The 56,779-nt window shown below is 67.9% G+C and carries 49 protein-coding genes and 1 riboswitch (2 of these 50 running past the window's edge); of the genes, 32 read left to right on the plus strand and 17 right to left on the minus strand.

Features of this window, described 5'->3' with window-relative positions; translation table 11 throughout:
* Nucleotides 1-475, minus strand: the beginning of a protein-coding gene (locus QNO00_RS08095) for an acetyl/propionyl/methylcrotonyl-CoA carboxylase subunit alpha (protein WP_284024193.1). 1,364 nt of this gene lie to the left of the window's left edge; only the first 475 of its 1,839 coding nucleotides appear in the window; its start codon is at nt 473-475; its stop codon lies beyond the left edge, outside the window.
* 413 nt (nt 476-888) lie between these two features.
* Here QNO00_RS08095 and QNO00_RS08100 point away from each other — a divergent pair, with 413 nt between their 5' ends.
* Nucleotides 889-1,689: an endonuclease domain-containing protein gene (locus QNO00_RS08100; RefSeq protein WP_284024194.1), complete on the plus strand. Its 801-nt coding sequence runs from the start codon at nt 889-891 to the stop codon at nt 1,687-1,689.
* A gap of 482 nt (nt 1,690-2,171) precedes the next feature.
* Here QNO00_RS08100 and QNO00_RS08105 read toward each other — a convergent pair whose 3' ends face one another.
* The 5 genes from QNO00_RS08105 to QNO00_RS08125 form a co-directional block, all read right to left on the minus strand.
* On the minus strand, nt 2,172-2,807 hold the full coding sequence (locus tag QNO00_RS08105) for a Maf family protein (protein WP_284024195.1): 636 nt from the start codon (nt 2,805-2,807) through the stop codon (nt 2,172-2,174).
* 139 nt (nt 2,808-2,946) lie between these two features.
* Nucleotides 2,947-4,488 carry a dicarboxylate/amino acid:cation symporter gene (locus tag QNO00_RS08110; RefSeq protein ID WP_284024196.1) on the minus strand — a complete coding sequence of 514 codons (1,542 nt, stop codon included), beginning with the start codon at nt 4,486-4,488 and terminating at the stop codon, nt 2,947-2,949.
* A 180-nt stretch (nt 4,489-4,668) separates the two neighbouring features.
* Nucleotides 4,669-6,363 (minus strand): DUF885 domain-containing protein, encoded by a 1,695-nt coding sequence (locus QNO00_RS08115; RefSeq protein WP_284024328.1) that lies wholly within the window; start codon nt 6,361-6,363, stop codon nt 4,669-4,671.
* Between the two features lie 165 nt (nt 6,364-6,528).
* Nucleotides 6,529-6,789: an acyl-CoA carboxylase subunit epsilon gene (locus QNO00_RS08120; RefSeq protein WP_229967322.1), complete on the minus strand. Its 261-nt coding sequence runs from the start codon at nt 6,787-6,789 to the stop codon at nt 6,529-6,531.
* The gene (locus QNO00_RS08125) at nt 6,786-8,381 is read right to left on the minus strand and encodes an acyl-CoA carboxylase subunit beta (protein WP_284024197.1); all 1,596 of its coding nucleotides are present in this window, start codon (nt 8,379-8,381) and stop codon (nt 6,786-6,788) included. The genes QNO00_RS08120 and QNO00_RS08125 overlap by 4 nt, the downstream gene beginning before the upstream one ends.
* Before the next feature lie 415 nt (nt 8,382-8,796).
* On the opposite strand from QNO00_RS08125, the gene QNO00_RS08130 reads away from it, so the two are divergent.
* From QNO00_RS08130 to QNO00_RS08155, 6 genes are all read left to right on the plus strand, one after another.
* Nucleotides 8,797-9,645, plus strand: coding sequence for an SDR family oxidoreductase (locus QNO00_RS08130; RefSeq protein WP_284024198.1), 849 nt, complete (start codon nt 8,797-8,799; stop codon nt 9,643-9,645).
* Nucleotides 9,646-9,733: 88 nt separating this feature from the next.
* Nucleotides 9,734-10,618: a biotin--[acetyl-CoA-carboxylase] ligase gene (locus QNO00_RS08135; RefSeq protein WP_284024199.1), complete on the plus strand. Its 885-nt coding sequence runs from the start codon at nt 9,734-9,736 to the stop codon at nt 10,616-10,618.
* On the plus strand, nt 10,615-11,190 hold the full coding sequence (locus QNO00_RS08140; protein WP_284024200.1) for a PH domain-containing protein: 576 nt from the start codon (nt 10,615-10,617) through the stop codon (nt 11,188-11,190). Before QNO00_RS08135 ends, QNO00_RS08140 begins: the two co-directional genes overlap by 4 nt.
* A 40-nt stretch (nt 11,191-11,230) precedes the next feature.
* Nucleotides 11,231-12,415 (plus strand): adenylate/guanylate cyclase domain-containing protein, encoded by a 1,185-nt coding sequence (locus tag QNO00_RS08145; protein ID WP_502863274.1) that lies wholly within the window; start codon nt 11,231-11,233, stop codon nt 12,413-12,415.
* Between the two features lie 158 nt (nt 12,416-12,573).
* The gene (locus QNO00_RS08150) at nt 12,574-13,407 is read left to right on the plus strand and encodes a PP2C family protein-serine/threonine phosphatase (RefSeq protein WP_229967334.1); all 834 of its coding nucleotides are present in this window, start codon (nt 12,574-12,576) and stop codon (nt 13,405-13,407) included.
* 61 nt (nt 13,408-13,468) lie between these two features.
* Entirely contained in the window at nt 13,469-13,951 is a 483-nt protein-coding gene (locus QNO00_RS08155) for an RDD family protein (protein WP_284024202.1), read from the plus strand.
* Between the two features lie 68 nt (nt 13,952-14,019).
* On the opposite strand, the gene eccCa is transcribed toward QNO00_RS08155, so the two are convergent.
* From eccCa to QNO00_RS08175, 4 genes are read right to left on the minus strand one after another with little or no spacing between them, the layout of a single operon-like run.
* Nucleotides 14,020-18,057 carry a type VII secretion protein EccCa gene (eccCa, locus tag QNO00_RS08160; RefSeq protein WP_284024203.1) on the minus strand — a complete coding sequence of 1,346 codons (4,038 nt, stop codon included), beginning with the start codon at nt 18,055-18,057 and terminating at the stop codon, nt 14,020-14,022.
* Nucleotides 18,054-19,214 (minus strand): CpaE/TadZ family protein, encoded by a 1,161-nt coding sequence (locus QNO00_RS08165; protein WP_284024204.1) that lies wholly within the window; start codon nt 19,212-19,214, stop codon nt 18,054-18,056. Before QNO00_RS08165 ends, eccCa begins: the two co-directional genes overlap by 4 nt.
* On the minus strand, nt 19,214-20,551 hold the full coding sequence (eccD, locus tag QNO00_RS08170) for a type VII secretion integral membrane protein EccD (protein WP_284024205.1): 1,338 nt from the start codon (nt 20,549-20,551) through the stop codon (nt 19,214-19,216). Before eccD ends, QNO00_RS08165 begins: the two co-directional genes overlap by 1 nt.
* 3 nt (nt 20,552-20,554) lie before the next feature.
* Complete coding sequence (locus QNO00_RS08175; protein WP_284024206.1) at nt 20,555-20,923, minus strand: hypothetical protein; 369 nt, start codon at nt 20,921-20,923, stop codon at nt 20,555-20,557.
* Between the two features lie 187 nt (nt 20,924-21,110).
* Between QNO00_RS08175 and QNO00_RS08180 the strand changes: the two genes are divergently transcribed.
* Nucleotides 21,111-21,428 (plus strand): DUF6457 domain-containing protein, encoded by a 318-nt coding sequence (locus QNO00_RS08180; protein WP_284024207.1) that lies wholly within the window; start codon nt 21,111-21,113, stop codon nt 21,426-21,428.
* Between the two features lie 48 nt (nt 21,429-21,476).
* Here the strand turns inward: QNO00_RS08180 and QNO00_RS08185 are convergent, their stop codons facing one another.
* Nucleotides 21,477-23,819, minus strand: a complete 2,343-nt coding sequence (locus QNO00_RS08185) for an FdhF/YdeP family oxidoreductase (RefSeq protein ID WP_284024208.1) — start codon at nt 23,817-23,819, stop codon at nt 21,477-21,479.
* A gap of 367 nt (nt 23,820-24,186) precedes the next feature.
* Here QNO00_RS08185 and QNO00_RS08190 point away from each other — a divergent pair, with 367 nt between their 5' ends.
* The 5 genes from QNO00_RS08190 to QNO00_RS08210 all read left to right on the plus strand — a co-directional run bounded on the left by QNO00_RS08190 (nt 24,187) and on the right by QNO00_RS08210 (nt 29,193).
* The gene (locus QNO00_RS08190) at nt 24,187-24,522 is read left to right on the plus strand and encodes a hypothetical protein (protein ID WP_229967570.1); all 336 of its coding nucleotides are present in this window, start codon (nt 24,187-24,189) and stop codon (nt 24,520-24,522) included.
* An 86-nt stretch (nt 24,523-24,608) separates the two neighbouring features.
* Nucleotides 24,609-24,914, plus strand: a complete 306-nt coding sequence (locus QNO00_RS08195) for a pore-forming ESAT-6 family protein (RefSeq protein WP_229967349.1) — start codon at nt 24,609-24,611, stop codon at nt 24,912-24,914.
* Between the two features lie 177 nt (nt 24,915-25,091).
* Nucleotides 25,092-25,976 (plus strand): hypothetical protein, encoded by an 885-nt coding sequence (locus QNO00_RS08200; RefSeq protein WP_284024209.1) that lies wholly within the window; start codon nt 25,092-25,094, stop codon nt 25,974-25,976.
* Nucleotides 25,977-26,224: 248 nt separating this feature from the next.
* A complete protein-coding gene (gene ligA / locus QNO00_RS08205) occupies nt 26,225-28,387 on the plus strand; it encodes an NAD-dependent DNA ligase LigA (RefSeq protein ID WP_502863276.1) in 2,163 nt (720 codons plus the stop codon).
* Nucleotides 28,384-29,193, plus strand: a complete 810-nt coding sequence (locus tag QNO00_RS08210; RefSeq protein ID WP_284024210.1) for an inositol monophosphatase family protein — start codon at nt 28,384-28,386, stop codon at nt 29,191-29,193. The genes ligA and QNO00_RS08210 overlap by 4 nt, the downstream gene beginning before the upstream one ends.
* A gap of 34 nt (nt 29,194-29,227) precedes the next feature.
* Here QNO00_RS08210 and QNO00_RS08215 read toward each other — a convergent pair whose 3' ends face one another.
* A complete protein-coding gene (locus tag QNO00_RS08215; protein WP_284024211.1) occupies nt 29,228-29,989 on the minus strand; it encodes a class I SAM-dependent methyltransferase in 762 nt (253 codons plus the stop codon).
* A gap of 199 nt (nt 29,990-30,188) precedes the next feature.
* Between QNO00_RS08215 and QNO00_RS08220 the strand changes: the two genes are divergently transcribed.
* Both QNO00_RS08220 and QNO00_RS08225 read left to right on the plus strand, forming a co-directional pair.
* The gene (locus QNO00_RS08220) at nt 30,189-30,635 is read left to right on the plus strand and encodes a TraR/DksA family transcriptional regulator (RefSeq protein ID WP_284024212.1); all 447 of its coding nucleotides are present in this window, start codon (nt 30,189-30,191) and stop codon (nt 30,633-30,635) included.
* A 161-nt stretch (nt 30,636-30,796) separates the two neighbouring features.
* Nucleotides 30,797-31,291, plus strand: coding sequence for a GNAT family N-acetyltransferase (locus tag QNO00_RS08225; protein ID WP_284024213.1), 495 nt, complete (start codon nt 30,797-30,799; stop codon nt 31,289-31,291).
* On the opposite strand, the gene QNO00_RS08230 is transcribed toward QNO00_RS08225, so the two are convergent.
* Nucleotides 31,288-31,914, minus strand: a complete 627-nt coding sequence (locus tag QNO00_RS08230; RefSeq protein ID WP_284024214.1) for a chloramphenicol phosphotransferase CPT family protein — start codon at nt 31,912-31,914, stop codon at nt 31,288-31,290. The genes QNO00_RS08225 and QNO00_RS08230 overlap by 4 nt on opposite strands.
* Before the next feature lie 591 nt (nt 31,915-32,505).
* Between QNO00_RS08230 and gatC the strand changes: the two genes are divergently transcribed.
* The 8 genes from gatC to QNO00_RS08270 all read left to right on the plus strand — a co-directional run bounded on the left by gatC (nt 32,506) and on the right by QNO00_RS08270 (nt 41,391).
* Entirely contained in the window at nt 32,506-32,802 is a 297-nt protein-coding gene (gene gatC, locus QNO00_RS08235; protein ID WP_152221910.1) for an Asp-tRNA(Asn)/Glu-tRNA(Gln) amidotransferase subunit GatC, read from the plus strand.
* A gap of 8 nt (nt 32,803-32,810) precedes the next feature.
* Entirely contained in the window at nt 32,811-34,313 is a 1,503-nt protein-coding gene (gene gatA / locus QNO00_RS08240; RefSeq protein WP_229967373.1) for an Asp-tRNA(Asn)/Glu-tRNA(Gln) amidotransferase subunit GatA, read from the plus strand.
* Nucleotides 34,313-35,830, plus strand: a complete 1,518-nt coding sequence (gene gatB, locus QNO00_RS08245; RefSeq protein WP_284024215.1) for an Asp-tRNA(Asn)/Glu-tRNA(Gln) amidotransferase subunit GatB — start codon at nt 34,313-34,315, stop codon at nt 35,828-35,830. Before gatA ends, gatB begins: the two co-directional genes overlap by 1 nt.
* A gap of 132 nt (nt 35,831-35,962) precedes the next feature.
* Nucleotides 35,963-36,865: an aminoglycoside phosphotransferase family protein gene (locus tag QNO00_RS08250; protein WP_284024216.1), complete on the plus strand. Its 903-nt coding sequence runs from the start codon at nt 35,963-35,965 to the stop codon at nt 36,863-36,865.
* Between the two features lie 19 nt (nt 36,866-36,884).
* Entirely contained in the window at nt 36,885-38,045 is a 1,161-nt protein-coding gene (locus tag QNO00_RS08255; RefSeq protein WP_284024217.1) for an NAD(P)/FAD-dependent oxidoreductase, read from the plus strand.
* Between the two features lie 252 nt (nt 38,046-38,297).
* Nucleotides 38,298-39,041, plus strand: a complete 744-nt coding sequence (locus QNO00_RS08260) for a hypothetical protein (protein ID WP_284024218.1) — start codon at nt 38,298-38,300, stop codon at nt 39,039-39,041.
* Between the two features lie 423 nt (nt 39,042-39,464).
* Complete coding sequence (locus QNO00_RS08265; RefSeq protein ID WP_284024219.1) at nt 39,465-40,787, plus strand: alpha-amylase family protein; 1,323 nt, start codon at nt 39,465-39,467, stop codon at nt 40,785-40,787.
* A 70-nt stretch (nt 40,788-40,857) separates the two neighbouring features.
* Nucleotides 40,858-41,391, plus strand: coding sequence for a GNAT family N-acetyltransferase (locus QNO00_RS08270; protein WP_284024220.1), 534 nt, complete (start codon nt 40,858-40,860; stop codon nt 41,389-41,391).
* Nucleotides 41,392-41,430: 39 nt separating this feature from the next.
* On the opposite strand, the gene QNO00_RS08275 is transcribed toward QNO00_RS08270, so the two are convergent.
* Nucleotides 41,431-41,760: an acylphosphatase gene (locus tag QNO00_RS08275; protein WP_284024221.1), complete on the minus strand. Its 330-nt coding sequence runs from the start codon at nt 41,758-41,760 to the stop codon at nt 41,431-41,433.
* 4 nt (nt 41,761-41,764) lie between these two features.
* On the minus strand, nt 41,765-43,339 hold the full coding sequence (gene hutH, locus QNO00_RS08280; protein WP_502863245.1) for a histidine ammonia-lyase: 1,575 nt from the start codon (nt 43,337-43,339) through the stop codon (nt 41,765-41,767).
* Nucleotides 43,340-43,500: 161 nt separating this feature from the next.
* Between hutH and hutU the strand changes: the two genes are divergently transcribed.
* From hutU to QNO00_RS08320, 8 genes are all read left to right on the plus strand, one after another.
* Nucleotides 43,501-45,189: a urocanate hydratase gene (gene hutU, locus QNO00_RS08285; RefSeq protein ID WP_284024223.1), complete on the plus strand. Its 1,689-nt coding sequence runs from the start codon at nt 43,501-43,503 to the stop codon at nt 45,187-45,189.
* A 27-nt stretch (nt 45,190-45,216) separates the two neighbouring features.
* Complete coding sequence (locus QNO00_RS08290) at nt 45,217-46,497, plus strand: allantoate amidohydrolase (protein WP_284024224.1); 1,281 nt, start codon at nt 45,217-45,219, stop codon at nt 46,495-46,497.
* A complete protein-coding gene (locus QNO00_RS08295) occupies nt 46,494-47,882 on the plus strand; it encodes a formimidoylglutamate deiminase (protein ID WP_284024225.1) in 1,389 nt (462 codons plus the stop codon). The genes QNO00_RS08290 and QNO00_RS08295 overlap by 4 nt, the downstream gene beginning before the upstream one ends.
* A complete protein-coding gene (locus tag QNO00_RS08300; RefSeq protein WP_284024226.1) occupies nt 47,879-49,144 on the plus strand; it encodes an amidohydrolase family protein in 1,266 nt (421 codons plus the stop codon). Before QNO00_RS08295 ends, QNO00_RS08300 begins: the two co-directional genes overlap by 4 nt.
* 107 nt (nt 49,145-49,251) lie before the next feature.
* Nucleotides 49,252-49,818 carry a dihydrofolate reductase family protein gene (locus QNO00_RS08305; RefSeq protein WP_284024228.1) on the plus strand — a complete coding sequence of 189 codons (567 nt, stop codon included), beginning with the start codon at nt 49,252-49,254 and terminating at the stop codon, nt 49,816-49,818.
* Between the two features lie 33 nt (nt 49,819-49,851).
* Nucleotides 49,852-50,640 (plus strand): CPBP family intramembrane glutamic endopeptidase, encoded by a 789-nt coding sequence (locus QNO00_RS08310; protein WP_284024229.1) that lies wholly within the window; start codon nt 49,852-49,854, stop codon nt 50,638-50,640.
* 49 nt (nt 50,641-50,689) lie between these two features.
* Nucleotides 50,690-51,331, plus strand: a complete 642-nt coding sequence (locus tag QNO00_RS08315) for a GNAT family N-acetyltransferase (RefSeq protein WP_284024230.1) — start codon at nt 50,690-50,692, stop codon at nt 51,329-51,331.
* Complete coding sequence (locus tag QNO00_RS08320; protein WP_284024231.1) at nt 51,328-53,322, plus strand: glycoside hydrolase family 2 protein; 1,995 nt, start codon at nt 51,328-51,330, stop codon at nt 53,320-53,322. The genes QNO00_RS08315 and QNO00_RS08320 overlap by 4 nt, the downstream gene beginning before the upstream one ends.
* A gap of 105 nt (nt 53,323-53,427) precedes the next feature.
* Here the strand turns inward: QNO00_RS08320 and QNO00_RS08325 are convergent, their stop codons facing one another.
* Both QNO00_RS08325 and QNO00_RS08330 read right to left on the minus strand, forming a co-directional pair.
* Nucleotides 53,428-54,123, minus strand: a complete 696-nt coding sequence (locus tag QNO00_RS08325; RefSeq protein WP_284024232.1) for a putative endonuclease domain-containing protein — start codon at nt 54,121-54,123, stop codon at nt 53,428-53,430.
* 358 nt (nt 54,124-54,481) lie between these two features.
* On the minus strand, nt 54,482-55,132 hold the full coding sequence (locus QNO00_RS08330; RefSeq protein ID WP_284024329.1) for a VOC family protein: 651 nt from the start codon (nt 55,130-55,132) through the stop codon (nt 54,482-54,484).
* A gap of 249 nt (nt 55,133-55,381) precedes the next feature.
* Nucleotides 55,382-55,497: riboswitch (SAM riboswitch) on the plus strand.
* Between the two features lie 67 nt (nt 55,498-55,564).
* On the opposite strand from QNO00_RS08330, the gene QNO00_RS08335 reads away from it, so the two are divergent.
* A protein-coding gene (locus QNO00_RS08335; protein WP_284024233.1) for a bifunctional o-acetylhomoserine/o-acetylserine sulfhydrylase crosses the window boundary here: on the plus strand, nt 55,565-56,779 show its 5' portion. It continues 102 nt past the right edge of the window; only the first 1,215 of its 1,317 coding nucleotides appear in the window; the start codon lies at nt 55,565-55,567; its stop codon lies beyond the right edge, outside the window.

The following is a 56,779-nucleotide window of genomic DNA, read 5'->3' on the forward strand; positions in this document are numbered from 1 at the left end:
CCTGGGCGTTCTTCACCGGATCGGCGGTGCCGGGAACCAGCGGGGCGCCGACCTTGGCCGCGATGTGGCGGGCCTGGACCTTGTCGCCGAGCTGGGAAATGGCGTGCGGGGAGGGGCCGATCCAGGTGAGGCCGGCGTCGATGACGCGCTGGGCAAACTCGGCGTTCTCGGAGAGGAAGCCGTAGCCGGGGTGGATGGCGTCGGCGCCGGACTTGCGGGCGGCGTCGAGGATCTTGCCCATGTCCAGGTAGGACTCCGCAGCGGTGCTGCCGCCCAGCGAGTAGGCCTCGTCGGCGAGGCGGACATGCAGGGCGTCCCGGTCCGGATCGGCGTAGACGGCGACGGAGGCCAGGCCTTCGTCGCGGGCGGCCCGGATGACGCGGACGGCGATTTCGCCGCGGTTGGCGATCAGGACTTTCGTGATGCTCTTGGTGTTCTGTGGATCGCCGGCGGGCGCGGGGTTGAACTGGCTCATTGAATGCACTGGCTCCTTTTGATCTCTTCGGAGCCTAGCGCGGTTTTGTGGTTTCCGGCCATAATGCGTGCTGTTTCTGCGTGGTACGGGGCGTTTCGTTGTGGGGACCCTACAAGGGTGGCGTGTGTGAGGGTGGCGTGGCGTCAGGCGGGGCCCGCGTTCAAGCGAGGCCGCCGTCGTCGTCCGCGCTGGCTGTGCAAGGCGGAAGCGTCGTCTGTGGAGAAAAGCCGCTGTTGTGGATAACAGGGACGAGGGACGGCAGGACTGTTAAGTAATGGAGTATGCGCCGTCCTCTGCCGCTTCCCGAAGACCTGACGGATCAGTCCTTCACAATCGCGCAGGCCCGGAGTCTGGGCCTTTCCCGGTCAAGGCTCCGGGCGCAGGACCTGCTGACACCGAGCCGGGAGATTCGGGTGCGACGAGGAGCGGACCTGGAACTGGTGGAACGCTGCCGGCCATATGCGGAGTTGTTGCCAGGGGTGTTTTTCTCCCATGTCACCGCGGCGCGGCTGCACGGAATCCCGCTGCCATACGGCCTGCAACAGGAACCGGTTATTGACCTCAGCCGGGACCGGGGGCTTGCCATGCCTCGCCGCAAATACGTCGCTGGGCATCGCTTGGAGCTGGATCCGGGGGAGCTGACCATGGTGTCGTCGCTGCCTGTGACCTCTCTGCCCCGGACCCTGCTTGATCTCGCCGCCCAGCTGCCAACAGATGATCTGGTCGTCATGGGAGATTGGATGATCAGTGAACACCATCGGAACTTTGGAACGCGGCGGATTGCGCAGGTGCCCCTGAAGGATCTCCGGCATTATGCAGAGGCCAAAGCGGGAGCCCGGGGAGTGCGCAACCTTCGGTCTGCGATCGAACTGATGCGGGTCGGCGTGGATTCACCGCAGGAGACGAGGGTGCGGCTCGAGCTTCACAGGGCAGGATTGCCGGAATTTACGCCGAACACGTTGATTGCGGACGCCGCTGGAAATCCCGCCGTGTGGGTGGACCTTGGCTGCCGGGAGTACCGCACCTGCATCGAATACGACGGAGCGCATCACCTGGACCCCGGACAACAGAGCAGGGACAACGGGCGGGACGCGCGCACCGCTGAACTGGGCTGGCGCCAGGTCAAGCTGAACAGCTATGACATGGCGCAGGGTCCCTCATGGGTCGTGGGGAAGGTGCGTCATGCGCTGGTCCAGGGCGGGTATCAACCGTGAGGGTGCAGAGCTGCACTCTCGAGTGCCGAGCGCCGTACGTGGACGATGCTAACCCTGCATAGCTGCACTCTCGGTGTGCGGAGGTCCGTGAGTGTGCAGCTATGGCGGGTTTCGGCTGGAGCCGTGATTCGAGAGCGCAGATATGGCGGGCAATCTCGTGTCTTACCCTGCAGAGCTGCACTCTCGGCACATGGGGGACGATGCTAATTCGCCAGAGCTGCACTCTCGGACGCCCGGTCCGACCCGCGCCGGCGATTACCCGCCAGAGCTGCACTCTCGGTGTGCGGAGGTCCGTGAGTGTGCAGCTATGGCGGGTTTCGGTTGGAGCCGTGATTCGAGAGCGCAGATATGGCGGGCAATCTCGTGTCTTACCCTGCAGAGCTGCACTCTCGGCGCACGGTGGACGATGCTAATCCGCCAGATCTGCACTCTCGGTGCCCGGACGCGGTGCCCGGCCCGGAGCGACCCGCGGCGGGAAGGGACTACCGGTCCCAGAGGTCAGTGATCTTCACGCCGGCGCTGGCGAGCAGCTCGCGAAGCATCGAGACGGACAGCCCGATCACGGCGTGCGGATCACCGTCAACCTTCTCGATGAACGCCCCGCCCAGTGAATCGATGGTGAAGGAACCCGCCACCTGCAGCGGCTCACCGGTGGCGACGTACGCGTCGATCTCCTCGTCGGTCAGCTTCGCAAAGTAAACCGACGCGGAACTGACGGCGCCGAGCGTCGCACCCGAACCGCCGTCGTCGTCGGTGTCGCGGCAATCGACCAGCCAGTGGCCGGTGTGCAGCACGCCCATGTTGCCGCTCATCCGCCGGATGCGTTCGCGGGCGACCTCGGGCTCCCAGGGCTTGCCGTGCGCTTCGCCGTCGAACTCGAAGACGGAGTCGCAGCCGATCACCAGGGAGCCGTCGGCCTCGGGCAGCGCGGCAACGGCTTCGGCCTTCGCCCGGGCCAGCAGCAAGGCGGTGTCGTGCGGGTCGGTCAGGCCGTAGCGCGCGGTGACGGCGTCTTCGTCGACGTCGGACACGAGCACGGAATGGGCGATGCCGGCGTTGGTCAGCAGCTTGGTGCGGGCGGGGGAAGCGGAAGCAAGGATCAGGTTCAGGTCAGTCACCCCTCCAGCCTAGTCGGCGGGCCGCCCGGCCCGGTAAGCGCAGCCCGGCCCGGCAGGCGGCCGGGACAGCCCGAAGACAGCCCCGGGACAGCACGAAGGCCGCCCCGGATATCCGGAGCGGCCTTCAGGAAGCGATGGATCAGCGCTTGTCGGCAGCGGAAGCCGACGACGGCGCCGGGCCGGTTGCGCACGCAGCCCCGGCACCCGGCAGGGAGATGCCCGCAGCAGACGTTCCGTCCGCAGCAGCGACACCAGCAGCGGCACCCGAACCAGCCACACCCGAAGCGCCGGCCGGAACCAGCACCGGGACCTCGACCTCGGTGGAGTCGTCGGCGAACGGATCGCCGTTGCGCTTGGCGTTGTACATTGCGGTGTCCAGCATGCCGTTGCGCTTGGCGACGATCGTCGGGATCACGGTCTGTCCGGCCACGTTGATGGCGGTGCGGCCCATGTCCAGGATGGGGTCGACGGCCAGCATCAGGCCGACGCCGGCCAGCGGCAGGCCCAGCGTGGACAGCGTCAGGGTCAGCATGACCACGGCGCCGGTGGTGCCGGCCGTGGCGGCCGAACCGAGCACCGAGACCAGGGCAATCAGCAGGTAGTCGGTGAAGCCCAGGTCAATGCCGAAGAACTGCGCCACGAAGATCGCGGCAACCGCCGGGTAGATCGAGGCGCAGCCGTCCATCTTGGTGGTGGCGCCCAGCGGCACGGCGAAGGAGGCGTAGGCGCGCGGCACGCCCATGTTGCGCTCGGTCACGCGCTGCGTCAGCGGCAGGGTGCCCACCGAGGAGCGCGAGACGAAGCCGAGCTGGATGGCCGGCCAGGCGCCGGAGAACCACTGCTTCACGGACAGGCCGTGGGCCTTGATCAGCACGGGGTAGACCACGAAGAGGACCAGGGCCAGGCCGACGTACACGGCCACCACGAACATGCCCAGCGAGCCGATGGTGTCCCAGCCGTAGGTGGCGACGGCGCGGCCGATCAGGCCCACGGTGCCCAGCGGAGCCAGGCGGATGATCCACCAGAGGACCTTCTGGATGACGGCCAGGGCGGAGGCGTTCAGGGCCAGGAACGGCGCGGCGGGCGCACCCACCTTCAGGGCGGCAATGCCGACGGCGATCGCGATCACGAGCACCTGGAGGACATTGAAGTTCAGGGCGGTGGTGACGGTGCTCGGGTCCACGGCGGTGGAAGAAGCGGTCAGGCCCATGAAGTTCGCCGGAATCAGGCCGGTCAGGAAGCCCATCCAGCTGCCGGTGCTGCCTTCATAGTCGGCGGGCGGCGCGGCGTCGGCATTGGCGCCGGGCTGCAGGATCACGCCCAGCAGGATGCCGATCGTCACGGCAATCAGCGCGGTGATCGCGAACCACAGCAGCGTCTGCCAGGCCAGGCGTGCGGCGTTGGAGACCTCGCGCAGGTTGGCGATGGAGCTGACGACGGCGGTGAAGATCAGGGGGACCACGGCGGCCTTCAGCAGCGAGACGTAGCTCGTGCCGATGGTGTTCAGGGTGGTGGTCAGCCAGTTGGGCTCGTCCTCGCCAACCGGGCCCATCTCCTTGGCCAGCAGGCCCAGCAGCAGGCCCACAAACAGGGCGGCGATGATCTGCGGTCCGAAGGAAGTAACCCACCGGGGCAGCCTGCGGCCGGCGGAAGTCTGGGGGGAGGAAGTCTGTGAAGTCACGTTGAAGATAGTAGTCGCCGGTGCTTAGCAGAGAAGATTGCCCATTGCGAAATGTTACGGAAAGCCTGCTGGGTATTCTGCGCCGTAAAAGGCCAAAACCCCCGGAATGCGGCGCAGTATTGCCGCATCCGGGGGTTATCCCGGTCAAGCGTGTGAGGAATGTCGCCGGGGCAGCTGCCGCTACGCGTCCAGCAGGGCGCGGCGCAGCGTGTCCAGCCCGACCGACCCCAGGGCGAGGGCGCGGGTGTGGAAGTCCTTCTGGTCGAAGTTCTCTCCCTCGCGGCTGCGGACCTCGTCCCGGATCTGCTCCCAGAGCCGCTGGCCCAGCTTGTAGGCCGGTGCCTGTCCCGGCCAGCCCAGGTAGCGGGTGAACTCGAAGTTCAGCTGCCCCTCGGAGATGGCAATGTTCTGCCGCAGGAATTCGTAGCCCTTCTCGGCCGTCCAGGTGCCGGAGCCCCAGCGTTCGGGTACCTCCAGTTCCAGATGGACGCCGATGTCGAAGACCACGCGGGCGGCCCGCATGCGCTGGGCGTCGAGCATGCCCATCTTGTCCCCGGGATCGCTGAGGTAGCCCAGTTCGTCCATCAGCCGCTCGGCGTACAGCGCCCAGCCTTCACCGTGCCCGGAGACCCAGCAGATGTTGCGGCGCCAGTTGTTCAGCAGCCCGCGGGCGGCCGTCGCCGTCGCAATCTGCAGATGGTGGCCCGGGACGCCCTCGTGGTAGACGGTGGTGGTTTCCTTCCATGTGGTGAAGGTGTCCTCGCCGGCGGGGACCGACCACCACATGCGGCCCGGGCGGCTGAAGTCGTCGCTGGGACCGGTGTAGTAGATGCCGCCTTCCTGGGTGGGGGCGATCATGCACTCGATCTGCCGCATCGGCCCGTTGATCTCGAAGTGGGTGCCCGCCAGGTCGGCGACGGCGCGGTCCGCCAGGCCCTGCATCCAGGCCTGCAGCTCGGCGGTGCCGTGCAGCTGCCGCTCCGGATCCTCGTCCAGGAGCGCCATGGCTTCCTCGACGCCGGCGCCGGGCCGGATCTGCTCGGCGACGGCTTCCTGCTCGGCGATGATGCGGTCCAGTTCCTCAACGCCCCAGGCGTAGGTCTCTTCCAGGTTCACCGCGGAACCCAGGAACCGGCGCGACATCAGGGCGTAGCGTTCGCGGCCGACGGCGTCCTTCTCGGGAGCGACGGGCAGCAGTTCATTTTCCAGGACCGCGGCCAGCCCGCGGTAGGCGGCACGGGCGGATTCGGCGCCGGCGCGCAGCTCGGTGCTCAGGCTGTCGGAGAGGGAGCCGCCGTCGGGCAGTGCCGCATTCGAGGCGTAGTCGTCAAAAAAGCCGCCGTCCTCGGCGTACTTGGCGGCCTGTTCCATGACGATCTTCACCTGGCGGCGGGCCGGCAGCAGGCCGCGCTCCTTGCCGGCGCGCAGGGAAGAGATGTAGCCCGAGACGGCGTCGGCAACGTTGTGCAGCCGGCCGGAGATGTGCTGCCAGTCCTCCACCGTTTCGGTGGGCATCAGGTCGAAGATGGAGCGGATCTCCTGGGCGGGCGAGGCGATGTTGTTCAGGTTCGAGAGGTTCCAGCCGGACTCGTGGATTTCCAGTTCCAGGCCCAGGCGCTCGTGCATGGCATCGAGCGTGACGCGGTCGACGTCGTCGGCCGGCTGCAGTCCGTCCAGCCGTTCCAGCGTCTCCCGGATGGCCTCGGCTCCCGATTCCAGGCCGGCGGGGGAGTAGTCGGCGTACTCCGTTTCATGCCCGGGGATGCCCAGGGAGGTGGCGAGGGACGGATCCAGCTGCAGCAGAGTCTCGGTGAAGGCATCGGCAACGGCGTCGATGGCGGTCGGCTGGCGGTTCTGCGCGCCGGCGAAGGGCATGGGATCTGATGAAGGAGTCTCGTGGGTCACAGGGGTAGCCTAGCGGCAACGCCGCCATCACCAACTTTTCCCGGTGGCCGCACGTAATGTGCGGCTCGGGGGCCTATCCTGCGCTTTTCCGGTTCCGATTCCGGTTCCGATTCGGGTTCCGGGGCTGGTCCGGCGCTAGCGGAAGCTGCGCCGCCACGAGCCGGGTCCGGGCTTGGGCGCCAGGCTCAGCATCCGCCGCCGGTTCCAGGTCCGGCGCGCGGACTCCGGCGTGGTGCGCGGGGCACCGCCGTCGGCGTTCAGCCCCATGACGACGGCGGTCAGCGCCGCCAGCTCCTCGGCCGACGGATTGCCGCCCAGGACGGAAAACAGCGGCGGCTGCGGCACAGCCTGCTCCGGCGTCCGGCTCCACGGATCCGGCAGGTCCCAGGCCGTCACAGCGGCATGTTTCCGTGCTTCTTGGCGGGCAGCGAAGCGCGCTTGTCGCGCAGGGCGCGCAGCCCGCGGATCAGCTGCAGGCGGGTTTCCGAGGGGGCGACGACGGCGTCGACGTAGCCGAGCTGGGCGGCCTGGTAGGGGTTGAGCAGTTCCTCTTCATACTGCGCGATGTAGTCGGCGCGTGCCTGCTCAACGCTTTCCCCGGCGTCGGCCGCTGCCTTGAGCTGGCCGCGGTAGAGGATGTTCACCGCGCCCTGGGCGCCCATGACGCCGATCTGCGCGGTGGGCCAGGCCAGGTTCAGGTCCGCGCCGAGCTTCTTCGAGCCCATCACGATGTACGCGCCGCCGTACGCCTTGCGGGTGATCACGGTCAGCTTGGGCACGGTGGCCTCGGCGTAGGCATAGAGCAGCTTGGCGCCGCGGCGGATGATGCCCTGGAATTCCTGGTCGGTGCCCGGCAGGAAGCCCGGAACATCCACGAAGGTGAGGATGGGAACGTTGAAGGCGTCGCAGTTGCGGACAAAGCGGGCGGCCTTCTCGGAGGCGGCGATGTCCAGGGTGCCGGCGAACTGCAACGGCTGATTTGCGACGATGCCCACGGTGTGGCCCTCGACCCGGCCGTAGCCGATCATGATGTTCGGCGCGTAGAGGGCCTGCATCTCCAGGAAGTGGCCGTCGTCGAGCACCTGCTCAATGATGGCGCGCATGTCGTAGGGCTGGTTGGCGGAGTCCGGAATGAGCTCGTCCAGGGCGAGGTCGCCGTCGTTCAGTTCCATCTCCTGCGAGAAGGCGGCCAGCGGCGCCTCGGCCAGGTTGTTGGAAGGCAGGAAGTCCAGGAGCTCGCGGACGAACTCGATGGCGTCCTCCTCGTCGGAGGCCAGGTACGTGGAGGTGCCGGTGTTGGTGTTGTGCTGCCGGGCGCCGCCGAGGGTTTCCATGTCGACGTCCTCGCCGGTGACGGTCTTGATGACGTCGGGTCCGGTGATGAACATGTGGCTGGTCTTGTCCACCATCACCACATAGTCGGTCAGGGCGGGGGAGTAGGCGGCGCCGCCGGCGGACGGGCCCATGATCAGGGAGATCTGCGGGACCACTCCGGAGGCGTGGACGTTGTTGCGGAAGATGTCGGCGAACATGGCCAGCGAGGCCACGCCCTCCTGGATGCGGGCGCCGCCGCCGTCCAGGATGCCGACGACGGGGCAGCCGTTGCGCAGGGCGTGTTCCTGGACCTTGACGATCTTCTCGCCGTTGACCTGGCTCAGGGAACCGCCGTACACGGAGAAGTCCTGGCTGTAGACGGCGATCGGGCGGCCGTCGACGGTGGCGTACCCGGAGACCAGGCCGTCGCCCAGCGGCTTCTTCTTCTCCATGCCGAACGCGGTGGAGCGGTGCACGGCCAGGGCGTCCAGCTCGACGAAGGAGCCGGCGTCCACGAGCATCTCGATGCGTTCGCGGGCGGTGTGCTTGCCGCGGGCATGCTGCTTCTCGACGGCGGCCGGGCCGGAAGGCATCTCGGCCTGCGCCTGGCGGCGGCGGTACTCAGCGATCTTGCCGGCTGTGGTCTGCAGGTCAAGGTCCTGGTCGATGCTCATCTGGTCTCCGGAATGCTGAGTGGATGGGGCGGTCGCTGCCGTTAAGTAGGAAAGGCACAAAGCGTACGGCGACTTGTCCAGTCTAGTGAGGGCACCGGCGTACTCCCGGTGTAGGGATCCTACAATTTCGTGCTGATGTGCTTGGCCGGTGCTTGGATCGGTGCGGTTCAATCTCTCGTGCAGATCAGGTCCTCCCGCGGAATCTCTCGTGCAGATCAGGTTGTCCCGGCAGCCCATGTGCCGCTTTTGACTGCGTTATCTGCACGAAGGATTTCGCCGGGGCGGTTTTGGCTGCGTTATCTGCACGAAGGATCGACCCCGGTCAGCCAATGGGCGGAATCAAGCCGTTTCGGGAGGAATCGACCGATGTTACTGACCAGTAACATAAGCGGCGGACATGTATTAGCCTGTTCCCATGACTTCTCTCACACCTGATTCCGGACCCCGTTCGCTCGCCGGCCGCACCATCCTGATGTCCGGCGGCAGCCGCGGCATCGGCCTGGCCATCGCCCTGCGCGCTGCGGCCGACGGCGCCAACATCGCCATCATGGCCAAGACGGCCGAGCCCCATCCCAAGCTGCAGGGCACCGTGTACACGGCAGCCGAACAGCTGGAGGCCGCCGGCGGCAAGGCCCTGCCGATCATCGGCGATGTCCGCAACGACGACGACGTCGCCCGGGCCGTCGCGGAAACCGTGGCGCATTTCGGGGGCATCGACATCGTGGTCAACAATGCCTCCGCCATCGACCTGCGGAACACCGACGAGGTCACCATGAAGAGCTACGACCTGATGGCCGACATCAACGTCCGCGGCACCTTCATGCTCTCCAAGTTCTCGCTGGACGCCCTGCGCCAGTCCGCGAACCCGCACATCCTCACGCTTTCCCCGCCCCTGAACCTGGATCCGAAGTGGGCCGGGTCCTACCTGGCGTACACGATGGCCAAGTACGGAATGTCCCTGACGACGCTCGGACTCGCCGCGGAACTCAAGGATGACGGCGTCGCCGTGAACTCGCTGTGGCCGGTCACCGCCATCGACACCGCTGCCATCCGCAACCTTGGCGGCGAGAAAATGGCGGCGGCCTCCCGCAGTTCGGACATCATGGCCGACGCCGCACACGCCATCCTGACCCGCCCCAGCCATGAGGCCACCGGCAATTTCTACACCGACGAGCAGGTGCTGCGTGAAGAGGGAATCACTGACTTCCGTCCCTACTCGCTCGGCGCGCCCGAGGACAAGCTGATGCAGGACTTCTTCCTCTAGGCAGGACAAGGGGCGCTGGCCGGGCCGCGGGACCCGCCGGCGGGGCCGGCAGGCAGGAATGTCGTGCACCCCGCGTAAGATCGGAAGCATGCATTCGCGTTACTCCAGCATGGAAAGACCAGGGCTTGACCAGGAGCGTCTCCGAGCCGCGCTCGTGGCGCCGCAGGGACCCCTGCCCCGGCTGGAGGTCGTGGCCGAAACCGGCTCCACCAACACCGATCTGGCTGACCAGGCGCGGCTTCGCCCGGCAGATGCTCCGGACCTGACCGTCCTGACCGCCGAGATGCAGACCGCCGGCAAGGGACGGCTGGGCCGGACCTGGGTTGCCCCGCCGCGCTCGTCGCTGTTCGTCAGCGTCCTGCTCCGGCCGGTCAATGCCGCCGGCCGGCCGCTGCCCACCCAGTCCTACGGCTGGTTGTCGCTGCTGGCTGCCCTGGCCTTGTCGGAATCCGTCGCCGCCCGCACCGGCGTCGAGGCCCGCCTGAAGTGGCCGAACGACGTTATGGTCGATGGGCGCAAGCTCGCCGGCGTCCTGGCCCAGCTGGTGATGGATTCCAGCGGCGCCCCGCCCGCCGTCGTCGTGGGCGCGGGCATGAACGTCTCCCTGACCGACGAGGATCTGCCGGTTCCCACGGCCACGTCGCTGCTGATGGAGTACTCCTCCACCACCGACCGCAACATTCTCCTGGAGGATTATCTGCGCGAGCTGGCTGCCAAGTACCGGGACTTTTGCGCGGTCGACGGCGATGCCTCCCGGGCGTGGGCCGACGGGACCTCGCTGGTCGAGAAGATCAGTGCCCGGATGGCGACCCTGGGCCAGGAGGTCCGCGCAGACCTGCCCGGCGGAAAATCCCTCACGGGACGAGCCGTGGCCCTTGACTCGTACGGTTCGCTGGTCCTGGTGGACGAACACGGCGAGCGGCATGCGGTCGTCGCCGGCGACGTGGTGCACCTGCGCGCCGTGCAGGCGTGAACATCAGGCTGAAACTCGCGCCGGGGGAGCGGATTATCGTGGCCAGCAGGCCGCATGCCCGCCAGCTGGTCTGGCCCGTTGTCCTGGCCATCCTGGTGTGCGCTGCCGCCGGGTTCGGTTACGGCTACCTGGACCGTGATTCCCTGCCCGGGCAGGTGGCGGATTGGCGCGGATACCTGCAGCCCGCCGTCGTCGTCGTTTCCCTGGTGCTGCTGGCGCGGTTCTGCCTGCCGCCGGTGCTGCGGTGGGCGTTTGCACGGTACATCGTCACCAACCGGCGCCTCATCCACCGGCAGGGTGTGCTGCGCCGGCGGGAACGCGAATTGCCGCTGGCCTCGGTCTTTCAGCTCGAGGCCTGGCAGACCGTTACGGAGCGGATGCAGCGTTCCGGGACGCTGGCGGTGGACGTTGGCTATGACCGGGTGGTGCACTACGAACACGTGCCCGAGGTCCACAAGTTCAAGGCCATTGTGTTGGCCGCCATAGACCAGTTGCCGCTGACCGCCATGTTCGATGGTGTAGATATGGAAGGAGATGGGGACTACGACTACGAAGGGAGGGGCAATGAGTGAGGAAGGCCGCGACGCCGAACCGGCAGCGGATCCCGAGCCGATGACCCTGTCCATGCCAGCCGTTCCTCCCCGGCCCCGAGCCGCCGACGCCGACGCCAACGCCGACGCCGACGCCAACACCGGGAACGGGCGTGCCGGTTCCGGGCGTGCGGGCTCCGGTTCCACCGGCGCACCGGCCGATGCCGGTTCCGCCGCCATCGACCGCGAGGACGTGCGCAAGCTGGAGGCCCAGCTGATCGGCGGCCCGCGTACCCTCAAGCGGCGCGAAGCTGCCGCCGAAGCGGGGGTGTCCCTGCTCTCGGCCCGCAAGCTCTGGCGGGCGATGGGATTTCCCAACCTCGACGACGACGCGGTGTTCTTCACCGAGCAGGACCGCGAGGCGCTGACCACCGTGATCGAACTGGTCCGCGACGAGCAGCTGACCGAGGAAGCCGCCATCTCCATCATGCGCTCGATCGGCCAGATGACCGACCGAATGGTGGTCTGGCAGATTGAAGCGCTGGTCGAGGAAATGGTGGTCCAGCGCGGAATTCCCGACGCCGAGGCCCGCAAGGCGCTGGTGGCAGCACTTCCGGCCCTGATCGAACCCCTGGAAAAGACGCTGGTGTACGCCTGGAAACGGCAGATGAACTCGGCCGTGCAGCGGTTGGCGCTGCGCGCCGAAGCCGGTCTGGCCAGCCATGACGGCTCCGCGTCCGACGACAACCCGCTGCCCCTGGCCCGCGCCGTAGGCTTTGCCGATCTGGTGTCCTACACCTCCCTGTCGCGGCAGATGAATGAGAAAACCCTGGCCCACATGGTCCAGCGCTTTGAGCACAAGTGCGCCGAGATCATCTCCGTGGGCGGCGGCCGGCTGGTGAAGACCATCGGCGACGAGGTGCTGTTCAACGCGGAAACACCGGAAGCCGGGGCGGAAATCTCGCTGGCCCTGGCCAAGGCCTTCACGGAGGACGACCTGCTGCCGGCGGCGCGCGTGTCCCTGGTCTGGGGGCGGGTGCTCTCCCGGCTGGGCGACATCTACGGGCCCACCGTCAATCTGGCCTCCCGGCTGACCTCGCTCGCTGAACCCGGCACCGTCCTGACGGACGCCTCGACCGCCGCAGCCCTGCGGAACAACGACCGGTTTGTGCTGATCCCGCATCAGCCCCGCAACGTGCGCGGATTCGGCGAAATCCACCCCGTGACACTCGCCCGCGGCACCGGGTCGGGACTGATTCTCGACTGACCGGCCGGACTACCTGCCTGCCCGGTGCAGCGGCACGGACGCTTGCCGGAGCGCTTCGGGCGGCGGGCCCGGGCATTCCGCTAGGGTAAGCATAAGAATGCGTAATATGTGTCACTACTGTGGACCACCACAGCGGACAGCTTCCGGATAGGGCGTGAATGAACTTCGACGAAACGACATCCCCGGGCTTGGAACTCCGTGCAGTCTTTGGCTATGCCTCTGACCGCGGACTGCGCCGGGACCAGAACGAGGATTCGCTGATCGCCGCGGACCCGATCTTCGCCGTCGCCGACGGCATGGGAGGCCACGAAGCAGGCGAAGTGGCGAGCAGCATTTGCGTCCGCACCCTGGGCGAGGCGCCGTTTGTCGGCGAGCATCTGCCCGAGGTCGCCGCCGCCGAAGTCCAGAAGCTGCTCCGCGAAGCCGATGCCAGGATCCGGGAAGCGACAGATGGCCGTGCCGGCACCACGCTGACCGGCGCCGTCCTCGTCCGGGACGCGGGCAAACCCTGCTGGCTGGTTTTCAATGTGGGGGATTCCCGGACCTACCGGCTGACCAACGGGCTGCTGGAGCAGATCACCGTGGATCACAGCGAGGTCCAGGAACTGGTGGACATGGGCCAAATTACGCCGGATGAAGCCCTGGTCCATCCGCGCCGCCACGTGGTTACCCGGGCGCTGGGCACGGGCAGTGATACGGATGCCGACTACTGGCTGATCCCGGTGGAACCCGGCGACCGCCTGCTGGTGTGCTCCGACGGCCTCACGGGCGAGGTGAGCGACGGGCAGCTGCAGCAGATCCTGGCCTCCGTCAGCAATCCGCAGGACGCCTGCGCTTCCATGGTGCAGGCAGCGCTGCGGTCCGGCGGCCGCGACAACATCACCGTCCTGGTGATCGACGTCGAAGGTTCCGTCGAGCGCAGCGTCCCGGCGGCCGTGACCCTTCCCGGCGGAGCGGATCCCCAACCTGCCGCGGGAAACACCGAGTCGTGACCGTGGCACCGGCGGCCCCGGCCGGTAGACGCCGCGTCAGCTTCCGCTAGGACAGGCCGGCATGGCAGCCCATCCCCACGTGGTCAACGCAACGGCCCGGCAGCGGCTGGCGGCCAAGGTCATCGACGCTGCCCCGGTCCTGCTCACCGGAGCGGCGCTGCTTGGCAGCGGGCGCTGGGTCCCGGCTGCGGCCTCCGTTGCCGTCGCCTACTGTGTGTGGCTGTGGTGGTGGGAAGCCGGCAGCGGCAAGACGCCGGGCAACCTGGCCCTGGGCATCCGCACCACCGACGAAGCCGGACATCCGCCCGGGCTGCTGGGCATTTTCCTGCGCGGGATGTTGCTGGGCCTGTCGGCAGCCACCGTGGTCGGCCCGCCGGTGCTGCTGGTCTCCAACGTCTGGGATGCCAATGACCGGCGCCAGGGCTGGCACGACAAGGCGGCACACACCCTGGTGGTGGATGTCAGGGCGGGCCGGAACCCGCTGGCCACGGGCGGGCTGCGGCCGGCCGCGCCCGCCGACGGGGCCGGCTGGATCCCGGGCTAGGCCGGCGACGGGGCTCACCCGGGCTAAGCGGCGCCGCTTACCCGGGGCCAGGCCGGCGACGGCGGCGCTCACCCGGTGCCGCTCAGGATCCGGCTCTCATCGTCGTTGAAAAACAGCTGCAGCACCTGGACCGGTTTGCCGGGCTGGATCAGCTGGGCGCGCCCGGGCGGCAGCGTTCGGGCCCGAACGCCGTTGATCAGGGTGCCCTCCCCGCGGTCGCCGGAGAGAATCAGGGCCGCGCTGCCGGAATCCCGCAGGGCTGTAAAGAACGGTTCGTACATGCCCCGGCTCGCGCCGCGCACCCGCCGCGACAGAACGGCGTGCAACCCGAATTCCGGTGCCAGCGGCAGGAACGGGGTCAGCCGGCTCAGCGGTGAGGAGCCGCCGGCGGTCAGGACGTCGTAGTCGTCAATCACCAGCACGATGCGCGGCAGGCCGGCCAGCTCGGCCGGAGCGGCGGTGGTCCGTTTTTCCAGTTCCCCGGCGACGGCCGCGGCGAGCTGGTCAGCCAGGGCGGCACTGGTGGCGTAGCCGCCCAGGGATTCGGTGGGGACCTCGCCGGTCAGGCTGCGGCGCGGATCGAAGACCGCAAAGACAATGTCCTCCGGCCGATGCTGCGCGATGAGCCGGCGGACGACCGATCGCATGACGTTGGTCTTGCCGGAGCCGTCGTCGCCCATGATCAGCAGGTGCCGTTCCCGGCTGTGCAGGTCCAGGGTTTCGGTGCCCAGGTCGGTCTCCCGGAGCCCCAGCGGAACGGCGGCCGGCGCGTCGGGGGTAAGGGCCGTCTCGGCGGAGACCAGCCCCGGCAGGACGCGGACCTGCATGGCGCGCTCCCTGGTCGACGCGGCGACCGCGGCCACCAGCTCCCGCAGGCCCTGGGTCGCGGAACCGTCGTCCGGGTCCGAATCCAGCCGCGGCAGGGCAAAATGGCCCTGCAGCTTGCGGTCCGTCAGGGACCGGCCAGGGCTGCCAGTGCTGACCGCCTCGGCGAGCTTGCGTCCGTGCGCGGATTCGCCCGGGTCGGCGAGCCGTAGTTCGATCCGGTTGCCGAAGAAGCTCTGCTGCGAGATCCGGATCTCGTTCATCCGGGAGCAGGTGACGATGACGTGGATTCCGTAACCGGCGCCGCGGCTGATCAGTGCGTGGACGGGTTTTTCAATCTCCTCGAATTCATCGCTGAGCTGTCCGTAGCCGTCCAGGACCAGCACAATGTCGGCGCTGGGCAGCTCGGGAATGTCCCCCTCCGCGCACCGGCGGCGCAGGGTCGGCAGCGAATCCACCTGATGCTTCTCGAACACATGCTCGCGGTGGGCCAGCATCGCCAGCAGCTCATCCACGGTGCGGCGGACAACTTCCCGGTTGGTGCGCACCGCCACCCCGCCCACATGGGGAAGGCCTTCGAGCGGCACCAGGCTGCTGCTGAGCAGGTCGATCGCATAAATGCCCATCTCGGCCGGGCTGTGGGTCAGTGATAGGGACGCCACGATGGTGCGCAGAGCGGTGCTCTTGCCGGTCTGGGGCCCGCCCACGATCGCCGCGTTGCCGCCGTTCGCGGCAAGGTCCAGCTCCCAAAGGCCTTGCCACTGCTTGGCCGGGTCGTCCAGCAGCCCCACCGGAACACGCAGTGATCCGCCGCTGGCCAGCCGCAGCCCCTTCTCGCCGGAGAGGCCGCCGGCGGCCCGGTCCAACGCGATTCCGCGGGGCAGCGGCGGCAGCCAGATCGGGTCGACGGCACGCGGGAACGTGGCCAGGGTGTCCATCAGCGTGGAAAGGACCGTCGGTCCGGTGGTGCGCTTGGAGGACGACGTCGACGACGGCGCAGCGGCAGCGCCGGCGGCCCCGGTTCCCGCGCCCCCGGTTCCCGGTGCTGCCGAGAGGGAGGCGGCGTAGCGCGGCACCTGCAGGACCTGCGGCTGGTCGTCCGCCTCGGCCGGCCCGCCATCGTGCCGGGCGGCCTCCAGCGGGCCGGACACGTACCCGGCCTTGAACCGGGTGTAGGTGGTGGTGTCCACCTTCAGGTAGCCGAAGCCCGGCACCGGCGGCAGATGGAAGGCATCGGGGGTGTCCAGCACTGTGCGTGATTCGGCCTCGGAGAGGGTGCGCAGGCCGATCCGGTAGGAGAGGTAGGTGTCCAGGCCGCGCAGCTTGCCGCCCTCGATCCGCTGGCTGGAGAGCAGCAGGTGCACCCCGATGGAGCGGCCGATGCGGCCGATGGAGAGGAACAGTTCAATGAAGTCCGGGCGGGCGGTCAGCAGTTCACCGAATTCGTCGATGATCACCACCAGGTGCGGCAGGGGTGCCAGTTCGATGCCCTGGGCCTTCAGCTCCTGCCGGTGCAGCTGGTAGTCGGTGATGTTGGCGAGGTTGCCGGCCGCCTTCAGGACTTCCTGCCGCCGCTGGATTTCGCCGGAGAGGCTGGCATAGACGCGCTCGATCAGGCTGACGTCGTCGGACAGGTTGGTGATGACCCCGGCGACCTGCGGCGCGCCGGCAAAGGGAGCGAAGGTGGCGCCGCCCTTGTAGTCCACCAGCACCATGGCCAGGACCTCGGGGGAGTGGGTGGCCAGCAGTCCCACGACCATGCTGCGCAGCATTTCGGATTTGCCGGAGCCGGTGGCGCCCACGCACAGGCCGTGCGGCCCGTGGCCGAACTGCGCCGATTCCTTGAGGTCCAGCAGGGCCGGCCGGCCGCGGTCGTCCGGGCCCAGCGGCACCCGAAGGAAGTCGACTTCGCCGCGGGGTTTCCACAGTCGGCGGATGTCGGCCGCGTCCAGGTCCGCCGAAAGGCCCAGCATTTCCAGGAACCCCTGGGCAGTTTCGGCGGTGTCATGCTCGAGCGAGTCCGGCGACAGGCGCAGCGGAGCCAGCTCCCGCGCCAGCGCCTCGGCAAGCGGCACCGGGAGGATGTCCAGGCTTCCGCGTTCGACGACGGGAGTCACCGGATCGCCGCGGTAGTTTTCCAGGATGAAGGTCCCGTCCGGTCCGCCGGAATCCTCACTGATGCGCACCACCACCTCACCGGGTTCCTGCTGCCGGTCCGCGACGAGGAAGACGGTCGTGATGCCCAGCGAGGCGGCGGAGGCCTGCTGGTCCGGCAGCTGCAGTTCCGCCGGAAGTACGCCGTAGGAGTCGTTGACCACCAGCAGCCGGGGCAGCGCGGTGCCGACGCCGCCGCGCAGGAAGTTCTTGCGGGATTCGGCGGCGAGCGAGGAGCGGTGGTGCAGATCTTCGGCGAGGACTTCGGCCAGGGCATCAGCGGTGGCTGCGAGCCGGCGGACCGGCCCCGTGGCGTGGGTGCTCTTCTGATCCGCCAGGTGCGGCAGCCAGGTGGCCCATTCCCAGTCGTTCCGCCGCTCCTCCGGCAGGACCAGGGCCAGGTGGAGGTCTTCGGGGGAGTGGAAGGCGGCGCCTTCAATGAGCAGCAGCCGGGCCACGGCGGCCACGAACCGGCGGGAACCCACCACGGAGACATTGCCGGCGCAGTCCAGCGGCACCGTCAGCGGCAGCTCCGGGCTGGACTCGTACCGGCGCTTGAGGATTTCCAGTTCCGTGGTCATGAAGGTGTCGGTCTGGGCCAGCGCCGATCCGGCGCTCATGATGGTGACCTCGCGGTTGCGCCGGAAGCCGGTGCCGATCCGCACGTGCAGGAAATCCTCGTTGGCGCGGCGCCGCTCCCAGATCCGCCGGGTGTCCCGGAGGATGTCGAACAGGGCGTTCGGCGGAGGGCTGGCGGCCCGGGCGACGGCCAGTGCGGCCTGTTCATCGGCGCGCAGCTCGGCACGGGAGCGTTCCAGATACTCCAGATAGTTTTCCCGCTGTTCCCGGCGCTGCTTGCCCTGCCGGCCGCGCTGGCTGAGCATCATGATCACCGACGCGATGATCGTGACAACCATCATCAGCGCCCCCACGGCCGCCAGCGGAGACCCGCGGAAGAGCATCATGACCGTCATCGACACCCCGGCGCCCAGCAGCGGAACGAGGGACATCATGTTCATGCCGGTCCTGCCGCCCTCGATGGGCGGCGGGGCATCCAGCGAAAAGGCCTCGATGGTCCGTGCGGGAGCGGTGGTGCGCGCGGGACGGTGCAGGATCCGGGTGCTCATGCGTAGGCGTTCCGTTCGGGTGCCAGCTCCGCGGTGGACGGAACTCCGGTTCCGGACGCGGCAGCGGCCAGAACCCGGGAGGCGATGGACACGGCCTCGAGGCGGGTGCGGCGGGAGAGCAGGGGCGGGAGAACTTCAACGCCTGCAGCCAGGTGCCGGTCGCGGCCCAAATGCAGGGCATCGATCCCGGCGCGGCGCAGCCGGCGGGCCTCCCGGGACGCGGTGAAAACCCTGTCGGGTGAGGACTGAACCACCAGCACGAGCAGGGGAACGGCAGCCAGGGCGGGTGTGTGCCGCCAGGCCCGGGAGTACTCGACGGCGTCCTCCAAGCCGGCAACACTGGCCGGCGCCACGAAGACGGCCAGATGGGAGTGCTCCACTGCCCACAGCGCGGCCGGGTCCGTGAGTCCGGGGCCGCAGTCAAAAATGGTGACAGGGCAGTAGCGGGAGATCACCCGGGAAAGCCGGGCGGCTCCGGCGGGACCTGCAGCCGCCGTGGGACTTGCAGAGCCGGCGGGACCTGTGAAAGCGGGCGCACCGACGGAAGGGGTCCAAACGGGCGGCGCCTGCGGGCCGGCGGGAGTCCAGACGGCGTCGTCGGATAACCCTTGGCCGGCGGGCATCCACGGATCGGAGGCCCGACGGCGGCCGGTGACCAGCAGGTTGGCCGGCTCGGCGACGGTCAGGAGGGCTGCGAGTCCACGCAGTGAATCAGGAGTGCCGGTTTCCAGCCGGGCGGCGGCGGCCTCCAGCGGCGGTGCGTGCGGAACGCCGAGCCGCAGCCCGAGTGTTCCGGCCGCCGGAGCGAGGTCGAGGGCGGCAACGACGTCGGCACGCATTGCGGCGTAGATCCGGGCCAGCAGGGCGGCCGCCGTCGTTCTGCCCGCACCGCCGCGGGTTCCCACCACGGCGATCCGGCGCCCCGTGGTGACGGCACGCTGGGCGCCGGCGGCTGCGTCCGCCAACCGCTGCGGATAATCGTCACCGCGGAAAAGATCGGCCGAGCCCGCCAGGATCCGGTGCAGGGCGGATTCGGCAGGCCGGGTCCGCAGCACCCGGCGCAGCCGCTGCGGCGGCGACTCGAAGCCGTCACCGGAGGGGCGGGCGGGATCGCCGAAGCGCTCGGGCTGCGGTTGGGGTTCGAAGATGCCGTTCATCAGAAGCTTCCCAGCAGCTGGCCGAACACACCGAAAAGTCCGGCAGCCAGCGGCACCGAAACCAGGATCGCCACCGTCTCCGCGCGCTTGGCCAGCAGCCGGAAACGGGCCTGCGTATGGTCGGGAAACGTGGCGGTCAGCGATACGGCGGCGGCGGCCGCGGTACCCAGAACCCCCAGTCCCACTGCCCACGGCTGATCGGGGACAAAACGCAGCGCGGCCAGCGCCCCCGCGCAGAGGCCGACGGCGACGGCGAGGTAAAGCGCTGTCCGCTGCGGCGCGAGCGGAAAGGACCGGGTGCGCAGGAACACGGCCAGCGTCAGTGCCAGCAGCAGGGGAAGCGTCCAATGCTGGCGGTTGGGATCAGTGCCGAGCAGCCACAGCCCAGGCGCGATGGACAGCGCCGTGATGGCTGTTCCCAGGGTCAGGCTCCGGTGGGCAGCGGCCACGGCAGCCACGGCGTCGGTGCGGGTGATCGAGCCGCCCTTGGCCCGCTGATCATCCAGCGTGGCAAGACCGGACGAGCCGAGGGCGAGCTTGGGCAGCAGGCCCAGCAGCAGGATGCTCGCCAGCGCCGCCAGGGCAGCGGTGCCCACGGCGTCGCCCGTGACGGCGCCGGCGGCAGTCCACAGTCCGGCGGCCAGGGCGAGCGTTGCGGCTCCGCTGAACCAGGCCCGCCGCTGGGCAGCCCCGGTTCCGACGGCGGCCAGCGCCAGAACCGACAGCCCGGCCAGGACCAGCGCCGCGGTCGGCAGCCGCTCCGGTACGCCGTCGTACAGGTGGAAAACTCCGCCCAGCCCGCTGAGCCAGCCCGCGCCGAGCAGCGCCGGTCCGAGTGCCGTGCGGCGGGGCGGACGCCCGGCGGCGGCTCCGGCGGCCAGCCCGAGCAGGGACAGGACCAAGAGCATCCACCAGGCCCCATCCGGTGCCAGCGAGGTCAGCAGGATTTCGGACCCGGCCCAAAGACCGGCCGCGGCAAAGAGGCCCGCGGTGAGATCCTTGCAGCGGCGGTTCCACCGGCCGGCCACGGCTCCGCTTTCGCTGACCACCAGGTCCGTGACGTCGTACACGACGGCGGAGGGAGGGGCTTCGGAGGCGTTGCACAGCAGCAGGGAGGACCCGTCCAGGACCCGGGCCTGGCTCAGCGACGTTTCGGCATTCAGCTCACTGCCGTCGGGCGCCACCAGCACCTTCGCCGCAACCGCCTCGGCCGGCGGGTCATCAAGCAGGTTCAGGACCTGCGGGAGGAGCAGGCCAACGGGCTGGTCGGAGGGCAGGAGCAGGTCAACGTGCTTCCGTGAGCCGATGAGAGTGACCCGGGTGAAGGCGTGCGCCATGGCTCAGGCGCCTGTCCCGTAGCGGGGAGTACTGCTTCCGGCCCCGGGCGCATCAGGCCAGCGCGCATCTGGCCCTGGCACATGGGGTCCGGGCCAGGAGCCCTGCTGTCTGTCCGCTGGAAGGATCTGCCGTAACTGACCGGTCTGTTGTTCCTGCTTGGCGCGGTTCTCAGCCAGCAGGTTGGTGACGAAGGAGTAGCCCACGCAGACGGCGGCAATCACGGCGGCGGCGGCAACGCTGAGGATGAACAACCGCAGGCTGTCCATCCAGCGGCGCTCGTTGGGATTATCTCCGAAGAGCAGCGCCGTGAGCAGCCGGTGCCGGCGCACGGTGACGGACTCGATGAGTTGATTGTCGTAGTCGCTGGCCATTGAGGTCCCCTCGCCCTGTGGACACGTTGCGTACATCCTTGCACCGCGGGCATCGTCCGGCAGCGGGTATTTCCGGCTGGGGATAACTTCGCCAATCCATGTGCCGCGGCGAGCGGAGGCGGGGCGTTGTGCAAAACCGCGGCCGGTGCTAATCCTTGATGCACCAGTCCGCACCGAAGGAGATGCCATGAGTTCCAACCCTGACGCCGAAGAGCGCACTCTGAGCGATTGGAGCCGCCGCCTGACCCAGGCGCTGCAGATCCTCGACTTGGAAGTGGACCACAAGATGCTGGTGGAACTGGCGGAGCAGTCCTCCAAGACGGTGGGACCCAACGCCGGTCTGATCAGCACGTTTGTGGTGGGGTACGCGGCGGGACTGTCCAAGACGAGCGGGCGGAAAGAGGCGGAAAAGGCGGTCCGCGGTGCTGCGGACACGGCTTTTCGGGTTGCCGCCACCGGCCTGGACGGTCCGGACACGCCGGGCTGGAAGGATTCAGGCCAGTAGGGGAAGCCGGGCTGCCGGGGCTCGGGAAGCCCCGGCAGTCCCGCAGGGTTAGGCGCGGGTGCGCGACTTGAAGTCCTCGGCCTGGTCCTGGGCCGGGGCGCTGTTGGGTTCCACCCGCACCAGTACCGTTTTGGACACCGGGGTGTTGCTGCCCTCTGCGGTGTGGTCCATCGGCACCAGGACGTTGGCCTCGGGATAGTACGCGGCAACACAGCCCCGCGGCGTTGGATAGGAGACCACGCGGAACTTCCGCAGGATCCGCTCCGCGTTGTCGTGGTGCACGCCGTGAATGTCCACGTACTGGCCGTCCTTGAGGCCCAGTTCCGTGATGTCTTCAGCGTTCATGAACAGCACGTGCCGGCCGCCGCGGATGCCCCGATAGCGGTCGTTGTGCCCGTAGATGGTGGTGTTCCACTGGTCGTGTGAGCGCAGCGTCTGCAGGATCAGGGTGCCCTCGGGGCGCTCCACTGCCTCCAGATCGTTGACCGTGAGGATCGCTTTGCCGGTCGGCGTGCGGAAGGTGCGCGAGTCCCGGGGGCCGTTGGGCAGCACAAAGCCGCCGTCCTGCCGGATCCGCTCGTTGTAGTTGTCGCACCCCTCGACGACGCGGCCGATGTGGTCGCGGATGAGGTCGTAGTTTTTCTCGTATTCCGCCCAATCGGCATCGATTTTGTTCCCGACGATGAGTGCGCCGAGCCGCGAGACAATGGCCGGCTCGGAGAGCAGGTTCTCGCCCACCGGCTCCAGATTTCCGCGCGAGGGATGAACCACGCAGACCGTGTCCTCGACCGAGACAAACTGCGGTCCGCTCTCCTGGATGTCGATCTCCGTGCGGCCCTTGGTGGGCAGGATCAGCGCCTCCTGCCCGGTGATGAGATGGGAGCGGTTGAGCTTGATCGAAATCTGTACCGTCATCTCGGTCTTCTGCATCGCCGCCTCGGCGAACTGGGTGTCGGAGATCGCTGAGATGAGGTTTCCGCCGAGTGCCACGAAGACCTTGATGCGCCCGTCCTGCATGCCGTAGAAGGTTTCGACGGCGTCGGTGCCGTGATCGCGGGGCGGATCGAAACTGAATTCCTTGCCGAGGGCATCGAGGAAGGCCGGGGGCATTTGTTCCCAGATGCCCATGGTCCGGTCGCCCTGGACGTTGCTGTGCCCGCGGATGGGCGCCGCGCCGGCACCCGGCTTGCCGATGTTTCCGCGCAGCAGCAGCAGGTTGATCATTTCCTTGATCGTGGGAACTGCCTTCTTCTGCTGGGTGATGCCCATGGCCCAGCAGATGATGACCTTGTCGGCCTGCAGGTACCGGTCGGCGAGCTCGTTGATTTCCTCAATGGGCAGGCCGGTGGCCTCCACCACCGTCTGGTCATCGAGGTGGACCAGATGCTCTCTGAGGTCGTCCAGGCCCTCGCAGTGCTTCTCCAAGAAGTCATGGTCCAGGACGGTGCCGGGGTTCCGGTCCTCTGCCTCCAGGACGCGCTTGGAAATGGCCTGCAGCAGGGCCATGTCGCCCCCGAGGCGGATCTGCAGGAACTGGTCGGCGAGCTCAGTTCCCTTGCCGGCGACGCCGCGGACCTTTTGCGGGTTTTTATACCGCCGCATGCCGGCTTCGGGGAGCGGATTGACGGCGACGATGCTGCCGCCGTTGCGCTTGCAGCCCTCGAGGGCGGTCAGCATCCGTGGATGGTTTGTTCCCGGGTTCTGGCCCATCAGGATGATGAGGTCCGCTTTGCCGAAGTCGTCGTAGGTGACCGTGGCCTTCCCAATGCCGATGGTCTGGCCCATGGCCCAGCCCGAGGACTCATGGCACATGTTGGAGCAGTCCGGCAGGTTGTTGGTGCCGAAGCCGCGCACCATGAGCTGGTAGAGGAAGGCAGCCTCGTTGGAGGTGCGGCCGCTGGTGTAGAACGCGGCCTCATGCGGAGAGTCCAGGCTGTTGAGCTTGTCAGCGACGATGCGGAAGGCCTCGTCCCAGCTGACCGGATGGTAGTGGTCTGCTCCGGCCGGTTTGTAGACCGGTTCGGTCAGTCGGCCCTGCATGCCCAGCCAGTATTCGGTGCGGTCGCGAAGTTCGCTGACACTGTGCTCGGCCCAGAACTCCGAGGCGATGACCACGGGCGCGGCCTCCCAGGTGACCGCCTTGACGCCTTCTTCGCAGTACTCGAATTTGCTGCGGTGGTTCGGATCCGGCCAGGCGCAGCTGGGACAGTCAAAGCCGTCCTTCTGGTTCATCTTGAAGGTGGCTTCCAGTGTCCGTTTGACGCCCATGTGCTGAATCGCCGGCTTCAGGGAGTTGTAGACGCCGGGCAAACCCGCAGCCCACTCCTTGGGCGGCTTGACCTCTATGTCCTTTTCATCCACGTTTTCAACGCGGGGTTCCTTCCGTACCACTGCGCACTTCCCTTCGCTCCGCCGTCGGCCGCCCGGGCGCCCGGAGCGTCCCGGACCGGCTGCCACACCCGTAGGAACAGGCCTAGCAGGTGACGCACCTCATAGCAAGGTTCACGCCGCGCGCCGTGAAAGGCGCTGCCGCGTCCGGCAGGCCGGCACCGGCCGGTCCTCCTCCGGCCCGTCCGGACGGGGCCGCACTGCAGTTATCCACAGGTGTCGTGCTCCGCATGGCGTTTCCCGGACCGGCCGCGTTGGATGGGGCCATCGGCAGCCGGGCGGGCCTCCGCAGGGAGCCCCGCAGGGAAGCACCCCTCGGTGCCGAAGACCAATCCGGGCGAGGGCGCGCACGCGCTGAAGGTGGGCAGTGATGAAATTTGATATGGGTTCACAGACGCTGGGAACGCTGACGCAGCAAACGGGGTCCTCCAATCAGGACCTGGGCCAGTTGGTGCGTGCACTGGTGGAAGCCGTGGCTCCGCTCGAGGGCAAGTTCAACGGTTCCGGCCGGGTGAAGTTCGACGAGTTCAAGGCCCGCACCGACGAGGTGGCCAATGAGCTGAACGGATCCCTGGCGGCCATCCTGATGGGACAGGCCGAAATGGACCGCTCCTTCCACATGGGTGACCAGGAAAGTGCCGACAATGCTCAGCAGCAGCAGGGAGCCGCAAGTTTTGATGCTGCCCGCTTCGGTTCCTCGCGCTGATCGTCGCCGGGGTCCTGCATTTCTTCCGCTTTTTGTTGCTGCTCTCCGTTACTTCTGATTTCTGACCAACTTTGAAAGGTTCAACCATGTCCCAGGATCGTTTGAGCTACGACACCGACATTTCTTCGGCAGTGCAGGGCGATATCCAGTCCATTGTGGGTCGTCTTGAGTCGCTGATCGGCGAGCGGGAAAAGTCGGTGAATGCCGCCATGTCCGATTTTCAGGCCGACGGGGTGTCGGAGGATTACCAGGCCGTGGAAAACCGCTTCCGCAACGCCGCCAATGAGACCCGGAACATCATCGCGCTGGTGAAGCAAACCTTGAACCTGAACGACCAGACGGCGTCCAGCGCCGGCGCCCGGGCCAGGGGTGCGGTGCAGAACATCGGCTGACTCCGGAGACGCTGAGTGGGGGAGTCGTCCGGAGCACCGTTTCCCTGCCCTCTGAGAGGGGGATCAGGGAGTCTGGACTAGTCTCGACATATTCAGGGACAACAGTTTCCCGGTGGATTGCGCGAAGAAGATGTCTCGCCGCGGTACTTTGTATTCGCGGCGTTGGGGAGGGCGAGCATGACAGTTTTACAAAAGGCGTTGAGTCCCGAGCAGGTCAAGCTGCTTGTGGAGGGCAATCGGGACACTGTTTCCGGGTTCGCTGTGAAGGAAGCGGACGCCCGTGCGGCGCTCACGCCTGCGGACCTCTTTGCCGTCCACGGTTTGGGGTTTCCGGGATCGCCATGGGACCCGGCGGCGGAAACCGTGCACCTCCTGCGGTTTGAGGCACCGCTTTCGATCTACATCCACGATGCCATGGCACCCGAGTTCGTGGACCGTCCGCCGTTCACCGGGACGGGCTTCGCGCACTGGTCCAAAGGAGTGGTTCCGCTCTATTTCTTGGATGAGTGCGCCCTTACTCCGCGTGCCGAGGTGTGGCGGGTCAAGGCTGGGGCTCCGAAGGAATGCGTGGCGGTGTATTGGGGTGTGGCCGACGGCTGGATGGTCGTGACGGACGATCCGTCCGGCCCGGGTCAGCCCGGCCGGCATATCCCCTCCCACCTTCTGGGCTGGAACGCAGTGTGGCGGGGGCAGCGGTTCCGCGCCGACCTTGAGGAAGACAACGCGGTGCTGGCCGCCCCGACCCGGCCCCCGGCCGAGTTCGGCTCGTTCCGACAGTCGCCCAAGGGCTGCTGGAGCTCAACGGTTCCGTTTGCCGAAGTGGAGGACTTCTTCGAACTCCTGGCCACCTGCACCTGGCGCGGTGAACCGTTCCGAATTACCGACGTTGCCCAGGGGCAGGACGGACGAATGGTCCGGCTGTTTTACACCGGGCACAATGCCGACCGGGCCGAAGCGCTCGGGCTGTACAAGGGAGATGCCGGGGTGTACTGGACGGTGGTTCCGGAGGAGGAGGTGACGGATCACCAGGTGATCGAGAACCGTGTGCCGAGCAGGGTCTAGCCGCCATTCGCGGCCTATTCCTGGACGAATCCGCCAGCCTGAGGGCAATGTCAATTAGCCGCCGGCGGGGCGTGAGGGAAGGGTGTGCGCCGCGCGGCAGGACGGCTGCCGCGGTGCCGGCGCGGAGCCGGACGGCAGCAGCTCCGCCCTCCGGCTCCCGCAGGAGATACGAATGGGGCAAGATTGGTTAGGTGAGCACAGCCAAGACATCCCCGGAACTATCGGACACTGAAGCCGCCGTCGAGTCACTGAGCACGGAGACCCCGCCGAGCGGGGACCTGCGCGAGGAATACCAGAGCATTGCGGACCAGGTCCGGAAGTACCGCTTCGCGTACTACAACGACGACGCCCCGCTGGTGTCCGATGCGGAGTTCGACGAGCTGTACCGAAGGCTCGAAGAGCTGGAAGCGCTGCATCCGGAACTGGTCACCAACGACTCGCCCACCCAGGAGGTCGGCGGCGAGGTGTCCGCCGCGTTCGCACCGGTGGAGCACCTGCAGCGCATGTACAGCCTGGAGGATGTTTTCTCCCTGGATGAGCTGGATGCCTGGGTCCGCAAGGCCGAGGCGTCAGTGGCCAACATCGCCCCGGGCGAGAAAATCAAATGGCTGACCGAGCTGAAGATCGACGGCCTGGCCGTCAACCTGCTCTACCGCAACGGTGAGCTGGTCCGGGCGGCCACCCGCGGTGACGGCACCACCGGCGAGGACATCACGCACAACGTGCTGACCATCAAGTCCATCCCGCAGGTCCTGGAGGGCGAGAACCTGCCCGCGGAGATGGAAATCCGCGGTGAGGTGTTCATTCCGTCCAAGGAATTCGCGCACCTGAACGAGACCATGGTGGAGGCCGGCAAAGCGCCGTTCGCGAATCCCCGAAATGCCGCCGCCGGATCGCTGCGGCAGAAGGACCCCGAGGTCACCGCCCGGCGCCCGCTGAGCATGTACGTGCACGGGATCGGCCTGCGGGAGGGGCTGAGCGCCGCCAGCCAGTCCGAGACCTACGAACTGCTCAAGCAGTGGGGCCTGCCGACGTCGCCCTATTACAAGGTCCTGGACAGCTACGAGGAGGTCCTGGAGTTCATCGCCGTCAACGGCGAACACCGCCACGACCTCTCGCACGAGATCGACGGCATTGTGGTCAAGGTGGACGACTTCGCGCTGCAGCGCGCCCTCGGCCACACCTCGCGCGTGCCGCGCTGGTCCGTGGCGTACAAGTATCCGCCGGAGGAAGTGAACACGAAACTGCTGGACATCCGCGTGAACGTGGGCCGCACCGGCCGGGTCACCCCGTACGGCATGATGACGCCGGTGCTGGTCTCCGGATCCACCGTGGAAATGGCCACCCTGCACAACCAGGACGTGGTCAAGGCCAAGGGCGTGAAGATCGGCGACACGGTGGTGCTGCGCAAGGCCGGTGACGTGATTCCGGAAATCGTGGGCCCCGTCGTCGCACTCCGGGACGGCAGCGAACGCGACTTCGTGATGCCCACCCACTGCCCGTCCTGCGGCACCGAGCTGAAGCCGGCCAAGGAGGGCGACGTCGACATCCGCTGCCCCAACGCGAAGTCCTGCCCCTCGCAGCTGCGCGAACGCGTGTTCCACCTGGCCGGACGGGGCGCCTTCGACATCGAGGCGCTGGGCTGGGAGGCGGCGATCGCGCTGACGCAGCCCACCGAACCCGAAGTGCCGCCGCTGACCAGCGAGGCCGGGCTGTTCGACCTGACCGTCGAAGACCTCGCCGACGTCCGGATCGAACGGCTCAAGCGCGTCAAGGGCGTGGTGGACGGCACCGAACTCGTGCCGTACTTCTACTCCAAGGGCACGCCGAAGAAGCCCTCCGAACCCACCGCCACCACGCGCAAGCTCTTCACCGAACTGGAAAAGGCCAAGTCCCAGCCGCTCTGGCGGGTGCTCGTGGCGCTGTCCATCCGGCATGTGGGCCCGACGGCGGCCCGCGCGCTCGCCACCGCCTTCGGTTCCATGGACGCCATCCGTGCCGCCACTGAGGAGCAGATGGCGCACGTCGACGGCGTCGGCCCCACCATCGCCGCGGCCCTGACCGAATGGTTCGCCGAGGACTGGCACCGCGAAATCGTGGACCGCTGGGCCGCTGCCGGGGTCAGGATGGCAGACGAACGCGACGAGTCAGTGCCGCGCACCCTCGAAGGCATGACCATCGTGGTGACCGGCACGCTGCCGAACTTCAGCCGCGACGAGGCCAAGGAAGCCATCATCACCCGCGGAGGCAAGGCCTCGGGCTCGGTCTCGAAGAAAACTGATTACCTGGTGGCGGGGGAGAACGCCGGCACCAAGCTGGACAAGGCGGAATCCCTCGGCGTGCCGGTGCTGGACGAAGACGGCTTCCGCGCCCTGCTGGCGGGCCGGACGCTCGAGGAGGACATGGCATGACACCGCTTCCGGACCCCGCCGCGATACCCGTCGGTGATCCGCTGGAACTGCTCGACGTCGCCCGCGAGGCTGCCGCTGCCGGGGCCGCGGTGCTGGCGCGGCGCAGCTTCGAGGGGCTCAACGCAGTGAACAAGAGCGCGGCCGGCGACTGGGTGACCGCATTCGACACCGCGGCGGAGCAGGCCGTCCGGGAAGTCCTCAGCAGCCGCCGGCCGCAGGACACCGTCACGGGCGAGGAACTCGAGGACACCGTTCCGGTCCACGCGTCCGGCATCCGCTGGTCCATCGATCCGCTCGACGGGACCACCAACTTCATCCGCAACATCGTCTACTACGCCACCTCAGTGGCGGCCGTGAACGACGACGGCGTCTGGCTGGCCGGCGTCGTGCATGCTCCGGCGCTGGTGCGGGTGTACTCGGCTGCCCGCGGGCACGGCGCCTGGCTGGCCGAGCACGGCAATGTCCGCCGGCTCACCGGCCCGGACCCGGAACGGGTCGGCAAGCTGCTGGGCACCGGCTTTTCCTACGATGCCGGGGTCCGCGCGGAGCAGTACGCCGCACTGCCGGAGCTGGCCGCGGGATATGCTGACGTCCGCCGATTGGGCTCCGCCGCTTTGGACCTGTGCATGGTGGCCGACGGGACGCTGGACGGCTACCACGAGCGCGGACTGAACGAATACGACTATGCCGCCGGCGCGCTGATCGCCGAGGAAGCGGGGGTTCCGGTGCTCCGGCCCGGAAAGCCCGGCAGCGACGCCGAACGGCTTGCCGCCGTAACGGCGGCCGGGGCTGCCCTCACCGCCTGACGCCGGACACCGGCAGCCCGGCGGTGTTGGCGCCTCAGCCGGCTGCCGGTGTCCGGGCGGCCACGATGATTTCGCGGCTGGTTTCCGGAGCCAGCGGTCCGCCGTGCCAGTCGCCGAACCAGTCCACCTCGGCGAACCCGGCGTCGTTCAGCAGCCGCTCCAGCACGTCAGCGCGGGTGAACTTCAGGGTGCTGCTGCTGGCAAACGTCGCGCCGTCGGCCAGGAAAACGGTGCGGTCCTCGAAGGTGACCAGGACGCCGCCGGGCTGTTCCTTCACAGCAAGCAGCCTCCACGTCACTTCAAGGGGCCCGGCCGAGGACTCCTGCACTGCCGGAACGTCGCGGGAGCTGTCCCATTCCAGCCACGCCTTGGCCGAAGGGTTGCGGGTCTCGAAATAGAAGGTGCCGCCGGGCGCGAGCCGGGAGCGGACAGCCTTGAGGGTCTCGAGGATTTCCGATTCCGTGAGCAGGCACTGGAACGCGTGGCCGGTCATGACCGCGGCATCAAACGCGCCCACCGGCAGGTCGACGGCGGTCCCGTCCAGCCACGTCACCAGCTCGGCGCCGTCGCGCGTGCGTGCCACCGCCAGCATTCCCTCCGCCGGGTCCACGCCGGTGACCGCATGGCCGGCCTGCGCCAGCCGCACCGCGAAGCTGCCGGTGCCGCAGCCGACGTCGGCCACCCGCAGCGGCGCGTCGCCAAGCTGGCCGGCATAAAAGTCCGTGTCCCAGGAACCGGCGTTGTCCTCGTCGTACAGCGCGACCAGGCGCGGCTCGTTGTAACCTGCATCGACCATTCGTTTCCCCCTGAGCGGCCGGCGAATTAACTTGAGACGGCCTTGTCCTTGTTTCCGCCAATGCTAGCCCGGCCGGCAATTCCGGGCGTGCCGGCCGGCGATTAAGCCCTGAGTAAAGAGGGCTTCCGGCGCCGGGTGTTTGAGCAGGTGGGAGCGGATAATTTGGAGAACGTGCCCCTCATGGACCGGAGGAACCACCATGACCCGCAAAGTAACCGCCGCTCCCCGGAAGCCCTCGGCTGCCGCCGATACGCGCACCCCGGCCCCTCAGCACGCAACCCCGGCCGACCTGGACACCGCGCACTTCGCCCAGCTGCTGGATGAACGCATGGCAGAGGCCCGGGAAAAGATCGACGCCGTCCTGGCGGACATCCGCGAAGTAACACTCGCGGCCAAGGACACCCCCGCCGACGACGAACACGACCCGGAGGGGTCCACCGTCTCGGTCGAGCGGAACAACGAAATGGCGCTGCTGGCCGCTGCCGAGGCCTCACTGATCGAGCTGCTGGACGCACAGGTCCGCCTGGACAAGGGCACCTACGGGGTGTGCGAAAACTGCGGCAATCCGATCCCTGCGGAGCGGCTGGACATCCGGCCCGAAGCCCGGTTCTGCGTCTCCTGCGCCGCCGCTGCCCGACGGCGGTAGCCCGACGCCGTGAGCCCGACGGCGGATTTGCCGCGCGAGCCGTGCCCGGATGCCCCCGATGGGCTCTGCCGTGCCCGGGGTCACCACCGGCGGCCGGCGGCAATTCGCCGCGATAGAATCTACGTTGGAAATCAAGACCCACGTAAGGATTCGTAACACGCATGAGCATCACCGTTCGGCAGGCCACCGAGGCAGACTATGACGACATCCGCCGGATCACCCGTGATGCGTACCTAAACGCCGGTTTCATTGACGCCGACAATCCCTACGTCAAGGAACTCGAGAACGTTGAGGACCGGGCCAAGAACGCCGTGGTCTGGGTGGCCGAGCTGGACGGAAAGGTTGCTGCGTCCACGGCCATCACCTTCGCCGGCCAGCCGTACACCGACATTGCGATCGAGGGCGAGCTGGAGTTCCGCATGCTCGCCGTGGACCCCCAGCTGCAGCGCGGCGGCGTCGGCCGGGCACTGGTTGCCGCCGTCGTCGACTATGCCCGCAGCCTCGACGGAATCCGCGCCGTCACCCTCACCAGCATGACGCCGATGACCAATGCCCATGCCCTCTACGAGTCCATGGGCTTCAAGCGCGTGCCCGAGCGTGACTGGTACGTGCCGAACGAGGACATCATTCTTTGGGTCTTCTCCCTGGAGCTCTAACCCAGCTTTCTGCCTGATCCGAGGGCCCTTCGACCGTGCACAGGTGCGCGGTCGAAGGGCCCTGTTTTGTCGTTGGGAAGCTGGAGCCAGCGAGCGATGTCGTGTGCGCATTCTTCGGTCGAACGCTTCGTGGTGTTGACCTCGAAGTCGTAGGTCACTCCGCGGTGCACGCCCCGGGCTTGCTGTCGCGCCATTCCTTCCACGCGGTCAGCCCGCTGTGCTTCGCGGGATGCAGCCACATCGGGGTCGCAGCGCACGCCCACCCACGCCATGTTCACGTCGCTGAACGCTGACCGTAAACGCTCCTGGCCGGAACCACCGGAGAGAAGAACCTCATCCAGAATCAGGTGCGCCCCGGCCCCGGCCATGCTGCCTAACCCGGTGTACCAACTGCGCTCAAGGGCCCGGTGCTCAGTGCTAAAGGTGATGCTGCCGTCCTGCTCGTAAGTGATTCCCGCCCGCGGGCTGCGGCCCCGATCGGGAAGTGCGTCGAGGAACGTGTCCACGCCGAAGGTCAACCAGATGCCGGGGAGCAGTTCCTGGAGAGCTCGAGTGATTGAGGACTTCCCGGAGCTCGAGCCCCCGTTCAACACGATCACCTGGGGATTTCGGTCCGAAGCCATTCCGCGAGCGTAACCAAGAATCCGGGCAGGGACCATCTTCTCCAGCCGGTCCCTGACGGGAGGTTTGGCGGACTCATCGGCTTCGTCGTGCATCCCGGCTGTCGGTTGCGGCCGCCCGGGAGGGGTGCCGGCGGCCTGTGCGGCATCCTTCGTGCAGATCAGGTCCTCACAACAACGGAAACGGCTCTTTAGCGTGCGTGATCTGCACGAGAGATTCGGCCGGTCGATCCAATGTGCAGATATGGCGGCTTCAGGCGACGCCCGCGCCCTCCAGAGTGCAGCTATGGTGGCCTTCGCTCGCTGTATCCCGCCGGAGCTGCGCTCTCGAGGGGCTGAGACCAGGTTAATCCGCCAGATCTGCACACTCGGTGCAGCTAAACCACCGCGGCTTGCACGCCACCCCACCCACCACCCCGCGCACGCCGCCCCACCCACCAGCACCGGCACGCCGCCCCTACCCACCGGCACCCACGCACCCGCCCCCCACCCACGGCAGCGTTTCACCCCGGGCGAGACACGGAATACCGCACCAGCAAACGCCGTAGACTGGAACGGATACCTATTTATCCGTAAAAGACGCATGGGAGACTCATGTCTGAGATCAATCGTGAGGCTGTGGCGCATCTCGCGCATCTGGCCCACATTGAGATGACCGAGGACGAACTGGCCAAAATGGCCGGCGAACTGGATGTCATTGTTGATTCGATCAAATCCGTAAGCGAAGTTGCCGGTGAGGACATCCCGGCCACCTCCCACCCGATCCCGCTGACCAACGTGTTCCGCGAAGACGTTGTGGGGCAGACGCTGACCAATGAAGAAGCGCTTTCCGGCGCACCCGATAACGCCGCCGGCCGCTTCAAGGTCCCTGCCATCCTGGATGAGGAGTAAAGACTTCCATGAATGAACTGATTACTTCGAGCGCTGCCGTCCTGGCAGACAAGCTCGCGTCCGGCGAGGTATCCGCCGTAGAAGTCACGCAGGCCCACCTGGACCGGATCTCCGAGGTCGACGGCGCCGTCAACGCCTTCCTCCACGTGAACACCGACGAGGCCCTGCAGGTCGCGGCCGACGTCGACAAGGCCCGCGCCGCCGGCGAAACCCTGCACACCCTCGCCGGCGTGCCGATCGCCATCAAGGACCTCATCGTCACGAAGGGCCAGCCCACCACGGCCGGCTCCAAGATGCTTGAGGGCTGGATGAGCCCGTACGACGCGACGGTGATCTCCAAGATCCGCGCCGCGCGCATGCCGATGCTCGGCAAGACCAACCTGGACGAATTCGCCATGGGTTCCTCGACCGAGCACTCGGCATTCGGACCGACCCGCAATCCGTGGGACCTGGACCGGATTCCCGGCGGCTCCGGCGGCGGTTCGGCTGCTGCCGTGGCTGCCTTCGAAGCTCCGCTGGCCCTGGGCACCGACACCGGCGGTTCCATCCGCCAGCCCGCGGCCGTTACCGGTTCGGTTGGCGTGAAGCCCACCTACGGCGGCGTTTCCCGCTACGGAGCCATTGCCATGGCCTCCTCGCTGGACCAGATCGGCCCGGTCTCCCGGACCGTCCTGGATGCGGCACTGCTGCAGGAGGTCATCGGCGGCCACGACCCCCGCGACTCCACCTCGCTGACCGACCCCGTGGGCAACCTCGTGGAGGCCGCCCGCAACGGCAACGTGGCCGGCATGCGCATCGGCGTCATCAAGGAACTGCAGGGCGAAGGCTACGAAGCCGGCGTCCTGGCCCGCTTCAACGAGTCGCTTGAACTCCTCAAGGATGCCGGAGCGGAAATCGTTGAGGTCTCCTGCCCCAACTTCAAGTACGCCCTCGGCGCCTACTACCTGATCATGCCCTCCGAGGCTTCCTCGAACCTGGCCAAGTACGACGGCGTCCGCTACGGCCTGCGTGCCCTGCCCGCCGACGGTCCGATGACCATCGAACGCGTCATGGGCGCCACCCGCGCCGCCGGATTCGGTGAAGAGGTCAAGCGCCGCATCATCCTGGGCACCTACGCGCTGTCCGCCGGTTACTACGACGCCTACTACGGCTCGGCCCAGAAGGTGCGCACCCTGATCCAGCGCGACTTCAACGCCGCATTCGCCCAGGCCGACGTCCTGATCTCCCCGACCTCGCCCAACACGGCGTTCAAGCTCGGCGAAAAGCTCGACGATCCGCTGGCGATGTACCTGAACGACGTCGCAACCATTCCGGCCAACCTGGCCGGCGTCCCGGGCATCTCGATCCCCGGCGGCCTGGCCGACGGACTGCCCGTGGGCATCCAGTTCCTGGCTCCGGTCCGCGAAGACGCCCGGCTGTACCGCGCCGGCGCGGCCCTCGAAGGCCTGCTGGAACAGAAGTGGGGCGGCCCGCTGCTGGCCTCTGCACCCGTACTCGGAGGAGTGAAGTAATGTCTGTGCACATCCAGGACGACACCCTGTCCTTCGAAGAGGCCATGGAGAAGTACGATCCGGTGCTCGGTTTCGAGGTCCATGTGGAGCTCAACACCAACACCAAGATGTTCTCCGATGCGCCCAACGTCTTCGGCGACGAGCCGAACACCAACGTCACCCCGGTCTGCCTTGGCATGCCCGGCGTGCTGCCGGTGGTCAACAAAACCGCCGTGGAGTACTCGATCCTGATCGGCCTCGCGCTGAACTGCAAGATCGCGCCGTCGTGCACCTTTGCCCGGAAGCAGTACTTCTACCCGGACACGCCCAAGAACTTCCAGACCTCGCAGTACGAAGATCCCATCGCGTACGACGGCTACCTGGACATCGAACTTGAAGACGGCACCGTGTTCCGCGTCGAGATCGAACGCGCCCACATGGAAGAGGACGCCGGCAAGCTGACCCACATGGGCGGCGCCACCGGACGCATCCAGGGCGCCGACTTCTCGCTGGTGGACTACAACCGGTCCGGCGTTCCGCTGGTCGAGATCGTCACCAAGCCGATCGAGGGCGCCGGATCCCGCGCGCCCGAGCTGGCCAAGGCCTACGTGGCCGCGGTCCGCGAGATCGTGAAGAACCTCGGAGTCTCCGACGCCAAGATGGAACGCGGCAACGTGCGCTGCGACGCCAACGTGTCCCTGCGCCCATACGGCCAGGAAAAGTTCGGCACGCGCTCGGAAACCAAGAACGTTAACTCGCTGCGCGCCGTCGAACGCGCCGTCCGCTACGAAATCCAGCGCCACGCCGCTGTGCTCGAATCCGGCAGCAAGATTGTTCAGGAAACCCGGCACTGGCACGAGGACACGCGCTCGACGACGTCGGGCCGGCCCAAGTCCGACGCCGACGACTACCGCTACTTCCCGGAGCCCGACCTCGTTCCCGTGGTCACCTCCAAGGAATGGATCGAGGAGCTGCGCTCCCGCCTGCCCGAGCCGCCCGCCGAGCGCCGCAAGCGGCTGCAGGCCGACTGGGGCTACTCGGATGCCGAGTTCCGCGACGTCGTCAACGCCGGGGTCATGGACTCCATCGAAGACACCATCGCCGCCGGCGCCTCCGCACAGGTGGCCCGCAAGTGGTGGATGGGCGAAGTCTCCCGCCGCGCCAAGGAAGCCGAGGTCGATCCGACCGAGGTTGGCGTCACGCCCGAACTGATCGTTGAACTGGACCGCCTGATCCAGGCCGGCAAGATCAACGACAAGCTGGCCCGGCAGGTCCTCGACGGCGTCCTCGCCGGCGAAGGCACTCCGGAGGAAGTCATCGAGGCGCGCGGCCTGGCCGTGGTGTCCGACGACGGCCCGCTGCTCGAAGCCATCGACGCCGCCCTGGCGGCCCAGCCCGACGTCGCGGACAAGATCCGCGGCGGCAAGGTGCAGGCTGTCGGCGCCATTGTCGGCGGCGTCATGAAGGCAACCCGCGGACAGGCCGACGCCGGCCGCGTGCGCGAGCTGATCCTCGAACGCCTCGGCGTGCAGGGCTGACACCGGCCGCTGATCTGATCTAAACGAACGCCGGTCCCGGGATTCCCGGGGCCGGCGTCCGCGTTAACCCGGGTGGCGGCCGGTCATCTCCGCGGGCAGACGCAGCACTCCGGCGGGCGGTAGGGTCAGGGCATGGCCAATCACCCTCCCGCAGAGATCTTCGTGGATGAGTCCCTGGTGCGCCGGCTGCTGCAGGAACAGCACCCGCACCTGGCGGACCGGCCGCTGCGGCCGGTGGCCAACGGTTGGGACAACTACATCTTCCGGCTCGGCACCGACTATGCCGTCCGGCTGCCCCGGCGTCTGTCGGCAGCGGCGCTGACCGCCAACGAACAGGTCTGGCTGCCCGCACTGACCGCGGACCTGACGGTCGCGACATCCGCTCCGCTCTACGCCGGCAGCCCCTCCGAGGCATTTCCCTGGCCGTGGAACGTCACGCGCTGGTTTCCCGGCACCGCCGTCTCGCTCCAGCCGCGGGACCGCAACGTGGCACTGGCCGCCCCACTGGCCGGGTTCCTGAACGCCTTCCACCGGCCGGCGCCGCCGGACTTTCCGCGCAACCCGGTGCGCGGCGTTCCGCTCGCCAGCCGAAACGACGCCGTGCGGGGCCGCCTCGACAGCGGCATGGTGCCGCACGCGGCCCGGATCCGCGAGCTGTGGGAGGCCAGCCTCGAGCTTCCGGTCTGGCCCGGACCGGCGCTGTGGATTCACGGCGACCTGCACCCCGCCAACCTCGTCGGCGCGGCGGACGGCACGCTGCAGGCCGTGATCGACTTCGGCGACCTGACCGCGGGAGATCCGGCCACTGACCTCGCCGCCGCCTGGCTGGTGTTTGACCGGACCGGACGTAATGAGTTCCGGAAATCCCTGGGCACCCAGTACGACGCCGATCCGCACGTCTGGGGGAGGGCGCAGGGCTGGGCAGTCTGCATGGCCTCGAGCCTGCTGGCCAACTCCGACGACCATCCGGGCATGTACCTGCTGGGATCGGAGACCCTGATGGAAATCCTGACCGAGGGACTGGACTGGCCGTGAGGGCCCGAGGAGGCAAGTAATGGACAGTGGCAGCGGGAAAGTCGACGGCGCCGGGAAAGGCGACGGCGCCCGGGAAGCTGACGGCGTCGGGGAAGTCGACATCTTGGTGGTCGGCGGAGGAATCGCCGGACTGTCCCTGGGCTCGGCGCTGGCCGGCCGGACCAGCGTGCTGGTGGTGGAGGCCGAGGAAACCCTGGGCTTCCACACCTCCTCGCGCTCGGCACGGCAGCTCATTCCCAGTTACGGCCCGGCCGTGATTCAGGACCTGACGATCCGGACGCTCGCCTTGATCCGGGCGCTGGAGGTCCATCTGCCGGAACCGGTGCTCACCCCGCGCAGCTTTCTGCTGGTGGGAACCGAGGACACCGTCCGGGACCGGGCCAGCGGCCACATGCGTCCGGTCACACCCGGCGAAGTGCAGGCCCTGGCTCCCGAGCTGAAACCCGGCGCGTTTGCCGCGGCAGGCCTGGACACCACCTCCGTTGCCTGCAACACCGATGCGCTGATGGAGTATCACCGGCAGCGGATCCTGGACCGCGGCGGACGGATCCTGACCGGCCATCCGGTCCGGAGCGCGGTGTTCGAACCCGGTGCAGACGACGACGCCGGCAGCTGGGTGACCACGGCCGGGCCGCTGAGCATCCGGTCCCGCGTGGTGGTGAACGCGGCCGGCGCGTGGGCCGACCGGTTGGCCTCGCTGTACGGTGTCCGGACCCGCGGGCTGCAGCCGTACCGGCGCACAGCCGCCGTCGTCATCGTGAAAAACCCGCTGGCACCGGGCGCGCCAATGGTTGCCGACGCCGATGAGTCCTTTTATTACCGGGCGGAAGGAGAGCAGGTGCTGATCTCTCCGTCGGAGACCGTGCCGAGCGATCCGGTGGACGCCCGGCCGCGCGCGGAGGAGGTCGAGGCGCTGGTGAAACTCGTCAATTCCGTCACGACGCTGGGCATCACCGACGTGGTCCGGTCCTGGACCGGATTGCGCACCGAAGCTGCCGACGGCCTGCCGGTGGTGGGGTACGACGACGTCGTTCCCGGGTTCTTCTGGCTCGCCGGGCAGGGTGGCTACGGCTTTCAGACCTCGTCCGGAATTGCTGAACTGGCGGTTGCCCCGCTGCTGGGCGAGAGTTCGAAAACCCCGGCGGCCAAGGCCCTGGATCCAGCTCGCGCAACGCTGTGACCAAGATCTCACAACTACTGCGTAACGAATCGGTCCGAGGTGGCGCGTATGGTCTTTTTCACTGCCCCCGGTGCCTAAAGTTGAAGGACAAAGCCATGTCGGCTTCCTCTTCGTTTAGATCCGCCTTTTTGTCTTGAAAGGTCTGTCCCAGTGCCAGATATATTGCCGCCACAGCTCGTTGGCGCGCAGCAACGTCCCCTCTATGTAAAAGTACGAACAGCTATAACCGTTATTTCCTGCGTATGGCTCATATTGGCAATAACAGACTTCGGTTTCTTTTCCGGCGGGACAACTTCTCTGGCCCTGTCCCTGGTGCTTCTTTACGGGACCGGCGCTGCGCTGATTGTGGTAATTGCCGCCGTCTACCGCCTGGTGAACAAATGGGCGCTCAAGCGGACAGAAACGGCGCCGGAAGACACCGCCGCCGTGGCATTTCTCGGCACGACACGATCGGCGACCGAAGAAGTTCGGTCCGCCCTGCGCCCGCCTGCCGCCACGGGGCGGCCCCACCCGGCTCCCGTCAGTCCGCGGACGGTCCGCCCCGCCGCATCGGTGTCCGCTTCGGACACGGCCGCGACGAAACCTGCCGCTCAGAAGCAGCCGGCCAACGGGCAGAACATTGCCGCCTCGGCCAAGCCTGCGCCGAAAAAGACCGTTCCGACGAAATCCGCGTCGAACCCGGCGCAGGGGATCAGGACCCAGTCGAAAATCCCGCCGGCCAAAACGGCTCAGGCACAAGACCGCCCCGCCAACAACGCCGGATCGAAGTCAGCGCCGGCGGAGCGCACCGACAGCTCGGGAGACCGCGTGCCGGGCAACAAGCCGGGCAGCGCGAAGGACAGCTCCTCCGGCGCCGGCGGCCCGGCGGCCCCTGCCCAGCAAATCTGCAACACAGCCAACGGTGCGCGTCCGGCGCTGGTGCTGGCCGCCAGCACTGCCCTGCCTCAGCTGCCCCGCCAGCAGCATGTCCTGGACGGCCGGCAGCGGGCGTCCTGACCTGCGGGAAAACCGCCGGACCGGGCGTTCAGGGAGTTGCCAGCTTTCCTACAGTTCCCGCCCAGCCAGGTCCATTATTGTAGAAGTACCTCATAAGGGTGCGAGTGATGAATGGATAGAGTAGTGACCTATCCGGCGCCGGCAGACTAGGGTTGTTCCCCCCAACCAGCCCATAGTCTGCCGGCGCTTTTCTTTGTCCGGACACAATCATCAAATTCGGGCATTGGCGTCGTACCGCCGGCGAATTCCTTTCAACTGCCCCGTTCCAAGAAAGCCCGCCCGGTGCATGAAAGAATCAAGCAACGGGATGACGCCGGGATGACGCCGGGATGCTGACGCGGAACCGTGCGGATCGAGCTCTTCCCGGAACCGGGACGAAGACACAAACCGGAAGAGTAAGAGCAACAGCGAGGGCAGGATTTGATGAGCACCAACTGGGTTGAGCACGTTATGTGGTGGCATGTGTATCCGCTGGGCTTCGTGGGTGCGCCGATCCGGCCCGACGACCGGGACAGCAGCGTCAGCCACCGCCTTCCGGAGGTGGAGCGCTGGTTCGACCACATCCTTGACCTGGGCTTGAACGGCCTCGCCCTTGGCCCGGTTTTCTCCTCAATGACCCATGGCTACGACACCCTCGACTATTACGCCGTCGACGACCGGCTCGGCGACGAGTCCGACGTCGTGCATTTGGTGAACGCTGCCCACGAACGGGGGATCCGCGTCCTCCTGGATGGTGTCTTCAACCACGTGGGGCGGGCACATCCCTGGTTCACTGATGTCGAGCGCAACGGTCTGGCCTCACCGTACGCGGACCTGTTCCGCATCGACTGGACGGGGTGGAGCCCGGGGAAGCCGGTTAAAGCTGATGTCTTTGAAGGCCACGACGGACTGGTCGCGCTGGACCACAGCTCACCCCGCGTCGCTGACCTGGTGATCGACGTCATGAATTACTGGTTGGAGCGGGGGGTTGATGGCTGGAGGCTCGACGCAGCCTACGCCGTCCCCCCTGAATTTTGGGCCGGGGTCCTGCCGAAGGTCCGACAGCGGCATCCCGAGGCGTGGTTCACCGGGGAGGTCATTCACGGCGCCGATGTGCAGATGATTGAGGCCTCGACGATGGACTCGCTCACCCAATACGAGCTGTGGCAGGGCATCTGGCACGGTATCTCCGACCGCAACCTCCACGAACTCGGCCACGCGCTCAAGCGGCACAGCCTGCTCCTGTCCGGCTACGTCCCGTCGACGTTCATCGGCAACCACGACGTCACCCGCATAGCCTCCGCCATCGGTTCGGACCATGTCGGGCATGCCCTCGCCGTTCTCTTTACCGTTGCCGGAGTCCCTTCCATTTACGCGGGAGACGAGTTCGGCTGGAAGGCTGTCAAGGAAGACCGGTTCGGCGGTGACGACGCCGTGCGGCCGGCATTCCCCGCCGCACCCCCGGGGAAGGATGCCCTTGATCCGGAGGCATCCAGAATTCTGCACGAGCACCAGGAGCTCATCAGCCTCCGTCGCCGGAACCCCTGGCTCCACCGCGCCACCTCGAACCTCATCGTGGCGTCGAATGAGACCCTTGCCTTCCGCACTGCCGCCAGCAGCGCCGACGCGCTCGTCACGCTGCTGAACCTTGCTCCGACCGCACAGCTTCTGCCCGGCGCCGGTGCGACCGCCGTCGTCGCCGGCAGTGCCGCCCGCGACGGCGGGGAGTTCCTCGTGCCGGCGAACGGATGGGCCGTCCTCGCCTAGCGGGATTGATCCGCGAGCCGTCGTGTTGCGTTGTGCGGTTATGTCCGGCGTTATTGGTACATTCCCGACCATGACGTCTGCGAACATCTCTGTCCGGCCACCTGTGGAAAGCGACGCAGACAGGTTGGCCGTAATCCACATCGCGGCTTGGCGGGCCGCCTACCGGGGAGTGATGTCCGACGAATACCTCGACGGGCTGGACAGCCGCCGGTATGCAGACAACTGGCGTCGGAACATCCTCAATCCCAGAGAAGGAACAGTTCACCTGGTGGCGCAGGCCGGCGATGAGGTCGTCGGATTTGCGGTTGTGGGACCGGCCACGGACAACCCCGAGCCGGGCACCGGGCAGGTGTATGCCATCAACCTGCATCCCGACTGGTGGGCAAACGGCATAGGAAGCGTCCTTTTTGCCGCCGCCGAAGAAACGCTGATCTCGCTGGGGTACGACAGAGCCTGTCTGTGGGTTGAAGCAACCAACGAGCGCGCCATCACCTTCTACACAAAGCGGGGATGGCTGGACGACGGCGGAACCATGCAAGACACCCGCTTCGATCCGCCCGTCGCCGAACGCCGCCACAGCCGTCAGCTGAGCCGGGTGGAGTGATTCCTTGCCCGCTTAGCCGGTGGAATCAGTCCTACGGAATCAGTCCGTGCGGAAATCCGGAAACTCGCCGGTGGCAGCGGAGAACGACTCCTCGACCCCGGTGACGATTCCAGGGGCAGCGGGGGACCGGAGCCACTCCAGCAGCCCGTCAACCGCCGACGGCGCCCCTTCGGCCACCACGTGCACTGACCCGTCGCTGCTGTTGGACACCACGCCGGTCAGCCCCAGCCGGGTTGCCTGCTGCAGGGTCCGGTAGCGGAAGCCCACCGCCTGCACCTCGCCGGTGACCCTGGCGGTCAGGCGCCGGCCCGGGCCCGGAGAGCCGGGGGAACCAGCGGAGAAACCAGAAGCGAAATCCGAAGGCGTCATAGGCCTAGAGTAGCGGCCGGCCCAGCACCGAGTCAGCAGCGGCCAGCAGCGAACCGTCGGCAACCAGCACCCGTGCCGCCTCAATCTCCGGCGCCAAATACCGGTCCGGACCCGGTCCCGCGACCATCGCCCGCAGCGCCGAGCGCACCGCAGTGACCGCGGGAGCGCTGCGGGAGGTGGCGACGCCGCCGTCGCGCATGTCCAGCGCCCGCGCCGAGGTCAGCAGCTCGATGGCCAGGACCCGGGTCAGGCCGTCCACGGCGCGGCGCAGCTTCAGGCCCGCCGCCCAGCCCATCGACACATGGTCCTCCTGCATCGCCGAGGACGGAATGGAATCCACCGAGGCGGGCACGGCCAGCCGCTTGAGTTCGGAAACGATGCCGGCCTGGGTGTACTGGGCGATCATGTGCCCGGAATCGACGCCCGGATCGAAGGCCAGGAAGGCGTTGAGGCCGTGGCTGCGGGATCGGTCCAGGAAGCGGTCGGTGCGCCGCTCGCTCATGGAGGCGACGTCGGCGACGGCGATGGCGAGGAAGTCCAGCACGTAACCGACCGGTGCACCGTGGAAATTGCCGTTGGACTCCAGCCGCCCGTCCGGCGTCACCACCGGGTTGTCGATGGCAGAGGCCCGCTCACACTGCGCAACGGTTTCGGCATGGAGAAGCGTTGACCGCGCGGCGCCGTGCACCTGCGGGGCGCAGCGCAGCGAATAGGCGTCCTGCACCCGGGTGAAGCCGCCGGTTTTCTGTTCTTCGATCAGCACCGACCCGGCCAGTACCGCTCGGATGTTCGCCGCCGATTCGGCCTGGCCGGGCTGCGGGCGCAGGGCCTGCAAATCCGCGGCAAACACGGCGTCGGAACCCAGCAGTCCCTCCACGCTCATTGCCGCGGCCAGATCCGCGGTGCCCAGCAGCCGGCGCAGGTCGGCGATGGCCAGGGTGAGCATGCCCAGCATGCCGTCGGTTCCGTTGATCAGGGCCAGGCCCTCCTTCTCCTGCAGCTCCACCGGTTCCAGCCCGGCAGCGGCCAGGGCCTGCGCTGCCGGGGTCAGTTCGCCGTCGGCCGTGCGCACGCTGCCCTCACCCATCAGGGCCAGGGCGCAGTGCGAAAGCGGCGCCAGGTCGCCCGAGCAGCCCAGCGAGCCGTACTCGCCGACCACCGGCGTGATCCCGGCATTCAGCAGCCCGGCATAGGCATGGGCGACGACGGGCCGGACGCCGGTGCGGCCGGTGGCCAGGGTGGAGAGCCGGTTCAGCATCAGGGCGCGGATCACCTCGCGGTCCACCTCGGCGCCCGACGACGCCGCGTGGCTGCGGATCAGCGAGCGCTGCAGCTGCCGGCGCTGTTCCGGTATGATCTGCTTCACCGCCAGCGCACCGAACCCGGTGGACACCCCGTAGTGGGGCTTGTCATCAGCGGCCAGTTCCTCGATGACGCTCCGGGAGGACTGCATGGCGGCAGCACTCTCAGCGGACAGCACCACTGCCGCCCCGTGCCGGGCGACGGCGACGAGTTCCGCTTCGGTCAGCGGGCCGGTTCCCAGCGTTACCGACGTTTCTGCGCTCACTGTTGGTTCCATCTCCCGGTTGTCGCGGATTTCTCAGGCCACCGCTGATCCTACGCCCGGTTCCAACCTGTTTCCGGGTTCCGGACAGTGCCCTGGGCGCTGGGCATCTCCGACTCCTATTCCCGTCGTGTTCGCTGCCACTTTTCCGGAACGCCGTCGGTTACGGTCTGGAGATGGCTACTTTCTCCGATCCTTCACGCAGCATCCGGGCACCGCGCGGCACCTCGCTGACCGCCAAGAGCTGGCAGACCGAGGCTCCGCTGCGCATGCTGATGAACAATCTGGACGCCGAAGTCGCCGAGCGCCCCGAGGATCTGGTGGTCTACGGCGGCACCGGCCGGGCGGCCCGCAGCTGGGAGGCGTACGACGCGATCATCCGGACCCTGTCCACGCTGGAGGATGACGAGACGCTGCTGGTCCAGTCCGGAAAACCGGTGGGCGTGTTCCGCACCAACGAGTGGGCGCCGCGGGTCCTGCTCGCCAACTCGAACCTGGTGGGGGACTGGGCCACCTGGCCCGAGTTCCGGCGGCTCGAGGCCGAGGGCCTGATGATGTACGGGCAGATGACCGCCGGCTCGTGGATCTACATCGGCACCCAGGGCATCCTGCAGGGCACCTACGAGACCTTCGGCGCCGTCGCCCGCAAACTCTTCAACGACGAAAACGCCGCCCTGGCCGGCACCCTGACGCTGACCGGCGGCTGCGGCGGCATGGGCGGCGCGCAGCCGCTGGCCGTGACGCTGAACGGGGGAGCGGTGCTGATTGTCGACGTCGACGAGACCCGCCTGCGCCGCCGCGCCGGCAAGCGCTACCTGCACGAGGTGGAAACCGACCTGGACACCGCCGTCGCCAAGGTCATGGCCGCCCGGGCCGAAAAGCGCGCCCTCTCGGTGGGCCTGATGGGCAACGCCGCAGAGGTGTTCGAGGAACTGCTGCGCCGGCACAACGCCGGCGAGATCACCGTGGACATCGTCACCGACCAGACCTCCGCCCACGACCCGCTGAGCTACCTGCCGGCAGGGATCCCGGTGGAGCAGTGGCAAGCGGCAGCCGCGGCCGACCCCGAAGGATTCACCAAGCAGGCGCGCGAATCGATGGCCCGCCAGGTGGCGGCCATGGTCGGCTTCCAGGATGCCGGCGCCGAGGTCTTCGACTACGGCAACTCGATCCGGGACGAGGCCCGCCAGGGCGGCTACGACCGTGCGTTCGACTTTCCGGGCTTCGTGCCCGCCTACATCCGCCCCCTGTTCTGCGAGGGTATGGGCCCCTTCCGCTGGGTGGCACTCTCCGGCGACCCGCAGGACATCGCGGTCACCGACGCCGCCATCAAGGAACTCTTTCCGGACAACGCCCGCCTGCACCGCTGGCTCGACGCCGCCGCCGAGCACGTCGAGTTTGAGGGACTGCCGGCCCGGATCTGCTGGCTGGGCTACGGCGACCGCGCCAAGGCCGGGCTGCTGTTCAACCGGCTCGTGGCGGCGGGCAGGGTGAGCGCACCGATCGTGATTGGCCGCGACCACCTGGACTCCGGTTCAGTGGCTTCGCCCTACCGGGAAACCGAAGCCATGGCCGACGGCTCCGACGCCGTCGCCGACTGGCCGCTGCTGAACGCCATGCTGAACACCGCCTCCGGCGCCACCTGGGTCTCCATCCATCACGGCGGCGAGGTCGGCATCGGCCGCTCCATCCACGCCGGACAGGTTTCAGTGGCCGACGGAACCGAACTGGCTGCCCGGAAACTGGAACGGCTGCTGACCAACGACCCGGGCACCGGCGTCGTCCGCCACGCCGACGCCGGCTATCAGCGGGCCACCGACGTAGCCGCCGAGCGCGGCATCCGCATTCCGATGGCCGAGGGCTAGGAACCGGCTGCTGGTGGGAACATAGACATGGTGAACACATCGAGCGTCAACACCCTCCTGTCCGCCATCGAAGACACCGGCCGCGATGCCCGCCGCGGCGGCTATTCGCGTCCGGTCTATTCCGCTGCGGAACTGGAGCTGCGGGAGTGGTTCTCCGCAGAGGCGGCCCGCAGGAACCTGGCCGTGGAAACGGACCGCAACGGCATTCTCTGGGCCTGGTGGGACCTGCCCGGCAACGACCCCACATCACCCGAGCGCCGCGGCGCCCTGGTCACCGGCTCCCACCTCGACTCCGTTCCCGGCGGCGGCGCTTTTGACGGCCCGCTCGGGGTGGCCAGCGCCCTGGCCGCCGTGGATCTCCTGCAGGCCCGGGAGAACAGCGGCAGCCTGTTCCGGAACCGTGCGCTCGCCGTCGCGGTGTTCCCGGAGGAGGAAGGTTCGCGGTTCGGCGTCGCCTGCCTCGGCTCCCGGCTGCTCGCCGGAACGATCGATCCGCGCAAGGCGCTGGCCCTGCGCGACGCCGACGGCAACACCTTCGCCGATGTCTCCCGTGCCAACGGGAGAGACCCCGATGCGATGGGCCGCGACGACGCCGTGCTGGGCACCATCGGCGACTTTGTGGAACTGCACGTGGAGCAGGGCCGCGGCCTGAACACCGAAGAGTTCACCGACGCCGCCGGGCACGGTCCGGCGGTCGCGGTGGGCGGGTCCGTCCTGGGCCACGGCCGCTGGCGGTTTTCCATCTCCGGGCAGGGCAACCATGCCGGCACCACCCTGATGGCAGACCGCGCCGACCCCATGGTCGCCGCCGCCCAGCTGATCGTGGCCGTGCGGCAGACCGCCGCCGCCCAGTCCGGAGCCCGCGCCACGGTGGGCCGGCTGGAACCGGTACCCGGCGGCACCAACGTCATTGCCTCGCGCGTGGATCTCTGGCTCGATGTCCGCCACCCGGACGACGCCGTGACGGCCGCCCTGGTGGAGAAGATCCACGGCCAGGCTCAGAAGATCGCCGCGTTTGAAGGCTGCAGCGTACAGCTGACCGAGGAATCCTACTCCGGCACCGTCCACTTCGACCCGGCCCTGCAGCGTTCCCTCGAGCAGTCCGTCGCGCGCACCGTCCCGGGAGCTCCGGTGCTGGCCACCGGTGCCGGGCACGACGCCGGAGTGCTGGCGGCCCGCGTGCCGACCGGCATGCTGTTTGTCCGGAACCCGTCGGGGATCAGCCATTCGCCGGAGGAGTACGTCGAGGACGGCGACGCCCAGCTGGGCGTGGAAGCCCTGGCCGACGTGCTGCAGGACCTGCTGTGACCCGGACCCTGTGGTGCGAGCAGGGCTGGGTGAACGGTGCAGTGGCGGACGGGGTCCGGTTGGAAATCGACGACGCCGGCACGGTCACCTCGGCCACGCCGGGAACCGAGCCGCAGCCGGGAGACCTGCAGCTGCCCGGCGTCACCTTCCCGGCGGCGTCGAACGCGCACTCGCACGCCTTCCACCGGATCCTGCGCGGGCGCACCCACGCCGGCGGCGCGGGCAGCTTCTGGACCTGGCGGGAGCAGATGTACCAGGCGGCCGGCGCCCTGACGCCGGAGCTGTACGAGCAGCTGGCCACCGCGGTGTTTGCCGAGATGGTGGTCACCGGGTTCAGCTCCGTCGCCGAGTTCCACTATGTCCACCACCGGCCGGACGGCAGCCCCTACGGCGAAGACGGATCCGGGGAGCACGCCATGGAACGGGCGCTGGCGCGGGCCGCCGTCGCCGCCGGGATCCGGCTGACCCTGCTGGACACCTGCTACCTGGCCGGCGGCTTCGATACCCCGCTGACCGCCGAGCAGCAGCGCTTCGGCGACCGGGATGCGTCGGCTTGGCTGGACCGGTTCGGGTCGCTGCGGACCGCCGTCGCCGCTGAATTCGATCCGGGGCAGGTCAGCGTCGGGGCGGCGCTGCACTCAGTGCGCGGCGTCCCGGAAGCTGACCTGGCGGTGATCGCCGCAAACCTGCCGGCGGATCTGCCGTTGCACATCCACCTCTCCGAACAACCCGCCGAGAACGAAGCCTGCCTGCGGGCCACCGGCCTGACGCCCACCATGCTGCTGCAGCGGCACGGGCTCATTCGCCCGCGGCTCTCGGCGGTGCACGCCACCCATCTGAGCGAAGAGGACATCACCGTCCTCGGGAATGCGGGGACCACCATCGTCGTGTGTCCCACCACCGAGGCCGATCTGGCCGACGGCATCGGCCCGGCCGCACGGCTGCGGGCCGCCGGCGCCCGGATCGCGCTGGGCACCGACCAGCACGCCGTCGTCGACCCCTGGCTGGAGATGCGCGCGCTGGAGCACGGCGAGCGGCTGGCGTCGGGGGAGCGCGGCCGCTTCGCCCCCGCTGACCTGCACGCCGCAGCGTCCGACGCCGGAGCACACGCCCAGGGCCGGACCAGCCCGGGGCTGGAAGCCGGAAAGGTCTGCGACCTCATGAGCGTCGATCCGCGCAGCGTCCGCACGGCCGGCTCCCGCCCCGGCCAGCTGGCGCTGACCGCCACCGCGGCGGACGTGATCGCCGTCGTCGTCGGCGGGCGCGTGATAGCCGGCAATGGAAAGCACGCCACCCTGGGCGACCCAGCCACCCTGCTCAGTGCAGCCATCGCCGCGGTCGACGCCGCCCGCGACACCACTTTCGAAGGAACTCCGCAGCCATGAGCCCGGTTTCGACCCTGATCACCAACATCGGCGAACTCTCCACGCAGGACTATGCCCGGGGAGATCAGGCCGCCGTGCTCCGCGACGCGGCAGTGGTGTTCGAGGGGGAGCGGATCAGCTGGATCGGCGCCGCCCGGGACGCCCCGGCCGCCGACGCAGTGGTTGACGCCGGAGGCCGGGCGGGGCTGCCCGGCTGGGTGGATTCGCACACGCACCTGGCCTTCGCCGGAGACCGCGGCGCCGAGTTCGAGGCCCGGATGGCCGGGCAGTCCTACGCCGCCGGCGGGATCGCTGTAACCACCGAAGCCACGCGTGCCGCCTCGGACTACGACCTGACCCGGCTGCTGCTGGCCCGTGCTGCCGAGGCCGCCGCCGGCGGCACCACCTATCTCGAGACCAAAACCGGCTACGGCCTGAGTCTTGAGGAGGAACGGCGGCACGCGCGGATCGCCTCCACCGTGGCGGACCAGGTCACCTTCCTGGGCGCGCACCTGGTGCCCGACGGCGCGGATGCCGAGGACTACACCGACCTGGTCTGCACGGACATGCTCGCCGCCGTGCTGCCCTATGTGCAGTGGGCGGACGTCTTCTGCGAAAAGGGCGCCTTCACCGAGGAGCAGTCACGCCGGGTGCTCCGCGCCTGCCGGGACGCCGGCCTCGGGCTGCGGGTGCACGGCAACCAGCTTGGCCATGGTGCCGGCGTGCGGCTGGCCGTGGAGTTCGGAGCGGCCAGCGTGGACCACGTGAACTACCTGTCCGACGACGACGTCGCGGCGCTCGCCGGGACCTGGTCCGGGCGGGATCCGGGTGCCGGAGCCGGGGAATTCGGATCCGAGGACTCCGGGCCCGGAACGCCCGGGACGGTGGCGACCTGCCTGCCGGCCTGTGACCTCTCCACCCGCGCCCCGCTGGCCGACGCCCGCCGGCTGCTGGACGCCGGGGTGCCGGTGGCCCTGGCCTCGAACTGCAACCCGGGCACCTCCTACACCAGCTCGATGAACTTCTGCGTCGCCACCGCCGTGCTGCAGATGGGGCTGACCGTGCAGGAAGCCGTCCGGGCTGCGACGTTCGGCGGTGCACTGGCGCTGCGCAGGCACACCGGCAAGGACCGGAACGGACAGCGGGCGGTGGGTTCGCTCGCCGTCGGGCACCGGGCGGATCTGCAGCTGCTCAACGCCCCCTCGGCCGCGCATCTGGCCTACCGGCCGGGCATGCCGCTGACCGGCAGCGTCTGGAAGGCCGGGGTTCAGGTGCGCCGCTGACCGGTGTGCGCCTGATGCCGCGGCGGTCCGGTCCCGATTCCGACGCGGGTCCGGCAACCGACGCCGCCACACTTGTTCTCCGTCCGAGCGCGGGGTTGAAATGTGGCATGGGAAAAATCATCTACATGCTGTCCTGCACGCTGGACGGGTACATCAATGATGATTCCGGGGAGATCTCCTGGGCCGTTCCGGACGAAGCCATGGTTGCGGACGTCACCGCGGACCTGGCCGGCGTGACGACGCATCTGTACGGGCGGCGGATGTACGAGAGCATGGCGGGCTGGGAAACCGATCCCTCCCTTGCCGCGCAGTCGCCGGAATCGGCCGCCTTTGCCGAGGTCTGGAAGCGGGCCCGGAAGGTGGTCTTTTCCCGGACGCTGGAGGACGTCTGGACGGAACGCACCCGGTTGGAACGCGACCTCACGGTGGAAGCCATCGACCGGGCGAAGGCCGAAACGGCCGGCGACCTCCTCATCGAAGGACCCACAGTGACCGCAGCCGCCTTTCGGCTGGGGCTGGTGGACATGGTGAGCCTGATGATTTATCCCGTGACTGTGGGCGCCGGCACCCGGGTGTTTCCTGACGGGCTGCGGCTGAGCCTGCGGCTGCTCCGCGAACAGCGCTTCGAGAAGACCGGAATGGTCAAGGTCACCTACGAAACGGACCGCTCCTGAGGACAGCCGGCGGCATCCGGCACAATGAGAGGCATGCGCGCCGCCTTCCCCTCCGCCCCCGCCGAAGCCCTGGATCCGCGGGCTCGGAAGATGCTCGTCTTCGAAATCCTCATTGTGCTGGGACTGTCGCTGGGCAGATCCGGGGTGTACGCCGTCGTCGAACTCCTGGAGAAGGCCTCGAAGGGCCCGCTGGAGGGGCAGACCACCACGCTGAATCCGGTGCTGGACGAGAGCCCCTGGTTCGATCTGACCTATCAGCTGCTGGGGATCTTCTTCTCGCTGCTGCCGGTGGCCCTGGTGCTGTTCCTGCTGACCGCACCGGGCAAGAGCGCGTTCCGGCGCCTGGGCTTCACCTTCGCCAAGCCGGTGCGCGACTTCGGGCTGGGTTTCGGGCTGGCCGCCGTCATCGGCGCCGGAACCCTGGGCGTGTACGCCGCGGGCCGGGCGCTGGGCATCACCACGGCGCTGGTGCCGGCCGCGCTGGACACCTACTGGTGGACCCTGCCGGTGCTGATCCTCTCTGCCCTGCGGCATGCGGTGCTGGAGGAGGTCATTGTGGTGGGCTACCTCTTTATCCGGCTGCGGCAGCTGGGCTGGGGCACCCCGGCGATCATCCTCACCAGCGCCCTGATCCGCGCCAGCTACCACCTGTACCAGGGGATCGGGCCCGGGATCGGGAACTTCCTGATGGGACTGCTCTTTGGCTACGCCTACACCAAAACGAAACGGGTGATGCCGCTGGTGATCGCGCACGCGCTGGTGGACATCGCCGGCTTTGTCGGGTTTGCCCTGTTCGGTTCGGCGATCGGCATCGGCGACTGACCCCCTGTGCCGCCGGGGCCCGGGCCGCCCGCCGCGCTAGGATCTCCGGATGAGCGAATCGGCGCAGACAACTGACTTCCACGCCCTGCAGTTGTGGTCGGGCACCCTGTTTTCGGGCCGGCACATCCGTTTCCGCGAACTGCAGGACGCCGACCTTCCGGAACTGTGTTCCTGGTGGAACAACCCGTTCCAATCGGTGCTGCAGCAGGAGCGGATAACTCTGCGTCCACCGGAGGCCCTCGCGTCAATGTTCGCCGCCTGGAGCAAGAACGACGCGGCATCGGGATTCGGCTACAGCATCATTGATGCGGACGGCTCACTGGCCGGGCACGTCAGCGCGTGGGGATTGTCGGTACCGGAACGCATCGCCACCATGGCCATCATCATCGGCCCGGATTTCCAGGGCCGGGGCATCGGCCGGGAAGCGTTGCAGCTGGCTCTCCGCCTGGCCTTCGATGAACTGGGCGCCCATAAGGTGGAACTGCAGACATGGTCTTACAACGACAGGGCAATCCGGCTGTACTCCTCCCTCGGGTTCACCGTCGAAGGCCGCCGCCGCGCCGCCGTCTTCCACCGCGGCAGCTTCCAGGACCAGATCCTGATGGGACTCTTGGCCGAGGAATACCGCGCTGCACCGGAACCGGACGACGTGGGCGCATCCACCAGCCAGCAGGAAGAAACCGCTTCGTGACTCTGACAACCCGCTGGGGAGCGGACCTCGATCCGGACTCCGTGCTGCAGGACTATCCCCGTCCCCAGCTGGTCCGGGACAGCTACCTGAACCTCAACGGCTACTGGCAATACGCCATCACCTCGGCACGCCGCGAACAGCCGCCGGCTGACGGCGAATGGGACGGGGAGATCCTGGTTCCGTTCTCGCCCGAGGCGCCGCTCTCCGGCGTGAACCGCCAGCTTCAGCCCCAGCAGTTCCTTTGGTACCGGCGGACGCTCCGGCTGCCCGCCGGCTTCGCGGGGGAGCGCGTGCTGCTGCATTTCGGGGCCATGGACCAGAGCTGCACCGTCACCGTCAACGGGATCGACGTGGGAGGGCACGACGGCGGCTACCTTCCCTTTTCCCTGGACATCACTGATGCGCTGGCCGCCGGCAGCGGGGACGCCGACGGGTCGATGGATTCCGGCGGAAACGTTGATTCCGGCGGGACCGGCGATACCGGACATTCCGGGGATTCCGGGGATTCCGCACACGAGCTCGTGGTCCGGGTCCGGGACATCAGCGACACCGGTTACGCCAGCCGGGGCAAACAGACCCTGGACCGGGGCGGCATTTGGTACACCGCGCAGTCCGGGATCTGGCAGACAGTGTGGCTGGAATCGGTGCCGCGCACGAGCATTTCACAGCTGGTCCTGGTGCCGGACCTGGAATCCGTCTCGGTCACCGTGCTGCTCGACGGCGGCGGGACCGGCTCGGCCGGGACCGGCGCCTCAGCCAGCGCCTCGGCCGGCGCCTCGTCCGCCGCCTCAGCCAGCGCCTCAGCCGGCGCCTCGTCCAGCGGTCACGGCGACCTGCGGGCGGCGATCACCGTGTCGTCCGGCGGGCGCACTGTGGCGGACGCCGTCGTCGTGCCCGGAAAGCCGGTGCGGATTCCGGTGCCGGATCCGCACCTGTGGACGCCGGAGGATCCCTTTCTCTATGACGTGTCGGTGCGGCTGCTCGCCGGGGATGGCGGCGCGGAGATCGACAGCGTGCGCAGCTACACCGGGCTGCGGACCTTCGGCACGGGGCCGGATGCTGCCGGGCACACCCGGCTGCTGCTCAACGGGCGCCCGTACTTCCACGCCGGGCTGCTGGACCAGGGGTACTGGCCGGACGGGCTGTACACGGCGCCGTCCGACGAGGCACTGGCCTACGACATTGAAGCCGCCAAGGATCTTGGCTTCACGATGCTGCGCAAGCACATCAAGATCGAACCCCTGCGCTGGTACTACCACTGCGACCGGCTCGGCATGCTGGTCTGGCAGGACCTGGTCAACGGCGGCCGCTCGTACCGGCACGCCGTCGTGACCGCCCCTGCAGTAGGGATGCCGCACCGCGACGACGGCGATTACGCAGCCTTCGGGCGTGCGGATGAGCAGGGCCGGGCGGAGTTCCGTGCCGAGCTGCGCGGGACGGTTGACCTGCTGCGCAACTGCACCTCAATAGCGGTCTGGGTGCCGTTCAACGAAGGCTGGGGCCAGTTCGACGCCAACGCCGCCACGCAGCTGCTGCGCGGGCTGGATCCCACACGGAGCATCGACCATGCCAGCGGCTGGCATGACCAGGGCGGGGGAGACCTCAAGAGCATTCACGTGTACTTTGTGCCGTTCCGGCTGCGGAAGGGCTGGCTGCGGGACGGACGCGCCGTCGTGCTCTCCGAATACGGCGGCTACAGCCTGCGCGTGCCGGGCCACACCTTCAATGACAAGGAGTTCGGCTACCGGCGGTTCAAGACCCGGGACGCCCTGCGGAAGGCGTACGCAAAGCTGCACCGGAAGCAGATCGAACCTGCGGTGGAAGAGGGCCTGGCCGCCACCGTGTACACCCAGCTCACCGATGTGGAGGACGAGGTGAACGGGTTGCTCACATATGACCGGCGCGTGGTGAAGATCGACGCCGGAACGGTCCGCGGGCTCAACGCCCGGCTGATCAGGGCGGCTGGGGCTGCTGGGGCCGGTCGGGGCTAGCCGGCCGGATCGGCGGGCGGGAGATCCGGGCCTCGGGCGAAACCCTCCGGCCTGTGGCGTTCCCTCCGCTGCGCAGCGGAGGGAATGCCCACAAAGCGGAGGGAATCAGCGGTGGCGGGATTGGGGCAGTCCAGCCCGGACCAGACGCTGCACCAAACCCTCTGGGTGTTGGGGTGGCCGGGTGATGTCATTCCAAGACCAGCGGACAAATCCCACGCCGGTGGCCCGAATAGCGTCTTCCCGGCGTTTCTCCCGGACGAGCGTGTCCCACGCCGGTGCACGGCTCTCTTTGCCGCGTCCGTATTTCACTGCTCCGTCGAACTCCCCGGCGAGCCTGTGCTCGGGCCAGTAGAAGTCGGTACGGAATCGGCCTGACGAGGTGTCGAATCCGTGCTGGAGCTCAGGCTCCGGGAAACCATGCAGATGCAGCACAGCCCGCGAATAGGACTCACCGGCTGACTCGGAGAGCACCTGCGCGAAGTCGATAACCCGCTGAGCCCGGAGCCGTTTGGTGCGGCCAGGCAGCTGCTCCGCCAACTCCCGAAGGTGCTCTTGCCTCAGACCGGGAAGACTGCGAACGGGATCCGGCCGCAGCACATGGTCCATGGCCGGGACTGCACGTTCAAAGTTCAGATAGGCAGCCATGTCCAGGACGGTGTGTGCTCGGGACGTCAGGGGGACCCCGTCCCACGTGGTGACAGGTTCCAGCAGCCGGCGCTCAGCCCAGCGGAGATCCCCGCGGCGCCTGCCATGCGTGGGATGAACGGCCAGCAACAGTACTTCGGGCGATTTCCCAATCACGGGCAATCCCCAAATAACTGCCGCGGATTGTTGGATAAGGATGCGCTGCCCCGGTACCTGTTCCACGGCGGCCCGGATACGTGCCCGCTCCCGCTCCCAAGGAGGCAGATTCAGCCAGTCGTCCGCCTGAATGTAGACACCGGGCCGGAGTCGGACAAGTTTGCCCGATCGGCAGCTCAGCGCCAGGGAACGCCGGTCCGTACCGTGGGCTGCGGCATCGGCTGAGAATATGAGTGCAGGGTCCATGCCTCAAGGCTGGACGGGCGGCGGACGGCCCGCGAGGGCAGGACTCCCCGTTGTGGAAAACCCTCCGGTTAGGGAGAATCCCGCCATTGCGCAGCGGAGGGATCCGGGGAACCTAGATCTCGACTGAACCATTGGCCGTGTTGAAGCTGACGGACATGATGCCGGGGGTTCCCTTGGGAGAAATCCAGGTCACGCCCACATTTTCCAGCGGTTCCTCGACCGGGGTGCCCAGCCACTGGGTCACGCGCTCGGCCGACCCGGCGATGGTCAGCGAGTCCAGCTTCACGGAGCCCGGCATGCCGGGCAGGGCGGCCGAAGGGTGCAGCGGCTCGGTGCCGTCGTCCCAGCGCAGCATGTACGGCACCTGGGGGTCGGCGATCAGGCCGTTGATGCCGATCTGCTGCCAGGTCAGTTCCTGGCCGTCGGGAAACTTTCGGTTTCCGGGCACCGACTCGCGGCCCAGACGCGCTTCAAAGGGTGAAAGGTCGTCCACGGCTACGCACCAGCCCATCCAGCCGCCGCCGCATTCGGAGCGCTGGCGGACGGCCTGGCCGAAGGGCGCCTTGTCCGACGCCGGATGGTTCAGGGCCTCGACCACCTCGACATATTGGTGGTTGGCCAGGGGAAGAATCATGTTGCGGGTGCCGAAGCGAGGATGCACACCGCCCTTGACGAAGTCCGCTCCCAGAGCGGAAGCAATCCTCTCGGTAGTGGCCAAAAGACCGTCGGATTCACAGGCATAAGAAACATGGTCCAAGCGCATGCGGCCCATAATGGCACGTTGTGACTGACCTCACGACCAAGGCTGGCCTAAGTCGTCAAATGGCAGGTTTGAGCTGCAGATGTTCCGCCGGCGGCCTCATCCTGCGCCCGGTGCCGGACCACCGGAGTGCTGCGGATGCCCTAATTCTTGATCCTTTCCGGCATCCGGCGCGGCCACCCGAACCCGCGGGGAAATGATCCGTCACAGAGGTTGCGGGCTTCGGGGTTATCCGTTTTCATTGGGGGAATAGGTCATGAGTGCCAGCAGATAGCCCCGGCTTGCTGGCCGGCAACCCTCCAACCGCGGTGGGGTGCCCCGGGTGAAGACCTGGCTGTACGTCAGAGGACGTACGGCAAGCGCGGGTCACACGTGGCTGCCGGCTACCTTCGGGGCCGGAAGTCTCGGTGCGGCCCCTGGTATAGGGAGCACGCCATGTCAGGAAACTGGTCATTCGAAACCCGTCAGATCCATGTGGGACAGGAGCCCGACGCCGTCACCGGCGCCCGCGCGCTGCCCATCTACCAAACCACCTCGTTCGTCTTTCCCAGCGCCGAGGCTGCGGCCAACCGGTTTGCGCTGGCCGAGCTGGAGCCGATCTACACCCGCATCGGCAACCCCACCCAGGAAGCGGTGGAAAAGCGCCTCGCGTCCCTGGAGGGTGGGCTCGGGGCGCTGCTGCTCGCGTCCGGGCAGGCCGCGGAGACCGTCGCGATCCTCAACCTGGCCGAGGCCGGAGACCACATCGTCGCCAGCCCCAGCCTGTACGGCGGCACCTACAACCTGTTCAAGCACACCCTGAAAAAGTTCGGCATCGCCGTGACGTTCGTGGCGGATCCGGACAACCTGGAGCAGTGGCGCGCCGCCGTGCAGCCCAACACCAAGGCCTTCTTCGGGGAAGTGGTCTCCAACCCGCGCCAGGACGTGCTGGACCTCGAAGGCATCAGCGCCGTCGCGCACGAGGCCGGAGTGCCGCTGATCGTGGATAATACGCTCTCCACCCCGTACCTGATCCGGCCCATCGAATGGGGCGCGGATATCGTGGTGCACTCGGCCACGAAGTACCTGGGCGGGCACGGCAACTCGATCGCCGGCGTCATCGTGGATTCGGGCAACTTCGACTTCGGCGCCGATCCGGAGAAATTCCCCGGCTTCAACACCCCGGATGAGAGCTACAACGGGCTGGTCTACGCCCGCGACCTCGGCGCCAACGGCCTTCTGGGCGCCAACCTCGCCTACATCCTCAAGGCCCGGGTGCAGCTGCTCCGCGACCTCGGGCCGGCCGTCTCCCCGTTCAACGCGTTCCTGATTGCCCAGGGCCTGGAGACGCTGAGCCTGCGGATGGAGCGTCACGTCGCCAACGCCGTGGCCGTCGCGAACTGGCTGGAAGCGCACGACGACGTCATCTCCGTCGCGTACGCCGGCCTGGAATCCAGCCCCTGGTACGAACGCGGGCGCAAGTACGGGCCGCGCGGCACCGGTGCCATTGTTTCCTTCGACATCACCGGCGGCATTGAGGCAGGGAAGCGCTTCGTGGATGCCCTCGAGCTGCACTCCCATGTGGCCAACGTGGGCGACGTGCGCTCGTTGGTGATCCATCCGGCGTCGACCACGCACAGCCAGCTCGGGGCCGAGGCGCAGCTCGCTGCC

It is taken from the genome of Arthrobacter sp. zg-Y1219 (assembly GCF_030125545.1).
Taxonomy (GTDB): domain Bacteria; phylum Actinomycetota; class Actinomycetes; order Actinomycetales; family Micrococcaceae; genus Arthrobacter_B.

Bases quoted from the DNA above. Each gene is read 5' to 3' on its own strand.
- QNO00_RS08145 (WP_502863274.1), top strand. From the start codon at position 11,231: ATGACCCTGTCCATGCCAGCCGTTCCTCCCCGGCCCCGAGCCGCCGAC.
- eccCa (WP_284024203.1), bottom strand. From the start codon at position 18,057: ATGAGCACCCGGATCCTGCACCGTCCCGCGCGCACCACCGCTCCCGCA.
- QNO00_RS08190 (WP_229967570.1), top strand. From the start codon at position 24,187: ATGAAATTTGATATGGGTTCACAGACGCTGGGAACGCTGACGCAGCAA.
- gatA (WP_229967373.1), top strand. From the start codon at position 32,811: ATGAATGAACTGATTACTTCGAGCGCTGCCGTCCTGGCAGACAAGCTC.
- QNO00_RS08250 (WP_284024216.1), top strand. From the start codon at position 35,963: ATGGCCAATCACCCTCCCGCAGAGATCTTCGTGGATGAGTCCCTGGTG.
- QNO00_RS08305 (WP_284024228.1), top strand. From the start codon at position 49,252: ATGGGAAAAATCATCTACATGCTGTCCTGCACGCTGGACGGGTACATC.
- gatB (WP_284024215.1), top strand. From the start codon at position 34,313: ATGTCTGTGCACATCCAGGACGACACCCTGTCCTTCGAAGAGGCCATG.
- QNO00_RS08255 (WP_284024217.1), top strand. From the start codon at position 36,885: ATGGACAGTGGCAGCGGGAAAGTCGACGGCGCCGGGAAAGGCGACGGC.
- QNO00_RS08135 (WP_284024199.1), top strand. From the start codon at position 9,734: ATGCATTCGCGTTACTCCAGCATGGAAAGACCAGGGCTTGACCAGGAG.
- QNO00_RS08225 (WP_284024213.1), top strand. From the start codon at position 30,797: ATGAGCATCACCGTTCGGCAGGCCACCGAGGCAGACTATGACGACATC.
- QNO00_RS08215 (WP_284024211.1), bottom strand. From the start codon at position 29,989: ATGGTCGATGCAGGTTACAACGAGCCGCGCCTGGTCGCGCTGTACGAC.
- QNO00_RS08200 (WP_284024209.1), top strand. From the start codon at position 25,092: ATGACAGTTTTACAAAAGGCGTTGAGTCCCGAGCAGGTCAAGCTGCTT.
- QNO00_RS08175 (WP_284024206.1), bottom strand. From the start codon at position 20,923: ATGGCCAGCGACTACGACAATCAACTCATCGAGTCCGTCACCGTGCGC.
- QNO00_RS08210 (WP_284024210.1), top strand. From the start codon at position 28,384: ATGACACCGCTTCCGGACCCCGCCGCGATACCCGTCGGTGATCCGCTG.
- QNO00_RS08275 (WP_284024221.1), bottom strand. From the start codon at position 41,760: ATGACGCCTTCGGATTTCGCTTCTGGTTTCTCCGCTGGTTCCCCCGGC.
- hutU (WP_284024223.1), top strand. From the start codon at position 43,501: ATGGCTACTTTCTCCGATCCTTCACGCAGCATCCGGGCACCGCGCGGC.
- QNO00_RS08115 (WP_284024328.1), bottom strand. From the start codon at position 6,363: ATGCCCTTCGCCGGCGCGCAGAACCGCCAGCCGACCGCCATCGACGCC.
- QNO00_RS08130 (WP_284024198.1), top strand. From the start codon at position 8,797: ATGACTTCTCTCACACCTGATTCCGGACCCCGTTCGCTCGCCGGCCGC.
- hutH (WP_502863245.1), bottom strand. From the start codon at position 43,339: ATGGAACCAACAGTGAGCGCAGAAACGTCGGTAACGCTGGGAACCGGC.
- gatC (WP_152221910.1), top strand. From the start codon at position 32,506: ATGTCTGAGATCAATCGTGAGGCTGTGGCGCATCTCGCGCATCTGGCC.
- QNO00_RS08310 (WP_284024229.1), top strand. From the start codon at position 49,852: ATGCGCGCCGCCTTCCCCTCCGCCCCCGCCGAAGCCCTGGATCCGCGG.
- QNO00_RS08165 (WP_284024204.1), bottom strand. From the start codon at position 19,214: ATGAACGGCATCTTCGAACCCCAACCGCAGCCCGAGCGCTTCGGCGAT.
- QNO00_RS08155 (WP_284024202.1), top strand. From the start codon at position 13,469: ATGGCAGCCCATCCCCACGTGGTCAACGCAACGGCCCGGCAGCGGCTG.
- QNO00_RS08300 (WP_284024226.1), top strand. From the start codon at position 47,879: ATGAGCCCGGTTTCGACCCTGATCACCAACATCGGCGAACTCTCCACG.
- QNO00_RS08180 (WP_284024207.1), top strand. From the start codon at position 21,111: ATGAGTTCCAACCCTGACGCCGAAGAGCGCACTCTGAGCGATTGGAGC.
- eccD (WP_284024205.1), bottom strand. From the start codon at position 20,551: ATGGCGCACGCCTTCACCCGGGTCACTCTCATCGGCTCACGGAAGCAC.
- QNO00_RS08265 (WP_284024219.1), top strand. From the start codon at position 39,465: ATGAGCACCAACTGGGTTGAGCACGTTATGTGGTGGCATGTGTATCCG.
- QNO00_RS08330 (WP_284024329.1), bottom strand. From the start codon at position 55,132: ATGCGCTTGGACCATGTTTCTTATGCCTGTGAATCCGACGGTCTTTTG.
- QNO00_RS08270 (WP_284024220.1), top strand. From the start codon at position 40,858: ATGACGTCTGCGAACATCTCTGTCCGGCCACCTGTGGAAAGCGACGCA.
- QNO00_RS08315 (WP_284024230.1), top strand. From the start codon at position 50,690: ATGAGCGAATCGGCGCAGACAACTGACTTCCACGCCCTGCAGTTGTGG.
- QNO00_RS08150 (WP_229967334.1), top strand. From the start codon at position 12,574: ATGAACTTCGACGAAACGACATCCCCGGGCTTGGAACTCCGTGCAGTC.
- QNO00_RS08195 (WP_229967349.1), top strand. From the start codon at position 24,609: ATGTCCCAGGATCGTTTGAGCTACGACACCGACATTTCTTCGGCAGTG.
- QNO00_RS08220 (WP_284024212.1), top strand. From the start codon at position 30,189: ATGACCCGCAAAGTAACCGCCGCTCCCCGGAAGCCCTCGGCTGCCGCC.
- QNO00_RS08290 (WP_284024224.1), top strand. From the start codon at position 45,217: ATGGTGAACACATCGAGCGTCAACACCCTCCTGTCCGCCATCGAAGAC.
- QNO00_RS08125 (WP_284024197.1), bottom strand. From the start codon at position 8,381: ATGAGCATCGACCAGGACCTTGACCTGCAGACCACAGCCGGCAAGATC.
- QNO00_RS08230 (WP_284024214.1), bottom strand. From the start codon at position 31,914: ATGGCTTCGGACCGAAATCCCCAGGTGATCGTGTTGAACGGGGGCTCG.